This window comes from Rhodoferax sp. GW821-FHT07F03, from assembly GCF_059418745.1.
In genome coordinates, this window is the sequence record NZ_JBWKQM010000002.1 from 1 (window position 1) to 57,671 (window position 57,671).

Here is a 57,671-nt window from a genome sequence, read left to right on the forward strand (position 1 = left end):
TCACGAAACTCGATCTGCGCACAGGGCAACGCCATAGTTGCGCGTGTGGGAACCGGATTTTTTTACAGCCTCGTTAGGCTGGAGACATCCAGGCCGGCGTTGCTCAGCGTGGTCAGGACTGCGGTCTGTGCGGTGCTGATACTGCTGGTGGTGACTGTGCTGGCGCTGCTGCTGAAGTTGCTGAAGAAGCTGGCGGGGTCGGTGCCGGCCAGGCTGGCGACCAGCAGTTGCGTCAGCGGTGTGATATTGGCCGCCTGGGTGGTGCTGGTGCCGGGCGCGACAACCGAGTACAGCACCGTGTTGCCATCGCTGCTGGTGGCTTTGACGGCGCAGGGTAGCGTTACGCCCGTGAGGCTGGCGGTATAGCTGCCAGTGGTGGAGGTGGTCGCGGTGCCGGAGCCGGCAGCACAGCTGATGGAAACCGTGGCGCCTGCCATGGCGGCGCCGGTGGCGGCGGTGCCGCTGAAGGTTGTCGTGGTCGCTGTAGCCGTGGTGGGGCTGCTGCCACCGTCGCCACAGGCGGCCAGGCCCAGCAGCGCTGAGGAGGCCAGGGCCAGACCGAGTTGCTTGCGAGAAAGATGCATCGTGTGTCCTTTTAGATAGATATCCGGGCGCGCTATGCCCTCTTGGAACGGGCGGTTGCAGTCGCCCGATGGAGCCATTCCCAGGGGGATGGCTCACATGTAACCAAGTGTGTATCGGCGGGCGCGAACGCGCTATCACCCGAACGGGTGAGTGGCCCTTAAAAAGATGGATCTAGAACCCGGCCGCCAAGATGGCTTGCGCGGGAAGCGCGGGATACTCGGTCGCCAGAAAATAGGCGGGGCTGGACAGCAGAAGGGCGACCAGTTCCGACTGGCGTTTGGTGCCGGTTTTGAGAAAAATGTTCTTGAGTTGGCTCTTCACCGTGTTGATGGAGGTGCCGCGGTCTTCCACCACATCGTCCAGCGCCTTGCCGCTGCACAGGGCGACGGCCAGTTCCGCCTCGGCGTTGGAGAGCGTGAACAGCCGCCGCACCAGGTCCAGCGTGGCGCGGGGCGTGGCCTCGGGGTTGAAGGCAAACATCAGTGCCGCACCGCGCACGGTGGAGGGTTCCGGCAGCGGTAGCGGGGTAATCATGAGCATCAGCGGCTGGTGGCCGCTGCGGGGCATCAACACCACGCCATTCATTTCATTGCGGTGGTCCAGGCGCGTGCGTACGGCCTGGGCAATTTCCCAGTTGAGCTTGCGGTTGGTGGCCCGGTCGTTGGTTTGCAGGTGTCCCTGGTCTATACGTATGTCCGGCAGCGTCGCCAGCATCGTGGTCGCGCTGCGGTTGTGGTGCACCACCAGGCCGTCTTCCGCCAGCAAAAAGGTGGGCATGGCCAGAACGTCCAGGCCTGCGATCAGGAAGTTCTGACCCAGCTGCAGCTCGGTGAAGCGCTGGCGCATCTGGATGGCGCGCTGCAGATGCGGTATCAGCAGGTTGAGTTCCTCCATTTCCGCACGGACGAAAGGCGGGTGCGATGGCGCTTTTTGCACAAATAGCAGGGTGGACCAGGGACCCTCTTGCAACACAATCGCCCCAGCAGCATAGGCCATGCCTTGCGGGATCACCCACTCTTTGTAGAAGCGGCTTTCCGGAATGCGTTCGGGGTGGGGTACATCCAGGTTGCTGGCGTAGAAGTGGGCCACGGGCGAGCGCATGATGTGTTGCGCCAGCATGTCTTCGTCCGCATATTCCAGGACGTAGCTTTCTATCTCCGACTGGGAGATACCGCAAAGCCATATGCCCCGAATTTCCTGCGTTTCTGCATGCCGCACCATCAGCGATACGCCCTTGAGCTGGAAAAGCTCCCGCAGCGCTTTGATGAAGGACTGGAAGCCCTCGGATGTCATGACGCCGTCATACAGGCGGCCCAGCAAATCGTTAAGTAGTGCAAGCGAGCGTGCAGTCATCTGGCTTCCATAGGCAAAGACGCTGAGAATTGTAATGAGTCTGTTACGAATCAGATATGTTTTCGTACATGCTGCGGGCCAGGGCTGGGGATGTCTAAATAGTTACTATCAATCGATTTTGTTTTATCAATTGTAATTTTTGTCGTGTGACCCGTAAGATTGCTCCTGTTCGCATTACCAACCTACAGGAGCCCACGATGACCACGCCCGCCCAACGCCCCGAAATCAAGACCCTCGCCAACCTCGAAGCCGCCTTCGCTGGCGAATCCATGGCCCATATCAAGTACCGCTACTTCGCCAAGCTGTCGCGCGAAGCCGGTGACGAGGCTACGGCCCGCGCCTTTGAAGCCACGGCCGACCAGGAAGTCATGCACGCCTTTGGCCACCTGGATTTGCTCTACCCCAAGGCCAGCATGACGCCTGCCAAGGCCCTGCAAATCGCCATCGACGGTGAAACCTATGAGTACAGTGAGATGTACCCCGGCTTCCGGGCCACCGCCGAAGCCGAGGGCAACGCCGCCGCCGTGGCCGAGATGGACGAGCAGATCGAAGAGTCCAAGGTCCATGCAGCCCAGTTCAAGGCCGTGCTGGAAAAAGCCCAGAAACGCTTTGCCGCCCTGGCCAAGGTGGAGGAGCGCCACGCCAACCACTACAAGGCGCAACTGGCCACGCTGGCGGCATAATTGCTGCAATTTTCATAGCTGCTTGCGCTCGATTTATCTGCGCTAGAGGCATTTTTACAGACCATTAACCAACTTCACCAACCCAGTCTTCAGCTGAGACGCACGCCCACCAAAAACACCGCAGAGCTGGCTTTGCCAGGCTGCTGGTGTTGCCCCCTGCAAGGGGGGAGGCGGAAAGTGCGCAGCACTGTAGCCTGGGGTGAGCAATAAGGAAACCACCATGAAAACCTATATCTGTATCGTTTGCGGCTTCATCTATGACGAGGCCACCGGCCGCCCCGAAGACGGCATTGCCGCCGGCACCCTGTGGGCCGACGTGCCTGCCAGCTGGGAATGCCCGGAATGCGGCGTGGCCAAGGCCGACTTTGAGCCGGTAGAGATTTAAGAATCCAGTTTCCGCAAGCGAAAATGGCTGCTGGTGGTGCTTACCCCTGCAGCCATTTTTTATTCCCCCCGCTCTGCGCCGTGCGTTTCGCTGGCCGTCGCGGCAGCAAGCCTTTTCCATATCCAAGCCCTATGTCCTATCCCGTTTTGATCATTGGCGCCGGCCTGGCCGGCTGGCAAACCGCACGCGAGTTCCGTAAGCTAGACACCACCACGCCCATCACCCTGGTGACCGCCAATGCCGGTGATTTCTATGCCAAGCCCACGCTGTCCAATGCCTTTGGCCAGAAGCGCGGCCCGGCGCAACTGGTGACTACGCCGGCCGCCACCATCGCGCAGACGCTGAACGTTACGCTGCTGCCCCATACCCAGGTCACGGCCATCGACACGGCCACGCAGACGCTGCACACCGGCGCCGGCCCCTTGCCCTACCGCGACCTGGTGCTGGCCACCGGCGCCCAGCCCATCCGCGTACCGCTGCAGGGTGATGCAGCCGATGGCGTGCTGTCGGTCAACTCGCTGGACGACTTTGCCGTCTTCCACCAGCGCCTGACCGCCTTGGGCGAGGGCGCGCGTGTGGCGATCATGGGCGCCGGTCTGATCGGCTGCGAATTTGCCAACGACCTGGCCGGCGCGGGCTACCGGGTGACGGTGATCGACCCGTCCGACCGGCCCCTGGCCGCCTTGCTGCCGCCCACGGCCAGCACGCAGCTGCAGGCAGCCCTATCCGAGCTGGCCGTGCAATGGCAGCTGGGCGCCACGGTGCAGCGTGTGGACACCGCTACCGACGGACTTAGCCTGGGCCTGTCGAACGGCCAGACGCTCAGCGCAGACATCGTGCTCAGCGCCGTGGGCCTGCGTGCCGACATGGCGCTGGCCCAGGCCAGCGGTATTGCGGTGGAGCGTGGCATTCTGGTGGACAAGCAGCTGCGCACCAGCGCCGCCCATGTATGGGCCCTGGGCGATGCCGCCCAGTACGCCAGCGCAGCCAGCCTTGGCGCGCCCACCGGCCGCACTTTGCCCTATGTGATGCCCATCATGGCGGCAGCCAAGGCACTGGCCGCCAACCTCCATGGCACCGACACCGCGCTGGCATTCCAGGCCATGCCGGTAGCCATCAAAACCCCGGCTCTGCCCATCGTGGCGCACCCGCCCGCACCCGGCCAGCTGGGCCAGTGGGTGGAGCAGGTACTGGGCGAATGGTGGTTCGCCTCGGCCGAGGCGGCGGACACGCACCACGGCTTTGTGCTTACCGGCAGCCACACCAGCAAGCGCATGGCGTTGGTGAAGCAGATGGCGGCATGATGCGCGGGCTTGCCGGCTGGGCCCTTTGGTTCGGCGTTGCGGTCACTACCGCATTCGCGCAGACAGAGCCTGCGCTCAATGCCGCTTTGCGGGAACAAGTGCTGATGGTGCGCAAGCCGGGTCTTTTGGGCACGGAGCTGCAAACTACCATCTACCGACCACCTGGTGCCGGCCCGTTCCCCGTGGTGCTTATTAACCATGGCAAGTCGCCAGGGAACCCGCACTTTCAGCCGCGCCAGCGTTACGAGCGGCAGGCGCGCGAATTTCTGCAGCGGGGCTATATGGTGCTGGTGCCTATGCGCCAGGGTTTTGCGCAATCGACGGGCTCCTATATCGGCAGTGGCTGCAATGTGGAGGGCAACGGTCTGGCACAGGCGGAAGACGTGCGTGCGGTGCTCGAATACCTGAAAACCCAACCCGATGCGGACCTGGGCCGCATACTTGTGGTGGGGCAGTCGCATGGCGGCTTGACGACGCTGGCGTTTGGCACCTTTCACTATCCGGGCGTCAGGGGGCTGGTCAATTTTGCCGGGGGTTTGCGGCAAGACGGTTGCCCAGGGTGGCAGAACGCGCTGTCCCGCGCGTTCGAAAGCTACGCTTCTGAAACGGATGTGCCTTCGCTGTGGTTCTATGGCGACAACGACTCGTTTTGGCAGCCCTGGCATTACAAAGACATGTACCAGCATTACCGCGACGGCGGCGGCAAGGCCCGCCTCGTCGCGTTTGGTACTTTTGGAAGTGACTCGCATGCCATGTTTGGCTCCGCTGCGGGCTTGCCGATCTGGGTGCCAGAGGTGGATGCTTTCCTGGCCGAGTTGGGTCTGCCCCACAGCCAGCTGTTCAAGCTGGCGCTGATTCAGCATGAAAACCCGCCCCCCACCGGCACCGGATTTGCCCGCCTGGAGGACGAAAAAGCCTTGCCCGGCGGCAAAGAGACCCGCCAGCGTGGCTATCTGCAGTATCTGGCGGCCGAGCCGCCTAAAGCTTTTGCGTTGTCGACCACGGGGGCTGCCTGGGCCTGGTCAAGTGCGCGTTCCAATGCCATGGCGGCGGCGCTGGAGCGCTGCAATGCGCTTGCCAAAGACAAGAGCTGCCAGCTGTACGCGGTGGACGACACCGTCGTATGGAAAGTGCCTGCAGGCGACTGATAGCTGTCAACCCGTCGGTCCATGGCGTGACGGTGGGATACTCGCCCTCCAGAATATCTGGAGACACCATGGACATTGTGAGAAACATCCCGCGCTGGCTGTGCGCGCTGGGGCTGGCGGCGCTGGCCGTGCCCGCGTTTGCCATCGACGTGACCGCCGGACCGCCCGCGCAGCCGGTGGCCGACAAGCAGCTCAGCATAGGCGCCCGCACCTTGCAACTGCCCGACGGCAACTGGACTTACGTAGCCCAGGCCCAGTGGAGCGTGAAGCGCGGCCCGCCGCCACGGCTGGCGGTGTTTGCCGCCTATGCGCTGGATGTGCAGGCCGGCCATATGCGTGCCGGTGTGGTATTGGAGATGCCGGCCCGCAGCGTGGCCGGAGCCGACTGGGATGCCGAGACCTGCAAGCTGCGCAACCCCTTGTTCAGCGACAGCTTTGGCAGCAACTGGAAGGAATCGGAATGCCTGCAGGTATTCCAGCGGTCCGGCCATTTGCTGGGCACGCAGGGTGAGTTCTACATCCAGGCACAGCAATGGCTGCAGGCGCAGTCCATCTCGCCGCCCGGTGCCGCCTACGAAGTGGTCTACACCAAGTACGGGCGCAATGACTACGGTCGGGTGCGGGTGTTCGTGCCCGCCCAGGCCGTGGAGAACGACGAAGAAATGATCGCCTGGGCCAAGCAGCTGCCCGACCTGCTGCGTGGCTTCATGGAGAAGCGCAGCACCGAGGTCAAGCTGCCGCCCATTCCAGCGCGTGCCGTGGTGGCGGAGCCTACCCAGGCGATTGCCCCGGTGCCAGCCGCGTCTGCCGATGACAGCCGGGTCGTCGTGCCCTACCGCGCATCCGGCTATGCCAAGCTGGACGATCTGGACGCCTTGCCCTACAACGCTGAGCATGTGCGCAAGGCCTACCGCGACTGGCTGGGCCAACCCCTGCCGCGCGCGTTCGTCTTGTCCAGCCAGAAAGTGATTTACAGCGTGGGCCGCGACCCCGACGATGCCTCCGAGCCGCACGACCCGGCCGAGCGCGCCCTGGCCCGCTGCCGCCGTGCCAGCCAGACGCCGTGCCAGCTGTACGCCGTGGACAACGTGGTGGTCTGGGTGCCACCCGCCAAGTCTGCGACACCCGCGAAAGCCCCCTGAACCTCGGCCCGGTCTGTCCGCATACACAATAGGTTTTTCAGACAAGAGGGGACGTGGATGCGGATTGCCTTGTACCAGCCGGATGGGCCGCTGGAGTTTTGGATAAATGGTTTGCACGCCGTGTGGCCGCAGGCCGAAGTGGCACTGTGGGAGCCCGGCAGCCCGCCGGCCGACTACGCACTGGTGTGGGCGCCACCGCAGGCATTTTTTGACGAACAGCCGGGGCTGAAAGCCGTGTTCAACCTGGGCGCCGGTGTGGACGCGCTGATGCGCCTGCGCATCCCGCCACAAACCCTGCTGGTGCGGCTGGACGACGCCGGCATGGCCGCGCAAATGGTGGAGTTCGTGTGCCATGCGCTGCTGCGCCTGTTCCGCGACATGGACGGTTACCAGACCGACGCGCGGGCTGGCCGCTGGGTCCGGCGTGAGCCCGCGCTGCGCAGCGATTTCCCGGTGGGCGTGATGGGCCTGGGCGTGCTGGGCACACAGGTGGCGCAGGCGGTACGCGGCTTTGGCTTCCCGGTGCAGGGCTGGAGCCGCCAGCCCAAGGCGGTGGACGGCGTGCAATGCTTTGCCGGCAGCGCGCAGCTGGACGCGTTTCTGGCCGCCAGCCGGGTGCTGGTATGTCTGCTGCCGCTCACGCAGGATACCGAGAACATCCTCAACCGGCACACCCTGTCGCAGCTGAAGCCCGGCGGCTATCTGATCAACGTGGCGCGCGGCGGCCACCTGGTGGATGCCGACCTGCTGGCCCTGCTGGACAGCGGCCACCTGGCCGGCGCCACGCTGGACGTGTTCCGCACCGAACCACTACCATCGCAACACCCGTTCTGGGGTCGCCCCCAGATCCACATTACCCCGCACATTTCGGCGCGCACCCTGCTGCCGGATAGCCTGGCGCAGATCATCGCCAAGCTGCAGGCCCTGCTGCAAGGCCAGCCCGTGGTAGGCGTGGTGGAACGTGAAAGAGGTTATTAAATGCCCTTGCCATCCCGCGTCAAGCGGGTCGATAAAGGCGCGGATAAGTAGACGCTGCAGGCCTTAGTATTGGGTCCAATCAGCTTAGAGACGGCGGCTTCGCCATGAAAGAGTAGTGCCATGTTGACCAAAATTCATATCCAGCAGTTCAAGGGTTTTCGGGATACGGAGATAGCTCCATTACGCAAGGTCAACTTGATCTTGGGTGGACAGAACGTGGGGAAAACATCTGTCCTGGAAGCTGTTTATCTTGGGGCATCGAATGTTGATCGGTTTCAGCAAGTTGCGTCTTTATTTCGCGTGGCGGAAGGTGGTGATAACAATCGATACGTTGATTCGGTTTTAGGTAAACGTGATTGCAGTATTGAGCTATCTAATGTCGACGGGTATATCTTGCGTACGGAATTCAATATTCCAATCGAAAAAAGAAATTTTTTTCCATTGCAGGCAATCACGCACAACAATTTGCGGATACGTCGATTGATCTCAGGTCCCAGGGTTGTGGCTGATCAAAATGCGGTTGCTGCGCGATTCGCAATGAACAGTACAGAGCTTTTGATCTCAGCGGGTGATGCAATTCAAGAGGTGTCATTTCTTGACCCGTTACCTGTGTCTGTGCACTTACCAAGCCAGCTTGGCTTGGTTCAATTATTTGATCAAGCGGTGCTTGCCAGAAAAAAACGTGTTTTGTTAGCAATGCTGCAGCGCATTGAACCGCGGTTAGAGGATATGCATTCTTTGTCTCCAGATAGTGAGCAGCGTATCTATGTCGAGCTACAAGGTGTTGGCGATGCTTTGCCATTGCCACAGATGGGACATGGATTCAGCCGCTTGGTGCATCTGTATAGCAGTCTGCTTGTTAATAATTCCAAGCTTGCGTTGATGGACGAGATCGAAAACGGTATCCACTATTCCTCTCTGCCTACTTTGTTTCGTGGCATCCAAGACGTAGCTGCCCAGCATGGCGTTCAGACCTTGATGACCACGCACAGTTGGGACTGCATTCGCGCCGCTTACCAAACCTTTGCCGATGCAGGCCGCTTGCAAGACTTCCAGCTTATCCGCCTGGAACGAGACAGCGACAACGTGCGTGCGGTCATCATCAACGATGGGGACTTGGAAACGGTCATGGAGGCGGGCTATGAAGTCCGTTAAGTTGGGGAATGACGCGATTACTGCGCCCGTGTTGCTTCTGGTGGAGGGGGAGGACGAAGAGTACTTGGTGCAAAAAATGTGCGAGCACTGGTTTCCAGACCGCGCGGAAAACATCGACATTGAGTGTGTGCAAGGGGCCGATAATTTTCCCCGCCGTTTTAGAGCCTTGAGGGTGCGTAGTCCGGGCCTGCTGCAGGTTGTGGGTGTTATCACGGATAGTGAAGATGATCCGCAGGCAACAGCACAGCGCTGGGGCAATTTATTTGCTGAAGTCGAGCCGGAGATTCAGCGACCTTGCAGGAAGCTTCAGCTTCCGAATGAGGACGAATCTGGTGCATTTGAGGCTTTGGTACTGCAAGCGCTGCAGGATGACCCTGTGGCGGTTTGTGCCACTGGTTTTCGGGACTGTGTTGTACCGCACTTAGGGGTGAGGACGCACGCACAGCAAGACAAAATAGCGGTGCAGGCATGGCTTAGTGCACGTCTTGGTAACGCATACGGCAATGTGTTCAAGGCGCAGAAGAAGCATTCACGGGTTGAGCTGTTGAATTACGACCACGCTGCATTTGCTCCGATCAAGCAGTTTGTTGAAGGCTTGTTGTCCATGGTGGATGACGCGCTTCAACAGGACAACATCTAACCATCTAGCGGAGCAATATGCCCTTGCCATCCCGCGTCAAACTCGTCGATGTCGGCCCGCGTGACGGGCTGCAGAATGAAAAGCAGCCGGTGCCGGCGGCGGTCAAGATCGAACTGGTGCAGCGCCTGCAGCAGGCCGGTCTGACCGAGATCGAAGTCACCAGCTTTGTCAGCCCCAAGTGGGTGCCGCAGATGGCCGACAACGCCGAGGTCATGGCCGGCATCGTGCGCAAGCCCGGTGTGCGCTATAGCGTGCTGGTGCCCAATCTGCGTGGCCTGGAGGCGGCCCTGCCGACCCGGCCGGACGAGGTGGTGGTGTTTGCCGCCGCCAGCGAGGCCTTCAGCCAGCGCAACATCAACTGCAGCATCGAAGAAAGCATAGAGCGCTTCCGCCCGGTGGTGCAGGCGGCGCTGGCGCAGAACGTGGCGGTGCGCGGCGCCATCTCTTGTGCGGTAGGCTGCCCTTACGAGGGCGAAGTGGCGCCCGAGCGCGTGGCCATGGTGGCGCGGCTAATGCGCGAGATCGGCGTGCAGCATGTGGGTGTGGCCGACACGATTGGCGTGGGCACGCCGCTGAAGGTGCAGCGCGCGCTGGAGGCAGCCTTGCAGCATTTCGCGCTGGACGCCGTGTCTGGCCACTTCCACGACACCTACGGCCAGGCGCTGGCGAATACGCTGGCCGCGCTGCAGCTGGGCGTGTGGCAGTTCGACGCGTCGGTGGCTGGCCTGGGCGGCTGCCCGTATGCCAAGGGTGCCACCGGCAACGTGGCCACCGAGGACGTGGTCTATATGTTGCATGGCATGGGCATTGATACGGGTGTTCATCTTGAGCAACTTGTCGATGCCGGCGCTTTTATCAGTGACTTTCTGGGGCGCAAGCCACAGTCGCGGGCTGCCACTGCATTGCTGAACCGGCGCGGCACCTAGGTGCGCCGGCTGGCTCGCATGCCGACGGCTTTTCAGTTTTTTCTATAGGAGTTCCAGCTATGGCTTCCCTACTTGCTTCGCGGATGGTCCGTGCCTGGTTGGTGGCGTGCGGCTTGCTGGCGGCAGTAGTGCCGGTGCATGCCGAGGGCAAGGAGTGCGCCATGGTGTTGCTGCACGGCAAATGGAGCAGCACCAAGTACATCGCATTTTTTGGACGAAAGATGGAGTCCGTCTGTGATTTCAAGTCGCTAGAAATGCCCTGGTCTGAGCGGCGGGGGTACGACCAGCCGTATAGCTCCGCGCTGGCAGATATCGATGCCCAGGTGAAGGACTTCCGGGTTCAGGGCTACAAGCGCGTGGTCGTGGCGGGACACAGCTTCGGTGCGAATGCTGCGTTGGCCTATATGGCGACCATCGGCGATGCCGATGCCATCGTGGCGCTGGCACCGGGGCACTCGCCGGGGACAATGTACGAGCGTGGTATCGGGCGCAGTGTGGTGGATGCTGCGCGTGGACTGGTCGTGGCGGGCAAGGGTGAGGAGTTGTTGGATATGGAGGACTTCAACCAGGGCAAGAAGCGCAGCATGCGCATGCGTGCCGATGCGCTGTGGAGCTATTTCGACCCCGAGGGGCTTGGGCACATGCCCAAGACGGCAGCGGGCTTCAAGAGGTCAGTGCCGTTGTTATGGGTCGTTGGCACCGGCGACCCGCTGTTTCCTCAGGGAGCGGACTTCGCCTACAGCAAGGCGCCGCCGAACCCCAAGAGCCAGTACGTGGTGGTAAACGCCGGCCATGGTGACACTCCCGATGTGGCGGCCACCCAGGTGGCTGCCTGGATCAAAAATTTGGAATAAGGAACTGAGCATGTGTGGAGCTGAACTCAAACCCCTGCCCGAGGGCGTGCAACGGGTGGCCGCCGCGCTGCAGGCCCAGGGCCACTTGCATATGCCGCGCATGCTGGAGGATGCTGCGCGTACTGCCCAGCAGGCGGCGGATGCGCTGGGCATCGCCCTGGGGCAGATCGCTAAGAGCATCATCTTCCGCCGCCTGTCGGACGACGCGGCGGTGCTGGTCGTCACCTCGGGCGACCGCCGTGTGGACGAGGCCAAGGTGGTGGCACTGGTCGGCGCGGTGGGCCGGGCCGATGCGGCATTTGTGAAGTCGCACACGGGTTTCAGCATCGGCGGTGTGGCGCCACTGGGCCATGCCACGCCCCCGGTGACACTGATAGACCAGGACCTGTTCCGCTTTGCCGAAATATGGGCTGCCGCCGGCCATCCGCACGCGGTGTTCGCGCTGGCTCCGGCGGACCTGCGGCACCTCACAGGTGCGCCGGTGGCCGATGTGGCACTGGCCGAGTCTGTGGTGTGAATGCTACTGATTTGATAGCTGCTCGCGCAGGTGTTATCTGCGCCAGCGGCCAATTTGATGTGGAATCTCCATGCGTGTCCATCTGCCAGCTGGACACAGCAGGTGCCCTGTGCATAGGCTGCCTGCGCACCCTGGACGAGATTGCCGCCTGGAGCAGCATGGATGTTGCGGCCAAGCGCGCGGTCTGGATGCGGCTGGCCTCGGCGGGTTTGTAAAGTCCGGGGCACCAGGTCACGGGGGTGTGCGGGGCTGGGCTTGCACTCGTATGATGCGCCTCTTGAATACATTGCCACGGGCTCGCCATGCATCTCCACCGGTTGTTTCACGTGTTCAGCATCTTCTGCCTGGTGTTTGTGTGCCAAGGAGCCCGTGCGCAGGCCAGCAAGCTGGTGATCGAGGAGGACCGGCAGACCTGGCGGTTCCTGGCGGACGAGACCAGTGTTCTGGAGCAGCGGCTGGTGTACCGGGTGTTGTCGCCCGAAGGCGCGCAAAGCATCAGCAGCGTTCCACTGAGTTACCAGGACGGTTGGCAAGCCCTGGAGTTGGTGGAGGCATACACCCTCAAGCCTGATGGTCGGCGCCTGCCGGTGTCACCAGATGCCATTCAGAAGCAAAGTGGCGCTTTGGGAGGCAGCACAGGCATGACATGGCCCGAGTTGCGGGTCTGGCAGCTGAAATTCCCCGATGTGCAAGTGGGCGACCGCGTTGTGCTGCACCACAAGCAGACGCAGCTGAAGCCCCTGTTACCTGGCTGGCGCAGCTTCAGCTGGTTTGCCAACTACAACGTCAACACGGAAAAGCTGCTGGTCGAAGTGCAGGCACCCAAGGACCTGGCCCTGGCGGTAGAGACGCAAGGCGTTGAAGTCAGCCGCAGCGAGGCGGATGGTTTGCAAATCCAGCGCTTTACCGGTCAGGTAGCCGCCAGGGCCTACGACCCGGGCACCAGCAATGCGTCTACCACCGTGGCGCGGGTGCTGGTGTCTTCCTTGGTGAGCAATGAGGCGCTGGCGGATCGCTTTGCTCGGGTGGTGCAGCCCAAGCTGGCTCCCCATTCCGCACTGCGCGACATTGCCGAGCGCGAGACGAAAGGGCTGACCGAGCCCGCGGAGAAGGCCAAGGCACTGTATGACTGGGTGCGCAAGAACATCCGTTACAACGCCGTCTACCTGGGGGCCGGTGGCTGGGAGCCCAACGACATGGCGCATATTCTGGACACCCGCTATGGCGACTGCAAAGACCATATGCTGTTGTTGATCGGCCTGCTGAAGGCGGTCGGCGTGGAGGCCGTTCCCGCATTGATCAATACGGGGGGGGACTACGCGCTGAACTCGGTCGCGGCGGGTTTCAACCATGTCATCGTGTACGTGCCTGCGCAGGATCTTTATCTGGACCCCACGGGCACCTCGGTGCCTTTCGGCTCCTTGCCCAGGGGCGTGTACGGCAAACCGGTGCTGCTGGCGCGCGTACAGGGCAGCAGCGTGGGTCAAACACCGGTTTTGACCCCCGAGCGCAACCGGATGGAAAGCCGCAGCGACTTTCAGATCAGTGCGGAGGGCGCGCTTCAGGGCTCTGTGCATATTGCCGCAAGCGGGCAGGCCGCGCTGTGGTTGCAAGACCGTTTGGCGCAGATACCTGCGGGCAAGGAGGGTGAGGCGGTGCGAGGCTGGCTGGAGGCGGCGAAAATCACCGGCACCGGCACCCTGCGATACCCACCATTGGACCGGGATCGCGCTGAGCAGACGCTGGAGCTGGACATTTTGATTCCACACTACGTGTCGAACCCGGAAGCGGGCAGTCTGCGCGCCAACCCGAGCATCCCGAATCTGCAGGTGTATATCCTGGACAACCTGGGGAATTTCAGCACGGAGCAGCGGCGCTTTGCCATGCCTTGTCAGCCCAAGTGGGTGCGCGAAGAATTCAAGCTGCAGTTTGATCCCTTGTTTACCTTGCAGCATCCACCCAAGGATCTGGCCTTCGAGGGAGAGGGGCTGCGCTTTAACGCCCATTACAGTTTGGACAAGCAGGTGCTGCAAGGCGACCGCGAGTTTGTGGATCGTAATCCGTCCATGGTGTGCGATGTTGCTCTGTATGCCCAGCGCAAGCCCTCCATGCAGGCGATTGCGAAAAACCTGCGTCAACAGCTGATCTACCAGCAATAGGCCCCCACTGGCGGTCTCGGGATGCGATGAAGCACATTACCTTTTATTTCGATGTCGTCTCTCCCTATGCGTACCTGGCGTTTCACAAGCTGCCACGGGCGCTGCAGGGCCTGAGCTATTCCGTCGCCTACCAGCCGGTGTTTCTGGGCGGGTTGCTGCAGTACCACGGCGTGCGCGGCCCGGCCGAGGTGCCGGCCAAGCGTGACTGGCTGTACCGCCATGTGCAGTGGCTGGCGCATGCCGAGGGCATTGCGCTGGACCTGCCGGTGGTGCACCCATTCAACCCGCTGCCGCTGTTGCGTCTGGCTCTGGCCTGCGACCCGCAGGGGCTGCCTAGCCGCCACTTGACCGAGGCTGTGTTCCAGCACGTGTGGTGCGGTGGTGCGGATGCGGCCGATCCAGTCCGCTTTGCCGCGTTGCAGCAGCAATGGCCGCTGCTGCGCGACCCGATGGGGGGCGAGGTCAAGACTGCATTGAAACAGGCCACCGATGCGGCACTGCAAAAAGGGGTGTTTGGTGTGCCCACTTTTGAAGTGGATGGCAAGCTGTTCTGGGGCATGGACGCCTTGCCCATGCTGCGCGCTTACTGTGCGGGGGACGCCTGGTTCGACGGCCCCGCGTGGGAGGCTGCCAGCCGCGTAGCGCAGGCGGCTGGCAGAACCTAACCAGGGTCAGTGGCCAGATGCGCCGGATGCGCCCAGGCCGGTTTCCGAGCGTACTTGCTGTGCCTTGAACGCGTCGCGCTCCTTATCTGCTTGCGGGCTGCGGTCCAGTATCGAGAACAGCCAGATACCGATGAAGCCGATGGTCATGGAGAACAGTGCCGGCGATGTGTAGGGGAACAGCGCCGAGCCCTTGGCGTGGCCCAAGGTGGCTTCCCAGACCGATGGCGACACCACGGTCAGACCCACCGATGAGATCAGACCCATGAAACCACCGATCACCGCGCCACGCGTGGTGCAGTCTTTCCAGAGCACCGACATGAAGAGCACCGGGAAGTTGGCCGAGGCCGCAATAGCGAATGCCAGCGAGACCATGAAGGCAATGTTCTGCTTCTCGAAGGCGATGCCCAGGGCCACGGCCACGATGCCCAGGGCGACGGTGGTGATACGTGAAACCTTCAGCTCGGAGGCGCTGTCGGCCTTGCCCTTTTTGAACGCCGTGGCGTACAAGTCGTGCGACACGGCAGAGGCGCCCGACAGCGTCAGGCCCGCGACTACGGCCAGGATGGTGGCAAACGCCACGGCCGAGATGAAGCCGAAGAAGATGTTGCCACCCACCGCCTTGGCGACCAGCACCGCAGCCATGTTGGAGGACCCGCCACCGCCTTTGATGACGCCCTTGATGGTGTCGGCAAACTCGGGGTTGGTCAGCACCAGGGTGATCGCGCCAAAGCCGATGATGAAGATCAGCAGGTAGAAGTAGCCGATCCAGGTGGTGGCCCACAGCACGGATTTACGGGCTTCCTTGGCGTTCGGCACGGTGAAGAAGCGCATCAGGATGTGGGGCAGGCCGGCGGTGCCGAACATCAGCGCCATGCCGAAGGAGATGGCCGAGATCGGGTCTTTCACGAAGCCACCCGGGCCCATGATGGCCAGGCCGATCTTGGCGGCCTCCTCAGGCATCTTGCCGTCGTTGGCGGCAATCTGTGTTTTCACCTCTACTGCTTTGGCAAACAGCGCTTCGGGGCTGAAGCCGAATTGCGCCAGCACGGCCACGGCCATGAAGGTCACGCCGGCCAGCAGCATGCAGGCCTTGATGATCTGCACCCAGGTGGTGGCCGTCATGCCGCCGAACAGCACGTAAACCATCATCAGCGCGCCGACGATTACCACTGCCAGCCAATAGTCCAGACCGAATAGCAGCTTGATCAGTGCGCCAGCGCCCACCATCTGGGCGATCAGGTAGAACGCCACAACTACCAGCGTGCCGGAGGCGGCAAACATGCGGATCGGCGTTTGCTGGAAGCGGTAGGCGGCCACGTCGGCAAAGGTGAACTTGCCCAGGTTGCGCAGGCGCTCTGCCATCAGGAAGGTGATGACCGGCCAGCCCACCAGAAAGCCGATGGAGTAGATCAGTCCGTCATAGCCCGATGCCATCACGGCGGCAGAAATACCGAGGAAGGAAGCGGCCGACATATAGTCACCCGCAATCGCCAAGCCGTTCTGGAAGCCTGTGATGCCGCCGCCGGCGGTATAGAAATCAGAGGCCGATTTGGTCTTGGCGGCAGCCCATTTGGTGATGAACAGCGTGCCCACCACAAAGATGCCGAACATGGTAATGGCCACCCAGTTGGTGGGTTGTTTGTCCACCTGACCCAGGTCTGCGCCAGCTGCCAGTACCGCACCGGTTGCTGCAATGAGCGCGAAGGCGCAGAAGGTTTTGAGCAGGGATTTCATTGGGCTGCATCCTTCAGGATTTCGGCGGTCAGGCGGTCGTATTCGCTGTTGGCTCGGCGCACGTACAAGCCAGTGATAAGAATGGTGAAGACAATCACGCCCAGCCCGATGGGAATGCCCAGGGTGGTGACGCCGTTGCCTATCGGCTGTGCGAGGAAAGGCTTGTCGAAAGCAATCAGGGCGATGTAGCCGTAGTACACCAACATCATTAGTGCGGTGAGTGTCCAGCCGAAGCTGCCGCGCTTGCGCCGCAGTTCGTGGTACTTGGGGTTGGCCTCGATACGGGCCACGACGGGGTCTGTCATGCTGGTCTCCAGTGGTTCTTTGTGGCCCGCACCAGGGTGAGGGGATATATGTCAGCGCTGCGGAGTGTGGGCAGAGGGGCTGACCGGGAACTGACTTTTTCGGCTGCGCAGCTTCGCTCAGGGTTTATCCCCGGATGTGTGCTTTTGTAAGGAAATGGTCAGGTGGTATTCGAAAAATGCTTCGAGACCACCCTTGGAGGAGGTCCGCACAACAAAGGAGACAAGCTATGGCAACAATCGCGGGAGCAACACCCAGGCCCATGACAGGTGAAGAGAAGAAGGTCATCTTCGCCTCGTCGCTAGGTACCGTGTTTGAGTGGTACGACTTTTATCTATACGGTTCTTTGGCGGCCATCATCGCCAAGCAATTCTTCGGTGGGCTGGACCCCACCTCGGGCTATATCTTTGCGCTGCTGGCGTTTGCCGCGGGCTTTCTGGTGCGGCCTTTCGGGGCGATTGTGTTCGGCCGTCTGGGCGACATGATCGGGCGCAAATACACCTTCCTGGTCACCATTTTGATCATGGGCTTGTCCACCTTCATTGTGGGGCTGCTGCCCAGCTATGCATCCATCGGCATTGCCGCTCCCATCGTGTTGGTAGCCTTGCGCATGCTGCAGGGCCTGGCGCTGGGCGGTGAGTATGGCGGTGCTGCAACTTATGTAGCCGAGCATGCGCCGCACGGTAAACGCGGTGCCTATACCTCGTGGATCCAGACCACGGCGACCTTGGGCCTGTTTCTGTCGTTGATTGTGATCCTGGGCTGCCGGGAAGCCCTGGGTGCGGACTTTGATACCTGGGGCTGGCGCGTGCCCTTCCTGGTTTCCATTCTGCTGCTGGGTGTGTCGGTGTGGATCCGTTTGAGCATGAACGAATCACCCGCCTTCCAGAAGATGAAGTCCGAGGGTAAGACTTCCAAGGCTCCGTTGACCGAATCCTTTGGCCAGTGGAAGAACCTGAAGATCGTGATCCTCGCCCTGGTTGGCCTGACTGCTGGCCAGGCCGTGGTCTGGTACACCGGGCAGTTTTATGCACTGTTCTTCCTGACGACCATCGCCAAGGTGGACGCGACCACGGCCAACCTGTTCATCGCCGTGGCTCTGCTGATTGGCACGCCGTTCTTCATCTTTTTCGGTGCGTTGTCGGACAAAGTGGGCCGTAAACCCATCATCATGGGCGGCTGCCTGTTGGCTGCGGTGACGTATTTTTCGGTGTTCCCGGCCCTGCTGCAGTACGCTAACCCCGCGCTGGTGGCCGCACAGAAGTCGGTTCCGGTGGTGATTACAGCCGACCCGGCGCAGTGCTCCTTCCAGGGCAGTCCGATCGCGCGCGACATCGACTTCACCAGTTCCTGCGACATCGCCAAGCGCACTTTGACGCAAAACTACATTCCCTATACGAATGTGAATGGCGCGCCAGGCAGCACGGCCAACATCAAGTTGGGTGACAAGGAAATCGCGTCAGTCACCGGTGCGTTGAACGAGAAGCGCGACGCCTTCTCGGCCGACAGCAAGAAGGAAATCGATACTTTCCGCAAGACCGTGGTGGATGCCGCCAAGGCCGCCGGGTTGACCGTCAAGGCCGACAACGCCGCGATGAACAAACCAATGATGCTGCTGATCCTGGTCTACCTGGTGATCCTGGTGACCATGGTGTATGGCCCGATCGCGGCCATGCTGGTGGAGATGTTCCCGACCCGCATCCGCTACACCTCGATGAGCTTGCCCTACCACATCGGCAATGGCTGGTTTGGCGGCCTGCTGCCGACCACGGCTTTCGCCATGGTGGCGGCCACCGGCGATATCTTCTATGGTCTGTGGTACCCCGTGGTGGTCGCAGCCGGCACCTTTGTGATCGGCATGCTGTTCGTCAAGGAAACCAAGGACGTGGATATTTACGCCAACGATTGAGACTGCGTAGCCAGCTCTGGCCGGTGCGGCTCTGTTGCTGCACCGGCCATGATTTTGAAGTAAAGGCGCTCGTAGCCGCTTTGCATTGGGGGCTTGCCTGACAGCGGTGCGTAGCCCAGGCCAAAGGCCGCATCGATATGCTTCCAGTCCTCTGCACGTAGCAGGCGGGCGGCAGCCGGGAAGATCACGCTCTCCTCATGCTGCATATGCGCCTGGTAATACGCGATGTACTCGTAGGCGGCTTCATTGAAAGCGGCACTGCGTGGCTCTCCCATTATTTCCCAGGCGATCAGGGTGTGCTGTAGTGAGCGCACCAGGGCGTCACCGCGAACGTGTTCTTTCTCCAGCTTTTCTACGTCCGGGAAGAGTTGCGGCGCCACGCGCAGCAGTTGCGGAAACAGAAAGTCCGACTCCTTGGGGTGGTGCAGTTTTTCCGGTAGCTCATCGATATAGAACAGCATGGCACGCAGCAGGTCGAAAAAGCGCTCGGGCTCGTCCTGCGGACCGCGGTCGAGCAGGCGCTTCATGGCACGCAGAACGCATGCTAGTTCTGCATGTTCGTTGCGTAGCATCTGCAGGCTGGGGGGCAGCCGGTATTCACCCATCTCTTGTGGCACGCGAGACTCCGTCTCAGGTGGCATCGGCGATGTGCATGACGACCCGGCCTTCGATATTGCCGCTGCGCATGCGGTCGAATACAGCGTTGATATTGTCTAGCTTGTCCTCGGAGTAAATGGTCCGGACCTTGCCGTCGCCTGCAAAGGCGAGTGCTTCCTGCAGGTCCATGCGGGTGCCGACGATGGAGCCGCGCACGGTCTTGGCGTTGAGCACCATGTCGAAAATAGGCAGGGCAAAATCTCCGGGAGGTAGGCCCACCAGGGACATGGTGCCGCGCTTGTGCAGCATGCCCAGACCCTGTGCGAAAGCGGAGCGGGACACGGCCGTGACCAGCACGCCGTGTGCGCCGCGCAGTGCGCGCTGCACCTCTTGCACCGGGTCCTGCTGTGCTGCATGGATCACCATGTCGGCGCCCAGACGCTCGGCAAGCTGTAGCTTGGCTGTGTCGATGTCCACCGCAATCACATGGAAGCCCATGGCTTTGGCGTATTGCACCGCTAGATGCCCCAGCCCGCCTATGCCGGAAATGGCGACCCAGTCGCCGGGCTTGCAATCCAGTACCTTGAGACCCTTGTAAACGGTGACTCCTGCGCACAGCACCGGAGCGATTTCTGCGAACCCTACATTGGCTGGCAGATGGCCCACGTAGCCTGGGTCGGCCAATACGTATTCGGCATAGCCGCCGTTGACCGTATAGCCGGTCATTTGCTGGCTATCGCACAGGGTTTCCCAGCCAGTGATGCAGTGCTCGCAATGGCCGCAGGCGGTATGCAGCCACGGTACGCCCACGCGGTCGCCTTCCCGGATGTTCTTGACGCCCGCGCCCACGGCGGCGACAAAGCCCACGCCTTCGTGGCCGGGAATGAAGGGCAGGCTGGGTTTCACCGGCCAGTCACCCTCGGCGGCATGTAAATCGGTATGGCATACACCAGACGCGACGACCTTGACCAGCACCTGGCCGGCGGGCACCTCGGGAATGGCGACTTCTTCGATCTGCAGAGGCTGTCCAAAGGCATGGACTACGGCAGCTTTCATGGTGCGCATGGCGGGCTCCTGTTGCGGCAAGGGACGCCAGCCGGTGCTAGTCCGGTGGCATATGGCCCACTTTAGGCCGGTCAGGCGAGCAGCGCTTTGCGCTGGATCAAGGTTTAGACCATGAAAAGACCTTGAGCAGGCTCTCAGAGCTGCGATGCGGTCGTCTGGCCTACAACCACGCCGTGCAAAAAAGCCTGCAGTACGGGGTCTGCCTGCAGCTGTTCCGCGAGCGTCGCAGCTTGCGCCACGTCGCGCGCGGCGCCCAATCGGCTTTGCAGTTGCAGGGCTCGTGCGTGCCATTGCTGCGCCCGTTTGGCCGGCAGCACGCTGCGCAATGCTTCGATGCCATAGCGTAGTCGCTTGGCCAGAATGCGCAGACGGTGCTGGCCGTCCAGCGTGGATGGGGCTTGTTGGGCTTGTTCCAGTTTCTTGTGCAGGCGCTGCATGCGCTTGCGGGCCCAGCCGGACAGGGGTGGGGCAGGTTTTGCCATGGGCTCCACTGGATGGGAGGGGCTTTCCAACCACTCCACCATGGCCAGCAGGCAGGCGCCCGTGCGCGGGTCTTCCAGCAGTTTTCGTGCGGTTTGGCGCTGCACATGTGCGGCTTGTTCCAGGTCCGACATCAGTTTGAGCCAGCCGGGTGTGCGCCGTGCGTGGCCCTGGGTGTATGTGGTGTGCAATGCCGGCAAGCTGCTGGTGCGGGCCACGTCCAGATCGCGCAGTCGCCCCAGGGTGGCCACCAGGGGCTGCAATGCTGCCCATGAGGGTACGGCTTCGGTTGGGAACTGTTTTTTGCACAGCCGCCAGAAGCTGTTGAAGCGGCGCCAAGCGATCCGCGCCTGATGGACCAGTTCAGGATCGTCGTTGCGGCGCAGCGCGTCCAGGTTGGCCATCCACTGGCCCAGCATTTCGCGTAACAGTTGGCGAGCGGCTTCGCCAACGGGCTGGTTTTTTGACAGTGCCAGGGGCTTGGCACGTAGCGGGGCGTCGTGGGCGTCCTGGGCGAGCTGGTAGCCGCGTGCGGCTTTGCTGGTTTGTGACGGCAATACCGCTACCGTGCGGGCAATTTTCCGTGCTAGGTCGAACAGCGCTTGTGGCGGGCCGGCAAGCAGCTCCAGCTCCAGTTCGCAAATGGGAGCTTGCTGGTCCCTGACTATGGTTTTGCCACGGTCCAGGGCTACTTCGACCACGCTGCCGTCGCGCTGGCGTACGGTCCACAGCGTGCGCTCGAAGGTCGTGGCGAAGCAGGGCTGCAGCGCAGCGAAAAGGCTGTCGTCCGGGTCCAGCTCGGGCCAGGGCGTGTTGTTCAGTGCGGCGCGTACCAGGTTTTCATCTGGCACGGGCGTTTCCCATTCGCCGCGCTGGCTCAGGGCGGAGGCGCTGTTGCCGGCGGTTTTCAGGGTTTGCAGCCATTGTGGCGTGCCGCTGCCATCTACTTTGCGAATACGCAGGGCAATGCGCTGTTGGCGCAGGCGCTGGTCGGGTGTGTCGTAGTAGACGTTGTGCAGCTGCAGTATCTGGGGTTTGCGTCGTGCCAGAGGTGGAGTGCGGGCCAGGCGCTGCGCCAGGTTTTCCGGGTCGGCGCAGGGCAGAGCGAGTTTGAGTTCGATTTCCATGGGATGCTGTGGCGGCTGTGTGGGAGCTGTATTTTGCGACTACGCCATTGCCGCCATGCGTGACGTCGCTCAGCTAAACGACTTCACCAGTGAATCCAGCAAGACCTTGGGTGAGTGGTCGTGGCGCGTGACGGGCGGCACAGCGCGTTGCACTTTCAGCAGTTGGTACACCGCCATCTGTGCCGCGCGCACCGAATACTCCACGGTAAACACCACGTCGTCGGGAATTTCGACAAACTGGCTCACAAAAGCCAGATTGTGCGAGCAAAGTGGCACGGGTAAGGGGCGGTCGGACTTGGCACGAGGCATAAACATGCTGGTGATGTAGGGCATGCGGCAAGGCACGCAGTTGGCACCGGTTAAAACCTCTGGGTCGAAGTTCAGATGGCCGCGCAACTCTTGCAGTATCTCTGCACCGCTGCACTCGCTCATGGGTTTGGCGACAAAGTCGCCGATGCGGTCGGGCTGCAGTGCGTAGCCCCAGAATACCTGCTGGCCCGCTGGCTGGTCGCGAAAGTGCGGCTGGTGGTAGAGCACGATAGACATCTGCCAACGCGAGTCCTTGAAGGTCACCAGCCCTCCCGTACCCGCGGCGTTGCCTGAAAACGCCTCCATGCGGTCAAAGAAGGCGGGTTGTGTGCAGGTCACTGTAAACGAGGCCCAGTAGGATTCGCTGATATTGCTGTTGAAAGCCGCCGGGTTGCCAAACTCGGGCCGGCCGCGCGCAATTTTTTCCCACAATGTCCAGCCATGGCTATCCGCCTTGGTGAGCCGAGGCGCTGGTGCATCCATGGAGCCTGTGCTGGAGGCATCGGTCATCGATGCATTCTGGAAAAAAACCAGATCATCGGACCCGACGGCCAGCTGCTGCACGCCTTGGGTATTGCGCAGTGTCATGCCTTGCACGTGGACCTTGCCCGCTGCATCGTGCAGGTCGAAGTCGGTGACGGTCGTGCCATGCTCGAAGCGCACACCTTGTTTGCGCAGCCAGGCCACTAGCGGCTGCACGATGGAGTCGTTCTGGTTGTAGACGGTGCGCTTTACGCCGGCCAGCGATGCGATGCGCGGGAACTCGTTCATAAAGCGGTGCAGATAGCGCTTGAGTTCAACGGCGCTATGCCAGGGTTGGAAGGCGAACGTGGTTTGCCACATCCACCAGAAATTGGTTTGAAAGAAGGGCGGCGAAAGCCAATCGGTGATGCGGCTTGTGCCGAGGGTCTCCTCGGAGGTTTCGGCCAGTCGTAGCAGCTCAATGCGGTCTGCGTTGCTGAAGCCCATGGAAGACACATCTTGTTTGAAGCGGTTGTGGTCTACCAAACGCGCCCGCGAGTGGGCAGGGTGCGCCTGATTGAAGCGCACGGTTTCGCTGTAGATCGATTCGCCCGGGTGATCGAGTGACGGTATCGTCTTCAATAAATCCCACAGGCATTCATAGTGGTCGGTGGTGAGCATGCGGCCGCCGCGCAGCGAGTAGCCCGACTCGGGCCTGAGTGCGGCATCCAGGCTACCGCCCAGCAGCGGGGTGCTCTCGAAGATGGTGATGCGGGAGCCGGGGACTTTCGCATCTCGGACCATGAACGCGGCCCCGGCGAGAGAGCCAATACCGCCGCCGACAAAATATGCTTGCATACGCATGCTTCCTCTTTTGACAAGGAGCCATGCTAGCCAGGCTGGGCGCCAGATCCATTGAGAAAGGTCAAGCAATACGATTGCCAATCATCTGCGTATTGGCAACTGAGGGTAAGCTGGTGTTTCTACTGGCTGGCCAGGTCGAATATTTTCGCCATGGGCACCCATTTTTCGCCCGCTGGCGTCCAGGGTGTGGGGGCCTGGTAGGTCCACATCAGCTCTTCCCAGCGCACGATGGCTGGGTTGGTCAGAGATGCCTGCGCCATGCGCTCTGGGCTGTAGACCGCTGGGTCCACCTCCATCACCATGAAGAGGCGGGTGCCCAGGCGGTAAATCTCCATGCCCAGCACGCCCTGGGTGCGCAAGTGTGCGTGGACTTCTGGCCAGATTTTTACGTGGGCACGTTCGTACTCGGCAATGCGCTTGGCATCGTCTACCAGGTCCAGTGCCAGGGCGTAGCGCATGCTTACAGCTTGTGCGTCAGCAATGCGTACTGGCGGTCGGGCTCGGAGGAGACGACCTGGAACTGTGCAACGGTTCCCACTAGATCGCTGGCCTGGTTTTGCAGGCTACTGGCCGCTGCCGCCATCTGCTCTACCAGGGCCGCGTTTTGCTGCGTGACCTGGTCCATCTCGCGGATGGCTTCGCCGATTTGCGACACACCCTGGCTTTGCTGCGCGCTGGAGGCGCTGATTTCGGCCATGATGCCCGTGACTCTTTGGATGGCTGTCAAAACCTGCTCCATGGTGGCGCCGGCCTTGTCTGCCAGCTGGCTGCCTACTGCCACGCGCTCCACGCTGGAGCCGATCAGGCTTTTAATTTCCTTGGCGGCCTGGGCGGAGCGCCCGGCCAGCGAGCGCACTTCGGATGCCACCACGGCAAAGCCCCGGCCTTGTTCGCCGGCCCGCGCGGCTTCCACTGCCGCGTTCAGCGCCAGGATATTGGTCTGAAAGGCGATGCCATCGATCACGCCGATGATGTCCTCGATCTTGCGTGAGGCCGTGTTGATGCCGCGCATGGTCTCTACCACTTGGCCTACCACGGCACCGCCTTCCGAGGCGACAGTGGAGGCTTGCTGTGCCAGGCGATTGGCTTCGCGTGCGCCTTCGGCGTTTTGCTTGACGATGGAGTCCAGCTCTTCCATGGACGCCGAGGTTTCTTCGAGGGCGCTGGCTTGCCGCTCGGTGCGGGTACTCAGGTCCTGGTTGCCTTTGGCTATTTCTGCACTGGCCATAGCGACCGATTCTGCTCCATTGCGCACGCTGACCACCACCTGCGTCAGGCTGGCCTGCATACCGTCCATGGCCGCCATCAGGCTGCGGGTATCTGTCGCCTGGACGGGGATGGCCTGGGTCAGGTCCCCGGCACCAATACGCACCGCCACTGAAGTGGCTTCCTTGGGTTCACCGCCCAGTTGTGACGACAGCAGGCGGACGATGCCAACTGATAGCACCAGGGCAATGACGATACTGGCCACGCACACCGACAATGATTGGATCAGGGCGGCCTGGTAGGCGTCACTGGAGCTTTTGAATGCGGTTGCGTTTTCCTGCTGCTGGTGCAGCATGCCCGCGTCCAGCGATTGCTGCCAGGCGTCTATCGCATTCCCTACGAGATCAAGTGTCTTGATGGCTTCGGAGTCCTTGTGTTCCTGCACGCTGGCATACAGGCTGGCAAGCAGTGGAGCCGACTTCTGAAAGGCCGCGTCCACCGTCTTCCAGGAGGCATCAATGTCCGCGCCCTGGCTGGAAGCATTCAGTCGCTGACGGATGGCTTGGTAGTGGTCCAGCTCGTTCTTGTAGGCTTTGATTTCCTCGGCAATCTCGGCGTCGCTGTTGAGCAAGATGATTTTGCGCACCGACAGGCTGATTTTTGCCACCGATTTGTAGAGGTCATATGCGATGGCAATCTGCACATTGTTGTGCTTTTCCATGGTCTCCAGATTCGCCTGCATTCTGCGCATCATCGTTGCATTCAATGCGCTGGAGAGCAGGTACACCAGCAGCATCAGGCCAAATCCGGCGAACAGGATGTGGGAGATTTTCGCATTCGACACTTTCATGGCACTGGCTCCTTTGACCGCAGGTATCAGGAAAGGGCTCTGTCCAGATGTGTGTAGCCGCCATCCACGAAAATCCATTGTCCGGTGGTGTGGGATGAGGCGTCGGACAGCAGGAAGACGGTCATGCGCGCAAGTTCCTCGGATGTGGTCATGCGGTGGCCCAGCGGAATCTTGGACGTGATGGACGCCAGCTTTTCGGCCGCATTGTCAAAGCTGCTGATCCAGCGCTCGTATAGCGGCGTCATTACCTCGGCCGGAATGACCGCATTCACCCGCACGCCGTCGTTTAGCAAAGCGGCCGCCCATTCGCGCGTCAGCGATAGCTGCGCACCTTTCGACGCACAGTAGCCGCTGGTATTGCCCTGGCCGGTAATGGCAGTTTTGGACGACACGTTCACGATGGCGCCTTTGGATGCCTTTAGGTGCGGCACACAGTAGTGGGCCATCACGTAGTAATGGATCAGGTTGCGTTCCAGCGAGCCCACAAAGGCGTCTCGCCCGGCGTCCAGTCCGATGTTGTCGTTGATGCCTGCGTTGTTCACCAGTCCATCTAGTTGACCAAAGCGCTCCAGGGTTTGCGCGACCGCGTTCTTGCAGGCTGCGTCGTCGGATAGCTCTACCTGGAAGAATGCATGCGTGTGACCCTGCAGCTGCGCTGCAAAGTCGGCCGGCATGGGGCTTTTGCCGAAGATCACCGGAATGGAGCCTTCCTGTGCCAGCGTGAGTGATATGGCTGCGCCTATGCCGCTGGCGCCACCGGTCACGATGACTACCTTGTTTTTCAGATGCAAATCCATGTGCGTTCTTTATCCAGTTGTCGTTGGGCCGCTGCCGTGGCCCTTGCTTGTGGGCTTTGGCTGCGGCAGGCATTGCGCTGTATCAGGCCGTGGTGCGGGCCTTGGGCTTGAATTGGTACTCTTGTAACGAGGCCGCCTTCATCTCGATGGAGAAACCTGGCGCCTGGGGTGGCATATAGGCTGCGTTCTGGATCACGCAGGGCTCCAGGAAGTGCTCGTGCAGATGGTCTACATACTCGATGACACGTCCTTCGCGGGTGCCGGCGATACACAGGTAGTCGATCATGGACAGGTGCTGCACGTATTCACACAGGCCCACGCCGCCGGCATGCGGACACACCGGCAAGTTGTACTTGGCCGCCATCAGCATCACGGCCAGGATTTCGTTCACGCCGCCCAGGCGGCAGGAGTCGATCTGCACCACGTCGATGGCGCCGCGCATGATGAGCTGCTTGAAGATGACGCGGTTTTGGCACATCTCGCCGGTGGCGACCTTGACCGGGTGCACGCCTTCGCGGATCACTCGGTGGCCTTCGATGTCGTCTGGGCTGGTCGGCTCTTCAATGAACCAGGGTTTGGCAAATGCCAGTTCGCGTACCCATTCCACGGCCTGATTGACTTCCCAGACCTGGTTGGCGTCAATCATCAGGTGGCGGTCTGGTCCCAGCGCTTCGCGGGCAATACGCAGGCGGCGGATATCGTCAGCCTTGTCGCGGCCGACTTTCAGCTTGATGTGGTTGAAGCCCGCGTCGATGGCCTCTTTGCACAGGCGACGCAGCTTGTCATCGTCATAGCCCAACCAGCCGGCCGAGGTGGTGTAGCAGGGGTAACCTTCACGCTCCAGCGTGGCCCAGCGTTCTTCCTTTCCGACGGCTTTTTTCTTCAACAGCGCCAGCGCTTCTTCGGGTGTGATGCAGTCGGTGATGTAGCGGAAGTCGATCAGTTTGACCAACTCCTCGGGACTCATGCGCGAAACCAGTTTCCATACCGGCACGCCTTCTTGCTTGGCCCACAGGTCCCAGACCGCGTTGACCACGGCACCGGTGGCCAGGTGGATGGCGCCCTTGTCCGGGCCAATCCAGCGCAGCTGGCTGTCGGAGGTGATGTAGCGCCAGAAGCGCCCCATGTCCTCGGCGACCCAGTCCATGTCCAGGCCCACCACCAGATGCCGCATGGCCTCAATGGCGGCGCAGCAGATTTCGTTACCTCGGCCAATGGTGAAGGTCAGGCCGTGGCCTTCCAGGCCGGGTTGGTCGGTTTCCAGAATGACGTAGGCCGCGGAATAGTCCGGGTCTGGATTCATGGCATCCGAGCCATCCAGGTGTTGCGAGGTGGGGAAGCGCACGTCCAGGACGCGCAGATTGGTGACTTTGCTCATGTCAGGCTTGTACGGTGACTTGTGTTTGGGTGCCCAGGCCATCAATGCCCAGGTGGATGGATTGCCCAGCGCGTAGATACACGGGAGGCTTCTGCCCCATGCCTACGCCGGGTGGGGTGCCCGTGGAAATCACGTCGCCGGGCTGCAGACTCATGAAGCGGCTCAGGTAGGCAATCAAAAACTGCACGCCATAGACCATGGTCGATGTGCTGCCGTTCTGGTAGCGCTTGCCGTCCACTTCCAGCCACATCTTCAGGGCCTGTGGGTCAGGTACTTCATCTGCTGTGACCAACCAGGGGCCGATGGGGCCGAAGGTGTCGCAACCTTTGCCTTTGTCCCAGGTGCCGCTGCGGTCCAGCTGGTATTCGCGCTCGGACACGTCGTTGACCACGCAATAGCCGGCCACGTGCGACAGGGCATCCGCTGCGCTGATGTAGCGACCGCCTTGGCCTATGACGACCCCCAGCTCGACTTCCCAATCTGTCTTGACCGAGCCGCGCGGAATCTCCACCTGGTCATTCGGTCCGACGATGGCACTGGTCCATTTGTTGAATACCACGGGTTCCGGTGGTACTTGCATGCCGCTTTCGGCAGCATGGTCCGAGTAGTTCAGGCCAATGCATATGAACTTGCCTACGCTGCCCACGCAGGGGCCCAGGCGCAGGTCTTTTTGGGGCATACCCACTACCAAGGGCAGGCTGTCCAGGTTCACGCCACGTAGACGCGCCAGGCTTTCGGGCAGCAAGGCTGCACCTGCGACATCGGCGATCACGCCCGACAGATCGCGCACACGGCCTTGGCTGTCCAATACGCCAGGCTTTTCCTGGCCTGGCAATCCGTAGCGTAAAAGTTTCACTGAGCTTCCTTTGCAGTCAAAAAAATGGGCAAGGGATGCCCCCGCATCCGCTTGCCCACAGACGAATCAATCGTAAAGAACGGCCGCGATCTTGGCGTCTTTCATATTGCTCTTGTCGTAGTAGTAGAAGCCGGTGTCGATGATCTTCGGCAGCTTCTCGCCCTTGAGCGCCTTAACGGCTGCTTCCACCGTCTTGTAGCCAATACCCACCGGGTTTTGCGTGATGGCGCCAGCGATGGTGCCGTCGTTGATCATGTCTTTCTGGGCCTTGCCCGAGTCAAAGCCGATGATGATCACGCCGGTTTTCTTGGCCTCTTTCAGGCCCTTGCCGGCACCGATGGCCGAACCTTCGTTGGTGCCGAAGATGCCTTTCAGCTGGGGATGGGCTTGCAGCAAGGTCTTGGCGATTTCAGCCGACTTGAGGTGGTCGCCACCGCCGTACTGGATGTCCACTACCTTGATCTTGGGGTACTTGGCCTTGATCTGGTCTACAAAACCGTCGCGTCGGCCGGTGCCGGTGGTGCTGGTCTGGTCGTGGCCAATCACGGCGACTTCGCCTTCGCCGCCAATCTTTTCGGCCATTTTGTCGGCCGCCAGTGCCGCAGCGGCTTTGCTGTCGGTCTGTGCCGTGGTCAGCGCGATGTCGCTGTCGACTCCCGAGTCAAATGCGATCACCGGAATCTTGGCAGCCTGGGCCTTTTTCAGCAATGGAATGGCGGCCTTGCTGTCCAGTGCGGCAAAACCAATGGCTGCTGGCTTCTTGGCCAGTGCGGCAGACAGCATGTCGATTTGCTTGTCCACCTGTTGCTCTGTTTCCGGGCCTTCGAAGGTGACCTTCACCTTGTAATCCTTGCCGGCCTGGTCTGCGCCCTGTTTGACTGCTTGCCAGAACTGGTGCTGGAAGCCCTTGGAGATCAGGGGGATGTAGATTTCCTGGGCCGATGCGAAGCTGCTGAAGCCAGCCAATGCCAAGCCAGCGGTCAATGCGAGCAGTTTTCTCTTTGCGTTCATGGTTTGTCTCCTGATGGAACGGTGTGGTTGTAAAAATGAATGAAGCGAAACGAAACGGTGTCCAGTACAAGCCGGGCGTAAGGTCGGTGGTGGGTGTCGGGCAATCTCCTTATTTCTTGTTGCGCCGCAGGTTATCGGTGTAGACGGCCAAAATGATGATCAGTCCAGTCAGCACCATCTGCCATTCCTGGGCGACCGACATGATGCGCAAGCCATTGATGAGCACGCTCATGATGAAGGCGCCGATGATGGTGCCCAGAATCGTGCCCACACCACCGCTGAGCGAGGTGCCGCCAATTACAACGGCGGCAATTGCATCCAGCTCATAGCCTTGGCCCAGCGCGGGTTGCGCCGAGTTGAGGCGGGATGCAATCAGCAGGCCGGCAATGCCGCAGATACCGCCACTGAATGTGTAGATGATGACCTTCCAGCGGTCCACATTCACGCCGGATAAACGTACGGCTTCTTCGTTGCTGCCCAGGGCAAAGGTGTAGCGGCCCAGGGCGGTCTTGTTCAGTATCACGGCGCACACGATTGCCACCAGAAACATGATCAACACGCCATTCGGAATCGGCAGGCCGGGGATCAGGTCGCCGATCAGCGAGCCCAGCGCGATCTGGTCAAAACCCTCCACATCATTGAAGTAGATGGGGCGGGTGTGGGTGATGATCAGCGACACGCCTTTGAGCAGCATCATCATGCCCAGCGTGGCAATAAAAGGAGGCACTTTGAGCTTGGTGATGGCCAGACCTGAAATACAGCCTGATAAGGCGCCCATAGCCAGAGCGCACAGAATGCCCAGCGGTAGGGGCATGCCCAGGTTGACCAGAAATATGCCGGCCATCACGGCGCAAAAGGTCATCAGCACGCCGACCGACAGGTCGATGCCCGAGGTAATGATGATGAACGTGCTGGCGATGGCCAGCACCCCAATGACCGTGGTGGACTGCAGAATCCCGATGATGTTGTCCTGCGTCATGAAGGCATCGGGTTTGAGGGCCGTGAAGATGGCCAGCAGTGCAATCAGGCTGGCAAAGGCCAGCAGTTTTTGTTTGGCCTGCCCGCCCGTGAGGCGTGCCAACCAGGATGCAGAGGAAGTGGGTTCAGACATGGATGGACCTGGTTTTTATGAATCGGTGGTTGGTCAGTGCAATACGGCTTGGGCGCTGGCATCCGTCTCGCGTCTTGTGGCCAGTGCCATCAGGCTTTCCTGGGTGGCCTCGTCACCGCGTACTTCGCCGGTAATGCGGCCCTCGCACATCACCAGCACACGGTGGCTCAGTAGCAGCACCTCGGGTAGCTCGCTGGAGATCACCACAATCGCGCGGCCCTGGGCTGCCAGCTCGTTGAGCAGCTTGTAAATTTCGCTTTTGGCGCCTACATCGATGCCGCGCGTGGGTTCGTCAAAAATCAGTATTTCGCAGTCTTGCACCAGCCATTTGGCGATCACCACCTTCTGTTGGTTGCCGCCCGATAGCAGCTTGGCGGTTTGCGTGATGGACGGGGTTTTGATGCGCAGCTTCTCGACCATCTGCTGTGAAATGCTGCGGATGGCCGACTGGTTGAGAAAAACGCCCCATTTCAGCCAGCGGCGCAGGCTGGGCAGGGTGATGTTGGCGGCTACGTCCATGCCGGTGGCCAAGCCAAAGTGCTTGCGGTCTTCGGACAAATAGCCAATGCCGGCCTGTACCCCGTCTTCCGGCGAGTTCAGGCGTATGGCTTGGCCGCGCACCCGCACCTCGCCCGAATCGATGGGGTCTGCGCCAAACACCGCGCGGGCGACCTCGGTGCGCCCGGCGCCCATGAGGCCGGCGAAGCCGACGATTTCTCCACGGCGCACGTTGAAGCTCACATCGCGTATTACCCGGCCACGGTTCAGGCCGCGCACATCCAGCAGCACCTCGTTGGCGCTGGTATCGGGGATGCTTTTTTCGGCTTGCTCGAGGTTGCGGCCGACCATCATGGCGATCACCTGCGACATGGGGGTGGCCGCGGGCACAGTGTTGATATATGTGCCGTCGCGCATCACGGTGATGCGGTCGGCGATGCGCTGGATCTCGTCCATCTTGTGCGAGATATAGACAATGCCCACGCCCTCGCTTTTGAGCTGGCGGATGATGCGGAACAGCTCGTCAATTTCCGCATTGTTCAGTGCGGCGGTGGGCTCGTCCATGATCAGCACGCGCGATTTATGGGATAGCGCCTTGGCAATCTCCACCATTTGCTGTTTGGCCACCGTCAGTTCGCCAATCGGTGTGGTCGGTGCCAGCGCCAGGTTCATACGGCTGAACAGCGCTTGCGTATCCTGGTTGAGCTTGTTCTCGTCCAGGAAGAGTCCGGCCGCCTTGCGCGGTTCGCGCCCCAGGTAGATGTTTTGTGCGGCGGTCAGGTGGCCCATCAGGTGCAGTTCCTGGTGGATGATGCCAATCGCCAGTGATTGCGCGTGTGCCGGGCTCTGTATGTCTACCGGCTTGCCGTCCAGCAGCATTTCACCGCTGTCCTTGCTGTAAACGCCGGCCAGAATTTTCATCAGCGTGGATTTGCCCGCGCCGTTTTCTCCCATCAGGGCATGCACTTCACCCGCCAGCAGGTCGAACCGCACATTGTCCAGTGCCTTGACCCCCGGGAAGGATTTGCTGAGATTGTTGACGGAAACCAGAGGTGTCACGGTATGCCTTGCTGCGTGGCCGAGGGTGTAGACACCCGATTTAAATGGTTACGCCGCCATCTACCAGCAGGGTTTGCCCTGTGACGAAGCGCGATTCATCGCTGGCCAGGTAGACCACCGTGGGCGTGATGTCGTCCACGCTAGCCAAGCGCCCCATGGGCTGGCGGGCTACAAAGTCTTTTTCGGCCTGTACCGGGTCGGCTGCGCTGGCGATCCGACCGCGCAGCGACGGCGTGTCCACCGTGCCGGGGCAGAGTGCATTGGCGCGCAAACCGGCTTTCACATAGTCGGCTGCCAGTGATTTGGTGAGGCCGATCACTGCCGCCTTGGTGGTGCCATAGGCGCAGCGGTTGGCAAAGCCCTTGATGCTGGACGCCATGGAGGCCATGTTGATGATGGACACGCTGCCCTGTGTGGCTTCGGCCTTGGCCAGCATGGCTGGCAGAAATGCGCGGGTCATGCGGAACATGCTTTTCACATTCAGGTCAAAGCTCAGGTCCCAGTCGGCTTCTGTGCATTCCAGCATGCTGCCATTGGCCACCATGCCGGCGCAGTTGAACAGGGCGTCTAGCGTAGGTGTGCGGGCGGCAAGCGCGGTCACGGCGGCATCGCTGCGCACGTCCAGCAGCTCAACCTGGATGCTGCTGTGTTCGGCTGCCAAGCTGTCCAGCAGGACTTGGTTGATGTCCGTGGCAATCACGCGGGCTCCCTCGGCCGCACACGCCAGAGCGCTGGCACGCCCTATGCCTTGCGCCGCTGCGGTAATCAGCACGGTTTTGCCTTGCAGTCTGCCTTGACCCATTTTTCGCTCCGTTTTATTTAATTCAAATATGAACAAACAATTCATATATGAAGAATAATGATAGGCATGTTACGCCTCGGTAGCCCTGGTAGTTTCCCTAGGGCTTGTGGCGTCTGCTATAAAAACTGCCAGCCCATGTAAAGATCACCCCATGTCCGCCACAGCAAGTAAACCCCGCGGCCGCCGTCCCAAAGTCGAAGAAGTCCCAGATGCAGGCCCGGGCGCCGACGAGCGCTACCGCGCGCCCGCACTGGACAAGGGCCTGGATATTCTGGAGTTGCTGGCTACCCAGCCGCATGGTCTCACGCGCGCTGAAATCGTGAAAGAAATGGACCGCAGTGCCAGTGAGATCTACCGCATGCTGGAGCGGCTGGTCGTGCGCCAGTACGTGATGCGCACGCCCTCGGGCGACCGCTACGCCTTGAGCCTGAAACTGTTTGCCCTGGCGAACATGCACCCGCCGCTAAGCCGTCTGATCAACCAGGCCTTGCCCATCATGGACGACTTCACCCGCCGTGCCGAGCAGTCTTGCCACATGGGGGTGTACGACCGGGGCAATGTGCTCATCAGCGCGCAAATCAACAGTCCCAGCGGCTGGAGCTTTGCAGTGCAGCGCGGCGCACGCGTGGGCCTGCTGGACACGGCTTCCGGCCATTTGCTGCTGGCCTACGCGGACGAGGGACGTTTCAATGCCATGCTGGCCGAGCACACTCCGTTGGATGGAGAAGTGCCCATCTCTGCGGACAACCTGGCGCAGACCTTGGCCGCCATCCGCGAACGGGGCTATCTGGAGCGCGAAAGCGCCCAGTCCTTCGGCGTGGTGGATATTTCTTTCCCTATCCTGGGGCCTGACCATACCGCGCTGGCCACGCTGACATGTCCGTACATCCGCCGTATCGACCGCCACGTAGGCCCTGGTCTGGACGATGTGCGCGAATATTTGCGCGAGGCCGCCCAGGCCTTGTCGTTCACCCAGGGCATGGTGCGTTAGTGGGTTTTTTAAGGCAATAACCCCCTGGTCTCTCTACGTGTCGGGCGCTCCCTACAATGGTCCGCCTTACCCATCCGAGCACCCACTTATGACCCAGGGAACCATCCGCATTCGCGGTGCGCGCCAGCACAATCTGAAGAACATCGACCTGGACATCCGCACCGGTGAGCTCACGGTGGTGACCGGCCCCAGCGGGTCCGGCAAGTCCAGCCTGGTGTTCGATACCTTGTTCGCCGAGGGCCAGCGCCGCTATGTGGAGACCTTCTCGGCCTATGCGCGCCAGTTCCTGGACCGTATGGACAAGCCGGCGGTGGACAAGGTCGAGGGCGTGCCCCCGGCCATCGCCATCGACCAGACCAACCCGGTGCGCTCCAGCCGCTCCACCGTCGGCACGATGACCGAGCTGAACGACCATCTGAAGCTGTTGTTCGCCCGCGCCGGCAACCTGTTCGACCGCGTCACCGCGCTGCCGGTGCGGCATGACACGCCGGAGAGCATTTACGCCGAGCTGTGCGAGCGCGCGGCGGCGGCACAAGACCCTCGGTTGGTGCTCACTTTCCCGGTGGAGCTGCCTGGCAATACAACGGCCGAAGAAGTCGCCCAATGGCTGTCGGCCAGCGGTTTCACCCGCGTGCAGGCCGAGCGTGAAGTGGCGGTGGAGGCGCCTGCCACGCCCGCCAAACCCAGCAAGAAGGCCGTGGCCCCGGCCACCCGCAAGGTGCTGGACGTGGTGGCCGACCGTTTTCGCATTGCTGGCGCCGAGAAGTCCCGTGCGCTGGAAGCCATCGAGGTGGCCATCAAGCGCGGCGGCGGCCGCCTGAATGTGTATGTGCTGCCGGCCGAGGAGGACGCTGAACCCCAGCTGTGGAAGTTCTCTACCGGCCTGCACTGCGCCGAAAGCGATGTGCGCTACACCGACCCGATTCCGTCGATGTTCTCCTTCAACTCGCCGGTGGGCGCCTGCGAGACCTGCAAGGGCTTTGGCCGCGTCATCGGCGTGGATTATGGCCTGGTGATCCCGAACGACAAGCTGACCCTGCGCTCCGGCGCCATCAAGCCCATGCAGACCCCCGCCTGGCAGGAATGCCAGGACGACCTGATGCGCCACGCCGAGGCGGCTGGCATCCCGCGCGATACCCCGTACTACAAGCTCACGCCCGAGCACCAGCACTGGGTGATCAACGGATCGCCCAACTGGAACGGCAAGTGGAACCAGCATTGGTTCGGCGTGAAGCGCTTCTTCGAATACCTGGAAACCAAGTCTTACAAGATGCACATCCGGGTGCTGCTGTCCAAATACCGCAGCTACACCACCTGCTCTGCCTGCGCGGGCGCCCGGCTGAAGACCGAGAGCCTGCTGTGGCGCCTGGGCAGCGTGGAGGATGCGAATGCGGTGTTAGACCCCGCCAAGCGCCATCTACCCCTGGGCGTGTCCTGGAGCCGCGCCCAGCTGGAGGCCTTGCCCGGCCTGTGCCTGCACGACCTGATGCTGCTACCCATAGACCGGCTGCGCCGCTTCTTCGACCTGCAGGCCGAGCGCATCCTGGGCATGCATACCGAGCGCAGCAGCCAAAGTGGTGACGAGCAGGCGCTGAAGCTGTTGCTCGATGAAATCACCACCCGTCTCAAATACCTGTGCGACGTAGGCATCGGCTACCTGACGCTGGACCGGCAAAGCCGCACGCTGAGCGGCGGCGAGGTACAGCGCATCAACCTGACCACGGCGCTGGGCACCTCGCTGGTGAACACCTTGTTTGTGCTGGATGAGCCCAGCATCGGTCTGCACCCGCGCGACATGCACCGCATCATCGAGGCCATGCAGCGGCTGCGCGATGCCGGCAACACCTTGGTGGTGGTCGAGCACGACCCGGCGGTGATGCTGGCGGCCGACCGCATGATAGATATGGGCCCGGGCCCCGGCGCGCGCGGCGGGCAAATCGTCTTCGACGGTACGACAGACGACCTACGCCACGCCAACACCTTGACCGGCGCCTACCTGGGCGGACGCAAGACCATAGGCATGGGCTTCAAGAAGCTGGTGACCGACGCCACGCCGCGCCTGGTGCTGGAGGGCGCGCGGCAAAACAATCTGCAGAACGTGTCGGTTGAATTCCCGCTGCAGCGCCTGGTGTGCATCACCGGCGTCAGCGGCTCGGGCAAGTCCACGCTGATCCAGGACGTGCTGGCCCCGGCGCTGATGCGCCACTTTGGCAAGGCCACCGAAACCCCGGGCCTGCACGACCGGCTGCTGGGGGCCGACTACCTCAGCGAAGTGGTGTTTGTGGACCAGTCGCCCATCGGCAAGACTGCGCGCTCCAACCCCGCCAGCTATGTGGGCGCCTGGGATGCCATCCGCGAGATTTTTGCCAACGCCGCGCTGTCGCGCCAGCGCGGCTACACCGCCAGCAAGTTCAGCTTCAACAGCGGCGACGGGCGTTGCCCCACCTGCGGCGGCTCGGGCTTCGAGCATGTGGAAATGCAGTTCCTCAGCGACGTGTACCTGCGTTGCCCGGACTGCGATGGCAAGCGCTACCGGCCTGAGATTCTGGAGGTGACGATAGAGCGCCGTGCCGTGGCCGATGCCCGCCTGGCCCAGCTGAACGTGGCCGACGTGCTGGACCTGACGGTGGCCGAGGCTGCTATTATTTTTGAAGGTGACCGCGATGTCATACGTGCGCTGCAGCCGATTGTGGATGTAGGCCTGGAATACGTGAAGCTGGGCCAGCCAGTGCCCACATTGAGCGGCGGCGAAGCCCAGCGCCTGAAGCTGGCCGGCTTTTTGGCCGAGGCGGCGAAAAGCAATGGCCGGCAGCCGGTGGCCAAGAAGGGCACGCTGTTCCTGTTCGACGAGCCGACTACCGGCCTGCACTTTGACGACATCGCCAAGCTGATGCGTGCGCTGCGCAAGCTGCTGGACGCTGGGCATTCCATGGTGGTGATCGAGCACAACCTGGACGTGATCCGCGCCAGCGACTGGCTGATCGATATGGGGCCGGAGGGCGGCTATGGCGGCGGCCTGGTGGTCGCCCAGGGCATGCCCGAGGAGGTGCGCCTGCACGCCACCTCTCATACCGGTGCCGCGCTGCGCGAGTACGAGTCGACGCTGGGCACCGGCGCCCAGGTGGTGAAAGAAAAGACGCCGGCCTGGCTGGCGAAGCAGGCGGCGCGCGTAGTGCCGCCGAATGCGATCCAGATCGTCAACGCCAAGGAGCACAACCTGAAGTCGCTGAGCGTGGACATTCCGCGCGGCCAGTTCAATGTGGTCACCGGCGTCAGCGGCTCCGGCAAGTCCACGCTGGCCTTCGACATCTTGTTCAACGAGGGCCAGCGCCGCTACCTGGAGTCGCTGAACGCCTATGCGCGCAGCATCGTCCAGCCGGCGGGCCGGCCCGAGGTGGACGCGGTCTACGGCATTCCCCCCACCGTGGCCATCGAGCAGCGCCTGAGCCGTGGCGGCCGCAAGTCCACCGTGGGCACGACCACCGAGGTCTGGCACTTCCTGCGCCTGCTCTACGTGAAGCTGGGCATACAGCATTGCGTGAAAGACGGTGCGGCGGTGCAGCCGCAAACGCCGGACAGCATCGCCGCCCAGCTGCTGAAAACCTTCCGCGGCCAGCACATCGGCCTGCTGGCGCCGCTGGTCATCAACCGCAAGGGCGTGTACACCGAGCTGGCCGACTGGGCGCGGCCGCGCGGCTACAGCCACCTGCGCGTCGACGGCGACTTCCTGCCGACCATCGGCTTCCCGCGCATCGATCGCTTCAAGGAGCACACGGTAGAGCTGCCGGTGCTGAGCCTGGTTGTCGGCCCCGGCAACGAGGCTCGCCTGCGCGAAGGCCTGGCCACGGCGCTGGAGCATGGCAAGGGTGTGGTCCATGTGCTGGTCGGTATCGACGGCCTGAAAGAGGCCATGGCCGACGGCCTGCCAACCGCCCATATCGGCAAGGTGATGGTGTTCTCCAGCAAGCGCGCCTGCCCGGTGTGCAGCACCAGCTACGCCGAGCTGGACCCGCGTTTGTTCAGCTACAACAGCAAGCACGGCTGGTGCCCCGACTGCGTGGGCACGGGCGTGAAGCTGACCAAGGACCAGCGTGCCGTGTTCGACGACTCGGTGCGCGCCGACGACCAGGGCGGCCGCGAGCAGACCTTTGCCGAGCCCGAGGTCGAAGACCTGCACGACGTGGCCTGCCCGACCTGCCAGGGCACGCGTTTGAACGCCACGGCCCGGGCCGTGCGCTTTGCCAACGCCAGCATCACCGACCTGGCGCGCCTCAGCGTGACCGACATCCGCCAGTGGGTGCAGGCGCTGCAGGTTGCCGGTGAAATGAGCCAGCGCGAAACCGACATCGCGCGCGACCTGGTGCCCGAAATCCAGAGCCGCCTCGAGTTTCTGGAGGAAGTCGGCCTGGGCTATCTGACGTTGGACCGTGGCGCCCCCACCCTCAGCGGCGGCGAGGCCCAGCGCATCCGGCTGGCGGCCCAGCTGGGCAGCAATCTGCAAGGCGTCTGCTACATCCTGGACGAGCCAACCATCGGCCTGCATGCACGCGACAACCACATCCTGCTGAACGCGCTGCACAGCCTGAGCAGCAAGGGCAACACCCTGGTGGTGGTGGAACACGACGAAGATACCATCCGCCGCGCCGACCACATCATCGACATCGGCCCCAGCGCTGGCAAGCGCGGTGGCCGGCTGGTGGCGCAGGGCAAGGTGGCCGATATTTCCGATGCCAGCGAATCCGTGACCGGCCGCTACCTGCTGCACGCCATGCGCCATCCCTTGAAGGCGCGGCGTGTGGTGGAGGCGTTCGACCCGGCCGCCGTGGCGGTACCGGTGGCCGATCTGCCCTATGAAGCACCCACGGCCAAGACCAAGGCCGCAGCGAAGAAGAAGGCTGCGGCAGACGCCGCCACCGAGGCCGTGGCCATCGCCGAGCCGCTGCAGTGGCTGACCGTCAGCGGCGCCACCATGCACAACCTGCAGAACGTCAGCGTGCAGATTCCGCTGAAGCGCCTGGTGGCGGTCACCGGCGTCAGCGGCTCGGGCAAGTCGACGCTGGCGCGCGACGTGCTGCTGGCCAACGTGCAGACCGCCGTGGTCCAGCGCAGTACCAAGGCCGGGCGCGACAGCTGGGCCGCCGGCCAGCGCCCCGCCTGGCTGGGCTGTGCCGATGTGGCCGGCTTTGCCGCCATCGACCGCGTGCTGGAAGTGGACCAGACGCCCATCGGCAAAACCCCGCGCAGTTGCCCGGCCACCTACATCGGCTTCTGGGACACCATCCGCAAGCTGTTTGCCGACACGCTGGAGGCGCGGGCTCGCGGTTACGGCCCGGCGCGCTTCTCGTTCAACACCGGCGACGGCCGCTGTCCCAGCTGCGAAGGCCAGGGCCTGCGCACCATTGCCATGAGCTTTATGCCCGACGTGAAGGTGAAGTGCGAAACCTGCCTGGGCGCACGCTTCAACCCCGAAACGCTGGCCGTCACCTGGCGCGGCAAGAGCATTGGCGACGTGCTGCAGATGGAGGTGGACGAAGCTGTCGACTTCTTCGCCGTGATGCCCGTCATCGCCTATCCGCTGCAGCTGCTGAAGGACGTGGGCCTGGGCTACCTGACCATAGGCCAGCCATCGCCGACCTTGAGCGGCGGTGAAGCCCAGCGGATCAAGCTGGTGACCGAGCTGGCCAAGGTGCGCGACGACATCACCCGCCGCGGCCAGAAGGCTCCGCACACCCTGTACGTGCTGGACGAACCCACCGTGGGCCTGCACATGGCCGATGTGGAAAAGCTCATCCGCGTGCTGCACCGCCTGGTCGATGGCGGCCACAGCGTGGTGGTTATCGAGCACGACCTAGACGTGATCGCCGAGTCCGACTGGATCATCGACCTGGGCCCGGACGGCGGCAACGCCGGCGGCCGCATCGTGGCGGCCGCGCCGCCGGAGCAGGTGGTGGCGCTGGGCACGGCGACGGGCGTGGCGCTGAAGCCAGTGCTGGCGCGTTAGTTGGTTGCTATTCAAAATGTAGCTATCTATGCATGTGAAATATGCGCTAGAGCTATATTTTGTTTGATTTTTAAGTTTTATCCAGCTTAACGAGATTATCGAAATTTACGAATTGAACTAAAATTGAGCCTGCAGCTAATAACGAAGCTGGAGGCGCATTTTTGGTGCCCCACGGTTGCCTCGTTTTGAAAGGTACATGTGATAGTTCTTAAGGCTACTCAATCGAAAGTTCTCGCAGTCTTGCAGTCCGTAGCAGGGATTGTTGAGCGTAGGCATACGCTACCAATCTTGGCCAACGTAATGCTGCGCCGCGTTGGCAGAAATTTATATACGACTGTGGGATTTGATGCCGACTCTGAGCAAGAGCTGGCTCCTCGCACGATCAACGTCATGCCTGCAATGGGCCGAGCTGAGCTGGTGAATCGATTGCCGCAATGCGGCCGAGGCATATTGGCCTCTGGTCAGCGGTCGAATGGTTTCTTTTCATCAGGTAAGGCCAATTTGCGTAATGCGCCATGAAGCGCTTTTATTGAGAACGCACGTATGAACACATTAACCATTCACTCACCGTTTGCTACAGAAACAGCCCAAGAGAGCAATGTTTCGACCCATAGTCCTTACGCCACTGTTGCGCAGACCAAGGCTTTGTTGCAGTCTGGGGCGCAGTACCGCCGCGACCGTTTGGATGCTGCCGACATGATCACTACTGATGAAGCTGCTGAATTGGCCGGCACCAGCCGCGTCACCATTAACGCTTGGATCAAAAGTGGGCGCTGCATCGGCTTGACCCATTTGCGTCGAGGTTTCAAGTTGCCGCGTTGGCAGTTTGAACCCGCGATCTGGCCCGTGGTGCAGCCTGTATCCAAGCAGCTGGGGACCACTGATGGCTGGCAATTGCTTGCGTTTTTAGAGTCACCTGCTACGGCGCTGGACGGTCAGACGCCCCGCTCTGCATTGGAGCAAGGTATGGCATTGACCCGCATATTGGGTTTGGCAACGGCTGAGGCTTACTAACCTCAACCATGAATTTCAAAGATCTGTCACCACCAATTGTCGAGATTCCGGCTCACCAAATTTGGCACCGCGTGCAACGCAAGAGTGGCAGAGGTGACAGCATTCGCACCAAGGGCTACTTGTTGGCGCCACCTGGCGGCCTTGCGGGGCGCTTTGATCTCGTCGAAGAGCCCACTGCCTATCTGGCTGATAGTCCAGAAACGGCTTTGTATGAATCACTATTCCGCCGCGAAGTGCGGAGTTGTCACTGGGACAGGCTAGAGCAGCGTGTATTGGCAAGTTTTGCGACTCAAACATATTTACGACTAGCCGATCTGCGAGGGCTGGAAGAGCGTTATCCGGTGCTTCAGTCCATGCGCTATGAGACCAGCCAGGCTTTTGCACAAGACTGTAGGAAGCAAGAACTGCACGGTATTCTTTATGCATCGGCCCAGCATCCGTATCACGCTTGCATGTGTCTTTTTAAGGCTGGTATTGAGCAAACCAAGAAGTTGACAGTGGTCGCGTTGGTGCAGGCTGATACAGATGTTTTGCACAAGGCCGTAGTTGCAGCGGCGCGTGGGTCACAAGTGCCGATTATTAGAGAATGAGCCTGATGCCCGCCTCAGAGCGCCGATTGGGTGAGTATTTATTGGTCTTCCACCTGGCGTTATGACTCCCTTCGTCATTCTCCTAGTCCTCTGCGCCGCGCTCTGCCACGCCAGCTGGAATGCGCTGCTGAAAAGCAGTGCCAGTACCGACCGCAAGGCGGTGCTGACCCTGATGATGGTGGGCGCAGGCCTGGGCGGGCTGCCGCTGGCGCTGCTGCGGCCGTTTCCGCTGCCGGCCAGCTGGGTCTACGTGGCGCTGGGCGTGGCGCTGCACGTGGGCTACAACGTGTTTCTGGTGCGGGCCTACAAGGTGGGCGACTTCGGCCAGTCCTACCCGATCGCGCGCGGGTCCTCGCCCATGCTGGTGTCTATCGGCGCGGCGCTGTTTGTGGGCGAGAACATGGGGCTGTGGGTCTGGCTGGGTGTGGTGCTGATCTCGGTGGGCATCTTCAGCCTGGCGGAGCTGCGCCGGGGCATGGCGCTGGCCGGGCCGCTGACGGCGGTGACCACCGGCGCCTTTATCGCCGCCTACACCGTGGTGGACGGGCTGGGCGCGCGGGCGGCGGGTGATGCGCTGGCTTATGCGGGCTGGCTGTTTGTGCTGGATAGCCTGGCCATGCTGCTGCTGTACTGGTGGCAGCACCGCGCCTGGCCGCGCGATCTGGGGGCGCGCGCCGTCTGGACCGGGTTGGGTGGCGGGGCGATGTCGCTGGCGTCCTACGGCATTGTGATCTGGGCCGTGGCGCGTGCGCCCATGGGCACGGTGTCGGCGCTGCGTGAAACCTCGGTGCTGTTCGCCGCACTCATTGGCGCGCTGTTCCTGGGCGAGCCGCTGACCCTGCGGCGTGGCCTAGCCTGTGTGCTGATCACCGCCGGGGCGATGGTGCTGGGCTTTTACCACTGAGTCTGATTTGCTATTTAAAACATAGCTGCTTGCGCAGGTACTATCTGCGCTAGCGGCCTGTTACTTATAAATCGACTGCGGGTACAGGTAGCTGGCCCGATGCCTTGATCTCGCGCAGCGCCAGGCTGGAATGGATCAGGCTGATGCCGGGCAGGCTGCGCAGCACGGTTTCCACGAAGTCGCTGTAGGCATCCAGGCTGGGGGCCACCACTTGCAGCAGGTAGTCGGCCTGGCCAGTCACCTTGTGGCAGGACAGTACCTCGTGCCGCTGGGCGATGGTGTCCTCAAACTGCTGGATGGCGCTGCCGGTCACTACGCCGAAGGTGACCTGCACAAAAGCCAGGATGTCCAGGCCCAGCTTGCGCCGGTCCAGCCGGGCTTCGTAGCCGGTGATGAAACCGGTATCTTCCAGCCGCTTCAGCCTGCGCCAGCAGGGCGTGGTGCTCAGGGCCAGTTGCTCGGCCAGCTGTGGGGTGGACAAGTTGCCGTCTTTTTGCAGCAGCCGCAAAATAGTGCGATCTGTGCTGTCTAGCGCGGCTATGGGTAATTTTGTGCTCATGATGTGCGATGAAAAGCTTGTTTCTGTGCGCATGCTAGCCTGAAGCTGGGGCATAAAGCAAAGCTATTTCAGCGCTGGAGCGGCATACTTTCGGCCATTCACTTCTGCTTGGAAAGAACTTTCGCATGATCACCGTCTACAACCACCAGCACGCCCTGCACCAGGGCAAGGTCGAGATGTTCCGTGGCCAGTTGGTGCCGTGTTTCGAAGTGCCTGCGCGCGCGGACTACGTGCTGCAGGAGCTGCAGCGGCGCGGGCAGGGAGATGTGCGTGCGCCGCAGGACCATGGCCTGGAGGTCTTGCAGCGGGTGCACAGCCCGCGCTACCTGGACTTTCTGGCGAGCGCATGGAACGAGTGGGTGGCGCTGGACCCGGCGAATGCCGAGCGCGATGCGCTGCCGTCGGTATGGCCGGTGCGCAGTTTCCGCTCCGACATACTGCCCGCCAACTTTGCTGCGCGCATGGGCTTGTTCTCGTACGACGCTGGCACGCCGTTGACCTCGGGCACCTGGGCCGCAGCCTATGCCGGCGCCCAGTGCGCGGTGACGGCGGCGCAGCTGGTCAGCGCCGGTGCACGGTCCGCCTTTGCCTTGACCCGCCCGCCGGGCCACCATGCGGGGGCTGACTTTTTTGGGGGCTACTGCTTTTTGAACAATGCTGCGGTAGCGGTCCAGGCCTTGCGCGACGCTGGGGCCGAGCGGGTGGCTGTGCTGGACATCGACTACCACCATGGCAATGGCACGCAGGCCATCTTCTACGAGCGTGCCGACGTATTTTTTGTCAGTGTGCATGGCGACCCGCACACCGAATACCCGTTCTTCCTGGGCTATGCCGACGAGACCGGTACCGGCGCGGGTCTCGGCCACAACCTGAACCTGCCGCTGCCGCGCGGCACCGACTTTGCGCGCTGGCGCGATGCGCTGCAACTGGCCCTGCAGCGCATCGCCCAGAGCGGCGCGCAGGCGCTGGTGGTGTCGCTGGGGCTGGATACCTTCGAGGGCGACCCGATCTCCGGCTTCACGCTGCGCAGCGAGGACTATCTGCGCGTAGGCGCCGACCTTGCCGCCGCCGGCCTGCCCACGGTGTTTGTGTTCGAGGGCGGCTACGCGGTGGATGAGGTGGGGGTGAACGCGGTGAATGTGCTGGACGGCTTTGCCCAGCATGCGGGTTAGCCTGCTATTGAATGTATAGCTTCTAGCGCAGGTGGATCCTGCGCCAGAGTCTGTTTTTTCAGAATGGATCCAGGGCGATGGTGAAGCGGCCTGAGCTGTCCAGCGCGCCAAAGGTGTAGCCTTGCCAGCCGGGGTAGGCCTGCGGCTCCCAATAGAACACGCCCAGGCCGTTTCCGCCCAGTGCCGAGACGCGGTTGATCAGGTCGCTGAGCATGCTTTTGGAGGCACTGGCTTGCTGCCAGTCCATGCCCACCTCGGAGATGACCACCGGCTTGCCGTAGCGCGAGACCATGTCGGACATGTTGCTCGCGATGCTGATGTTGCGATTGGCCCAGTTACTGGCCGTCGGGTAGTGCGACATGCCGATGACGTCCCATTTGGCGCCAGCGGCTTTCACGCCGTCAAAGAACCAGCGGAACACAGCGTTGTCGTAGCCATTGGCCAGATGCAGCACCACTTCCGCGTTGGGGTACACCGCCTTGACGGCGTTGTAGCCGTTGTTGATGAAGCCTGCCAGTTGGCTGAAGTTGGACGTGCTGCCCTGCGGCCACAGCATGCCGCCATTGATTTCATTGCCAACCTGCACCCATTCCACGCTGATGCCATTGCTCTTGAGGTAGTTGAGCACGTCATGCGTGTGGGCATACACATCGGTATTGAGTTGGGCCACCGTGTGGCTGCTCCAGGCGGCGGGCTTGGTTTGCTGGCCGGGGTCGGCCCAGCTGTCGCTGTAGTGGAAGTCGATCATGATGCGTTGCCCTTGGGCCGCTGCGCGCTTGGCCTTGTACAAGGTGTCTGCCGCGTTGCACCAGCCGCCCGAGGGGTTGACCCAGACACGCAGGCGGATGGCATTCACGCCAATGTTCTTTAACAGTACAAATGGGTCGGTCTTGACCCCGCTGCTGTTATAGAACGAATAGCCGGCCGACTCCTGCTGGTCTACCCAGCTAACGTCAGCCCCCTTGGCGAAGGTGGCGGCCTGGGCCGCCACTGCCAGGCACAGGCCGGCAATGCCGGTGCCTACTGTGCGAATGATGGATTTGAATTGCATGGTGTGTCTCCTCTTATGTTGTTGCTACCACTTGCATCCACGCGAGCCGTGTGGGGCCCGCCGTCCTAGCGCTGGAACGCATTCAGGGATTGCCTTCCTCGCGCATGAACTCGATGTCGTCCAGGTTGCCCCAGTTGCCCGCCGTGCCGTCTACGCGCAGGCCGATGGTGCAGCTGCCCTGGGTCACGTTGATGCCGCGCAGTACGGCCTGCGACCACTTCTGCCAGCCGGTGTTGGTCCAGCGGGCCGAGGGGGACTGGGGGCCGCAGTCGCGCACAAACAGCTCCAGCCCCTTTTCGCCGCCACCACCGGCAGCCCAGCCCTTGAGGGTGTAGCTACCGTTCTGGATGCCGCTGAAGGTGTGGACTGCCTCGAACTTGAACGGGTCGCCGCTCCAGTAGTGCAGCGAATGCAGGCCGCTGTGCGCATTGCCGGGGTTGCGCTCGTTGCTGGTGGCGGCGGTGCTGCCAGTGATGGTCCAGTCCTTCAGGTCGCCGCGTTCAAAGCTGGGGTCCTGCACCAGATTGCGCCGAGGAACGACGTTGACCTCAGCTACCAGCTTGACCGGCTGGCCGCTGACTTCGCCTTGCAGACGGAAGTGCCCGGGCTGCGCCAGGGCGTTGGCGGGCAGGTCGTCCCATTGCACATAGACCTTGCGCTCGGCGTCGTCGCTATAGGCCAGCTTGACGGATTCGGGCGGTGTCCAGACTTCACCCACAAAGGCATTCAGCGGGATGGGGCCGCGATCCAGCACCTGCGGGGTGTCGGTCGGGGTGCCGGCGTCGCGCACGCGCTTGAATACTTCCAGGGACGGTAGCGCCTTGCCGTTGAAGTCGAACATGGCCTGGTTGTCCCAGGCGTTGCCCTCACCGGTGCGCCAGCCGGCGCCCGGCACGGGGTACCAGTCGGGCTCCCAGTAAAACACGCCCAGACCGCGTCCGCCGGGCACCTGGGCCACGGCCTGGATCACATCGCGCACCATGCTGGCCTGGCCCTGCACGCTGGCCTTGTAGCCCACGCTTTTTTGCATGTCGGCGTTGAACAGATTGGGCCAGCTGTCGCCATTGGCCGTGGTGTAGCCGTAGGCGGTTTCCAGCACCAGCACCTCTTTGCCGTAGCGGGCCGAGATGTCGTCCATGTTCGCCTGCAAGTCTTCCACCGGGCCGTGGTAGTAGGGGTAGAAGGACAGGCCGATGATGTCGTAGTCCACATTGCGCTGGCTGAACAGATCGAATACGCGGCGGTACAGCTCGTTCTTGCCGCCGTCAGCCAGGTGTACGGCCACCTTGATGTGCTCGGGCGTACCGCGTTTGTCGTCGGCGTCGCGTACGGCTTTGATGCCCTGGTTCATCAGCGCCACGAAGCCATCGTCGCCGCCAATGACTTCACCCGGTTTTTCCTTCCAGGTCTTGCCGTCGGGCCAGAGCATGCCACCGTTGAGTTCATTGCCCACCTGCACCATGTCGGGAAATGCATCGGCTTTTTTCAGGCTGTCCAGCACCTGGCTGGTGTAGCGGTAGACCTCTTGCTCCAGCGTCGTGCCGCTGAGTTTGGCCCAGGCGGCGGGCTTGGTCTGCTTGCCGGGGTCGGCCCAGAAGTCGCTGTAATGCAGGTCCAGCAGCAGCTTGAAACCCATGGCCTTGGCGCGCTTGGCCAGGCGCACGGTGGTGGCCAGATTGTTGTTGCCGCCTCCCACCGGATCGCCCCGGCGTGAGATGGTGCGGCCACCTTCGATCACATCGCTGTCATTCACCGGGTTGTTCCACAGGCGCAGGCGGATCCAGTTGACGCCGTTGTCATGCAGGATCTGTAGCGCATCCTTGCGCACGCCCTGCACATCGGAAAACTGGGCTCCGTTGCGCTCCATCTGGTCGAGCATGGAAACGTCGGCACCCATTATGAAGTCGTTGCGCAGCTCGGCGACCGGCTGCACGGTGATGGCACCCGCAGCGTGCATGGCCAGGCCCCACACCGTAGCGATGGCCGCCACCCCGATTTTCAAAATATGCATGGCATGTCCCAAGAAAAAACCCCGGCGGATAAAACCACCTCCGCCGGGGAAGAGCACCTCAAATCAACTTGTTTCCCAACACTGGTGGTTGGCTGGCCTATCTGCGCCAGGGATACCGCGGAACCGGCTTTGCCGGGCCGCTGGTATCGCCCCCTGCAAGGGGGTTGGCGAAGCGCAGCGCAGCCTGGGGGTGAGCCTAGTTACCACCAGTACTCGGCTTGCAGGCCAAAACGGTTGGCGCTGGTGCGACCGCTGGGCAGGCCGTTGCTGGTGTCGGCGCCAGCGGCTGTGTTCCAGCTGGCGCGGGTGTAGAACAGGCGCAGTTCAGGCCGCTCGAAGAAGCCACGGCCGGTGCTCAGCGTGGGTGCAATGGTGAACTTGGTCAGGGTTTGTGCATCGCCTCCGGTGGGGGATTTTCGCGACAAGCCCAGCTCGCTGACCAGCTTGAAGTTGTTGGTGAAGGCATAGGCCACACGTCCGCCGATGGAAGTGCGGGTGGTTTCATAGCCCAGCAGGTGATCCTTCTGGATGTGGCCTACTACCTGGCCGCCCCAGTTGCCCCGTTGGAAGCTCAGTGCGTCGGCCACGCGGAAGCTGTTCTGGCCACTGTGGACCTCGCTCCAGGTTGCGCTGCTGCTGGCGTCGCTGGCGACCCAGTCGTTGCCTGTGCCGGTGTAGGCGTTGGAGAAGTTGCCGTCCAGGCCCGCGGAACCCTTGGCGAACTGCACCCACAGGTTGTTGCCGCCGCCCAGGCCGAAAAGGTTGTCTTGGGCATGTTGGATGGTCAGGGCCATGCCGCTGTGTCCTTCCAGGGCGTTGCTGTCCTTGTCCGCGCTTTCTTCGCTGCTCACCACGGTGCCCAGGATGCGCAGCCAGCCGCCATCATTGATCTTGCTGGTGCTGAACTCGGCATTCACACGGCTTGCGGTGCCCCAGCCGGCGAAGGTGCCCTTGTCGCGGCGGAAGTAGCCAAAGCCCAGCTTGCCGCCGCCGACGGCGATGTTGTCCACGCCACCGCCGGTGCCGTCGAGCTTGGTGTACTTGGTGTCGGTGATGTGCACATCGGTGCGGCCGTAGTAGCGCTTGCCGGCCCAGAAGTTGGCTTCGGGCAGGATGTCAAAGCCTTTGCCTTCCACGAAGGCCTGGCCCAGGCTGGTAGGGTTGGCGGTCTCCTGGGCGGCGCTCCAGTACACGGGCATCAGATTGCCACTGAATTGCAGATCGCCGACCTTGACGGTGTTCTTCAGGTTGATTTCGCCATAGTTATCGCATTCGTTACCCAGGCGGTATTTGAGGCCATCGCCTGCCAGTCCAAAGCAGCTGGTGGGGCTGTCTTTGACGCCGGCGCCGGTGCCGGCCCGGAAGTAGCCGTCGGTGCTGAACTGGGCCTGGGCGGCGCCCGTCAGCAGCACCAGAACTGCAGCTGCGCTGGCGCGCATGGGTATGGTCTTCTTCTTCATCTTCAGTCTCCTTATGGGCCTAGTGGCCTGGGTGGTATTACAGAGAGGCTCTCTGTGGGGTAAAGCGTTTAACCTTGTGGTAAAAAATAATCAGCCTTTAACTGCGCCCGAGGTCAGTCCCGAGACCAGCCAGCGTTGGGTCACCAGAAACAGCAGCGTCAGCGGTAGGCCGGCCAAGATGGCGGTGGCGGCAAAGTCGCCCCAGAGGTAGCGCTGGTTGAACAGGAACAGGCGTGAGCCAATGGCCAGGGTCAGGTTTTCTTCGTTGTTCATCAGTACGGAGGCCACCGGGTACTCGATCATTCCGCCCAGGAAGGCCAGTACGAACACGACCACCAGGATCGGCGCCGCCATGGGCAGCAGCACATACACAAAGGCCTGGAAGGGCGACGCACCGTCCACCGCCGCAGCTTCTTCCAACTCGCGCGGCACGCTTTCAAAATAGCCTTTGATGAGCCAGATGTGCTGGGCCACACCGCCGGTATAGGCCAGGGCCAGGCTCCAGTGGCTGTTCAGGCCCAGCCAGGGGATGAACTCGCCGATTCGGTCGAACAGGGCGTAGATCGCCACCAGTGCCAGTACCGAGGGGAACATCTGCAACAGCAACAGGCCGTTGAGCATGGCGGCCCGCCCCTTGAAGCGCAGGCGGGCAAAGGCGTACGCACTGGTGATGGACAGCAGCAGGGCCACGGTGGCCGAGATCAGCGATACCTTGAGCGAATTCCAGATCCACAGCAGCACTGGAAACGGCGGCTTGACCAATTGGCCATCGGCATCCAGATAGGACATGCCCAGGGCCAGTTTCCAGTGCTCGAAGCTGATGCTGCGGGGGATCAGGTGGCCGCCGGCAAAGTTGCCGGGGCGCAGTGATATCGACAAAATCATCAGGAACGGAAACACCGTGAGCGCGATAAAGGCCAGCAAACCCAGGTGCGCCATGAGCACACGCCAGCGTTGGGATTTTTTGATGACGATGGCCATTTTTAAACTGCTTCCTTGCCGACTTTGAACAGCCGCAGATTCACCACGGCGAGGGTGGCCACCAGCAGGAATACGATGCTGGAGATGGCGCAGGCCAGGGCGTAGTTCTGCCCCGAGTCCTGGAATGCGATGCGATAGGTGTAGGACGCCAGCAGGTCGGTGGCGCCCACCGGCACCTGGGTGTCCAGGTAGTCTGGTGCGCCGCCGGTCAGCAGGGCGATCAGCGTCAGGTTGTTGAAGTTGGAGGCAAACGAGGCCACCAGCAAGGGCGCAATCGGCTTGGCAATCAGGGGTAGGGTGATGCGGAAGAAGTTGGTCAGCGGACCGGCACCGGCCAGCGCCGAGGCTTCGTACAGTTCGCCGGGAATGGCTTTGATCAGGCCCATGGCCAGAATCATCATGTAGGGGTAGCCTAGCCAGGTGTTCACCACTAGCACCATGCCGCGTGCCAGATTAGCCTCGGAAAACCAGCCGGGTCGGATGCCAAACAAGGCATCCAGAATCATGTTGATCTCACCCAGGTTTTCGTTGAACAGACCGCGAAATACCGGTATGGAAATGAAGGCCGGCACCGCATACGGCAGGAACAGCATCATGCGGTAGAAGTTGCGGTACCGCAGTGCGTCCCAGTTCAGGGCCACGGCCAGCACCACGCCAATGGCAAAGGTGAACAATGTGTTCAGGCCTGCGAAGCTGACGGTCCAGGCAAACACGCGCAGGAAAGGGTCCAGAAACTTGCGCTCGGTGAAGATGCGCACATAGTTCTGCCAACCCACCACGGCGCGAAAGCCGGGTTCTATCTGCTGGCCATCGGCGCGGACCCAGTAGCCGGCTGCAAAGTCCGGCCGCAGCACGCTGTGGTCCGTGGTGTCCAGCAGGGTTCCATCGGCGGCGCGCTGGTAGCTGGGGCGCATGGCGGCAAAGCGGCGCAGGCTGCTTTGCCGCAGCTCGGTACCGTCAGGCAGCACCGCCACGACTTTCTTCAAGGCGCTCTGCAAGGCCATCATGTCTTTCAGGCTGAGTGCGTCCTGCACGGCGCCTTCACTTAGGGGCTGCAAGGCGGCGCGCAAGTCCGAACCCAGCTGCAGGTAGTCCGATGCGTACACCACGCCGTCTTCGGTCGTGAATACCAGGCGGTGGCGTTCGCCCTGGGCCTGCAGTTGCACGCCCAGGGTGTCGCCCGTGCTTTCGGTCTTGCCCAGCAGGACTTCGGTGGAGCGTTCAAACGACAGCAGATGTGCCGAGCTGTAGTTGGTGAAGCTGATGGCCAGTGTGTAGCCCATGGGCACCACGATGAACACCAGCGCCGCCAGCAGGCCGGGCAGTACATACCGCCAGGCATACAGGCGGGGTGACAGGTACACCAGCACAGCCGCTCCCAGCAAGGCCAGGGTGATGGCCGCCAGCCAATGCTGGCGGGCCATCACCATCACTACCACCAAGGCCAGCACTGCCAACAAGGCCAGGCCACCCAGGGCGGCCAGGGCGAAGTGCAGGAGGGAACGTTTCTTCACGGCGCGACTTTCTTTGAATACCAAATGTGGGCGACGCTGCGCCGATTACTCCGTACCCCGGATGCGCTTGGCAGCGCGGTCCAGGCCGTCCTTCACGGTCTCGCGGCCTTGGGTGATGTTGAGCAGGGCGGCCTGCATGCCGGTCCAGAAGCGTGTCATTTCCGGGTTGTTGGGCATGGGCGTTCCGCTCTGGGCGGCGGCCATGGTCCCGGCGATCAGCGGGTCGGACTTGAGCTCGGTGTAGTAGGCCTTGTTGGCCGGTACGCCCAGTGGGACGTGGGCGTTCATGGCTTTCAGGCCTTCCATGGAGAGCAGGTAGTTCTCCATGAATTCGTTGGCCACTTCCTTGTTGGGGGTGGAGCTGCTGAGCATGGCGCCCAGCACGCCTACAAAGGGGCCGCCTTGTTTGCCGTCGATCTTGGGGTAGGGCGCCACGCCGAAGTCGATCTTGCTCTTTTTCAGGTTGTTCCAGCTCCAGGGGCCGTTGAGCATCATGGCGATGCGGCCTTCGTTCATGCCGGCTTCGGCCTCGGCGTAGCTGGCGGTCTTGGGCATGACACCGCCCTTGATCAGGGACATCAGAGTTTCCATGCCGCGCACCGCACCCGGATTGTTCATGCCGGTGTCTTTGGGGTCATAGGTGCCATCGGCATTGCGTTTGAAGGCGTAGCCACCGCCCGCAGAAAACAGACCGTAGGAGTAGTAGATCTCGGTCATGGGCCACATGATGGCGCGCTTGTTCTGGGCGCTGAGCTTCTTGTCCAGGGCAATGACTTCTTCCCAGCTCTGTGGTGGGGTAGGCACCAAGGCCTTGTTGTAGAGCAGGGCCACGGCTTCGATGGACAATGGGTAACCCCAGGTCTTGCCGCCCATGTTCCAGGCCTTCCAGGCCAGCGGGTCGATGGAGTCCACGGTCTTCTTGGTGGGCGTGACGGCGGAGATCAGTCCAGCGGAGACCCAGCTGCCGGCGCGGTCATGGGGCCAGATCCAGATGTCTGGGCCCTTGCCAGCGGCAGCGGATTGTTCGAATTTGGCGATGGCATCCTCGGGATGCTCCACCTTCACGGGAATGCCGGTGTCCTTGGTGAACTTCTCCGCAATCTTGGCCACGCCCTCGTAGCCCTTGTCGCCATTGATCCAGACCAGCAGGCTGCCTTTTTCTGCGGCATGTACGGGCACGCTGGCGCCCAGCGTGGCAACGACCAATGCCAGCAGGTTACGAACCGCAGTGCGGCGGGGGGATGTGTGCTTCATGTCTGTCTCCTATGGGTTTTGTTTATGCAGTGCGTGCGGGCAGCGCCATGCCATCCGCGTCAAATAGGTGGCAACCGATGGTGGGCACCCGTAGGTGCACCGCATCACCCACCACGACGGCGCTGTCGCCTTCCAGTCGAACGGTCAGCGGGGCTTGCTGCGGGCTTTCCAGGTAGGCATAGGTCATGTCGCCCAGGCGCTCCACCCATTGCACGCGGCAGGGCAGGGTGTTGTGGCCGGGGCCGCTTTGCAGCTGCAGGTGTTCGCTGCGCACGCCCAGGGTCACGGCTGCGCCCGGCTGCAGGGCGCCTGCCCCTACAGCGGCTTTCAACAAGCGACCGTCTGCGGTGCGGACCTGCACGCCATCCGGGGTGATCTCGTCCACCACCGCGCTGATGAAGTTCATCTTGGGCGAGCCGATGAAGCTGGCCACGAACAGATTCTTGGGCCGTGCATACAGCTCCAGCGGCGCGCCAACCTGGGCCACGCTGCCATAACGGGCGGTGGCTTCGCCGCTGTGCAGCAGCACGATCTTGTCGGCCAGGGTCATGGCCTCTACCTGGTCGTGCGTGACGTAAATGGTGCTGGCCTTGCCATAGGCGCGGTGCAGCTTTGCAATTTCTACCCGCATCTGGGTGCGCAGCGCGGCGTCCAGGTTGGACAGCGGCTCGTCGAACAGGAATACACCGGGGTCGCGTACCAAGGCCCGGCCGATGGCGACGCGCTGGCGCTGGCCGCCGGACAGGGCACGTGGAAGACGCTGCAGTAGAGGCTCTATTTGCAGGACTTCCGCGATGCGCTGCACGCGGGCCTGTATCTCACCCTTGGGATAACCGGCCAGGCGCATGCCGAAGGCGATATTGCTGGCCACGTCCATGTGTGGGTACAGCGCATAGTTCTGGAACACCATGGCGATGTTGCGCTCGGACGGTGCCAGCTCGTTGACACGCTGCCCGCCGATGTGCAGCTCGCCACTGCCGACTTCCTCCAGGCCGGCGACCATGCGCAGCAGTGTGGATTTGCCGCAGCCGCTGGGGCCGACGAAAACGCAGAATTCGCCATCGGCAATCTCCAGGGACACATTACGTACCACCGGTGCGGCGCCTTCGAATGCCTTGGTAATGCCGCGCAGACTTACGCCAGCCATGTGGAACTCCCTGTTGCGGTGAATGCCAGCCGTGCCGTGTGCATGCAGGCCAGCTGTATGCGTTGTAGGGCCACGTTGTCCGGGCTATCGGCCAGACGTTGCCAGGCAGAGTCCTCCATAAAGATGGGCAGTGCGCGGTTGGCCGCAATCACACGCAAAGTCAGTGCAGGCCAACGGCCGTTCTGCACAAAACGGTCCAGTCCGATGGACCAGGGCTCGCCATCGTTGAAATGGTCGTCCACCAGTTCGCCGTCGGCGTACAGCCGGGCGGCATCGCCCACGTAGTCCAGGGTCAGCAGGACGCGACCCGACGTTGTGGGCAGTTGGGCATCCAGGTGCAAGCGCCATTGGCTGGCCTCTGCGAACTCGGCATCGTCTGGCACCAGGGGCACAGGGCCTTGCCGCCAAGAGATGTGAGGTCCCATGCGCACGGTGGGCGGGTGGGGGTTGAGATGCAGCAGCTCGGCCTGTGCGCTGTAAACCTGGCGTAAGGGCTCGCTGCCTACGAAGTCCACGAAGCCATCGCTTGCCGTTGCGCCCAGGTCATTGGCGGGATAGACGCTGACGTGGGCGGTGGCCGTTTGCGGCAATGAGAACACCAGTGCGTCTTCTTGCACATACAGGCTGTGTGGACACAGTACCAGGCGTTCGCGACCCAGCAAGCACAGGCGTTGGCATTGGTCGGCCAGGGTGCGAGATAACAAAAGTACGCGATGGCGCACACCGTCCGCATCTACCAGCTTGATCCATTGGGGGGCCGTGGAGGCGGGTGGCCGCACCACCCAGGTATCGGCGGTCTGCGACAGCCAAGTGGCCGGGGCTTCTACATGCTGCACGCTAAGGCGGTCGAAGCATAGCTCCGCTGGAATATCCGGGTGGCTGAACAGCACCAAGGTGTGGCTGCCATCTTCTTGCAAGCGTGTTAGTGGCTGCGCCGTGGCGTAGTGCAATACGGCACTGCCTATCCCCAGGCCCACGGGCCAGATGAAGCTGGCGCCGCTCGGCACCTGTACCTGGGGGAACTGCACCATGGTGTCCGCGCACGTAACCTGCAGCTGCACCGCGTTGAACGCTGGCATGGGGTGGTGGCGCACATGGTTGTTGACAAACACGAAGCCTGTGCGTCCAGCGCCCCGGGCAGCAACGCGCAAATGCATGCGGTCTGCGGGGTCCACGGGTGCATCTGTCGGCACCACGGCTTCCATTGGGGCCAGCATGGCGCCGAATGCGGCCGTAAAGGAATGCAAGGCACGCAGACGACCGTACGAGGCCCGGCTTTGGCCGTACTGGCCTAGCGGCGCGCGGAAGTCATAGCCGAGTACGGGTACATCGTTCGGGTAGCCGGTGTCCTGCGTTTCGTTCAGGCGTCCGTGTGCGCTGTGCGGGTTGGTGCCGCCGTGGTACATGTAGTAGCCATACAGATTGGCTCCGGAGCCAATCTGTACCAGAGCCGTGGCGACCACGTCGTCGGTGCTGACCGCGGGGCGACGGTGGTAGGACACATGCATGCCGCCGCCGGCTTCGGCCAGGAAAAAGGGGTAATGCTGCTTGTCGATCAAGGCCGTGGCAGGGGTACCTCCCACATTGCCCATTTCGCCGATGCTGCGGCTGGTGTTGAACAGAAATACGCCGGAGGCGGGCAGTGCCTCGCTGGAGCCGCTCCAGAAACCGTCGGCATACGCGCCGGACACAGGCACGACCTCTTGTGGCGGAATGTCCAGCGTGGGCCAGCCCGTTACGGTGTACAGGGGCACGGTCAAGCCAGCCGCAATCGCCAGGCGTTTGAGTTCTGAAATGTGCTCCGCGCCACAGCCTGGCCCGATGCGGTCGTATTCGTTTTCCAGTTGCACGCCGATCACCGGGCCGCCATCGCACCACATCAGTCCACGCAGTTGCGCGCCGATCTGGTCGTAGAAGCCGGCTACGCGTCGCAGGTAGAGCGCGTCATTGCAGCGCAGTGCTCCGCCGTGTTGTAGCCAGTCCGGAAAGCCACCGTTGCGCGATTCGGCATGAACCCAGGGGCCGGGGCGCAGATAGAAGTCCAAGCCGACCTGTTTGACCAGCTCTACAAAGCGGCGCAGATTGCGTTGGCCGGCCCAGTTGAAGCTGCCTTCCACTTCTTCATGGTGGTTCCAGAAGACGTAGCTGGCAACGATGTCAATGCCGCCAGCGCGCATCTTCCGCAACTCTTCTTCCCACTCCGATTCGGGATAACGCGAGAAGTGGAACTCGCCCATGATGGGCAGCCAGGCCTGGCCATCGCGTTCCAGGTAGCTGCTATTGATCTGCAAGGAGCGGCCCGTGCACGGGTACTGCCCCAGGTGGAGGTAGTCGCGCTCCACGGCGGCAGGCGTGGATGGCAGGCGAACGGTCACAGCGGTTTCCTGCATCACAGGCCCTTGCGCGGCAGCATGGCACGTCCAAAAAACACCTGCTGGATGGAAGCAGGGGCAAAACAAAAGCAGCTGTCAAAGTGGCACATGAAATTAGATTAAGCGTTTAACTTAAATGAATTCTCATGGCACGATGCGATCGGTGTAATCAGTGAAATCCCTAGGGGATCACGCAGCTTTACACTTTTATCACTGGGGAAATCCCTATTATTCGATGGGCGAACTTTTTGTGACTTTTAGAAATCTATGGTTAATCGATTAATTTTTTGTAAAAATGAATGGCAAAAATCACCAAACAACCCTGTGCAAGGAGACAATTTCAATGAAGCTGGGCGTGTGTTATTACCCTGAGCAATGGCCGGAATCCCAATGGGCCACGGATGCTGCGGACATGGTTCGACTGGGCATCCAAGTGGTGCGTATTGCCGAATTTGCCTGGAGCCGCATGGAACCGGCGCCAGGCCAATACGACTGGACTTGGCTGGATCGGGCTATCCAAACGCTGGCCGATGCCGGGCTGAAGCTGGTGCTGGGTACGCCCACTGCAGCGCCGCCGCACTGGCTGGTCGCCCACCACCCCGAGATACTGCCCGTGGACGCGGCGGGGCGGGTCAAAGGCTTTGGGTCGCGCCGCCACTACGACTTTTCCAGTCCCGTCTACTTTGAAGCGAGTCGCACCATCGTGGTGGCCATGGCTGCACGCTATGGTCGGCATCCTGCGGTGGTCGCCTGGCAGGTTGACAATGAATACGGTTGCCATGACACCGTGCTGTCTTACTCGCCTGCTGCGTTGCAGGGCTTCCAGCTATGGCTGGCGGAGCGCTATGGCTCTGTGGCCGCATTGAACCAAACCTGGGGCAATGTGTTTTGGAGCATGGAGGTCCACCGGTTTGAAGATGTGGTGCTTCCGGTGGGGCTGCCCGCGCAGGTCAACCCCATCCATGCGCTGGATTTCCGCCGCTATGCCTCTGACACCGTGCGTCGCTACAACCGCATGCAGGTGGACTTGCTGCGTCAGCATGCGCCAGGACGTGATGTGTTGCACAACTTCATGGGTTTCTATGCCGACTTTGAGCACCATGAAGTTGCCGCTGATCTGGACATTGCCAGCTGGGATAGCTACCCGCTGGGCTTGACGGACAGCACGCGCTTCATCCCCGATGATGAGCGCGTGCTATGGGCGCGAACCGGGCACCCGGACATTCCCGCTTTCCACCATGACCTGATGCGCGGCATGTGCCGTGGGCGCTGGTGGGTCATGGAGCAACAGGCTGGTCCGGTGAACTGGGCGCAGTGGAATCCCGCCCCTTTGCCCGGCATGGTGCGCGCCTGGACCTGGGAGGCTTTTGCCCATGGCGCAGAGCTTGTGTCTTACTTCCGTTGGCGGCAAGTGCCCTATGCGCAAGAGCAAATGCATTCCGGCCTGAACACGCCAGACAACCGGCTGGATATGGGCGGTGAAGAGGCCGCGCAGATCGCTCGGGAGCTGATCCAGATGCCGCACTCGGCGATGCAACAGGCCCGCGTGGCCCTCATCGTGGATTACAGCTCGCAATGGGTCTTCGGCATCCAGCCACAAGGAGCGGATTTTGATTACCAGGCCCTGGTGTTCGCCTACTACAGCGGGCTGCGCCAGTTGGGGTTGGATGTGGACATCCTGCCGGCGTCGGCCCCGCTGACGGGCTATGCCCTGGTGGTGATTCCCTGCCTGGCGGTG

At 61.9% G+C, this 57,671-nt stretch carries 48 protein-coding genes and 1 pseudogene (1 of these 49 running past the window's edge); 23 read left to right on the forward strand and 26 right to left on the reverse strand.

Annotation, left to right across the window (positions count from 1 at the left end):
• Window positions 1-62 precede the first annotated feature (62 nt).
• A complete protein-coding gene (locus AC07R0_RS02650) occupies window positions 63-584 on the reverse strand; it encodes a hypothetical protein (RefSeq protein WP_495103687.1) in 522 nt (173 codons plus the stop codon).
• A gap of 172 nt (window positions 585-756) precedes the next feature.
• A complete protein-coding gene (locus AC07R0_RS02655; RefSeq protein ID WP_495103688.1) occupies window positions 757-1,938 on the reverse strand; it encodes a helix-turn-helix transcriptional regulator in 1,182 nt (393 codons plus the stop codon).
• Between the two features lie 197 nt (window positions 1,939-2,135).
• On the opposite strand from AC07R0_RS02655, the gene AC07R0_RS02660 reads away from it, so the two are divergent.
• From AC07R0_RS02660 to AC07R0_RS02725, 14 genes are all read left to right on the forward strand, one after another.
• Complete coding sequence (locus AC07R0_RS02660; protein WP_495074036.1) at window positions 2,136-2,621, forward strand: rubrerythrin family protein; 486 nt, start codon at window positions 2,136-2,138, stop codon at window positions 2,619-2,621.
• Window positions 2,622-2,841: 220 nt separating this feature from the next.
• Window positions 2,842-3,006, forward strand: a complete 165-nt coding sequence (locus tag AC07R0_RS02665; protein WP_495103689.1) for a rubredoxin — start codon at window positions 2,842-2,844, stop codon at window positions 3,004-3,006.
• Between the two features lie 131 nt (window positions 3,007-3,137).
• Window positions 3,138-4,310: an FAD-dependent oxidoreductase gene (locus AC07R0_RS02670; protein ID WP_495103690.1), complete on the forward strand. Its 1,173-nt coding sequence runs from the start codon at window positions 3,138-3,140 to the stop codon at window positions 4,308-4,310.
• Entirely contained in the window at window positions 4,307-5,458 is a 1,152-nt protein-coding gene (locus AC07R0_RS02675) for a dienelactone hydrolase family protein (RefSeq protein ID WP_495103691.1), read from the forward strand. The genes AC07R0_RS02670 and AC07R0_RS02675 overlap by 4 nt, the downstream gene beginning before the upstream one ends.
• Window positions 5,459-5,526: 68 nt before the next feature.
• The gene (locus AC07R0_RS02680; RefSeq protein ID WP_495103692.1) at window positions 5,527-6,600 is read left to right on the forward strand and encodes a hypothetical protein; all 1,074 of its coding nucleotides are present in this window, start codon (window positions 5,527-5,529) and stop codon (window positions 6,598-6,600) included.
• A gap of 57 nt (window positions 6,601-6,657) precedes the next feature.
• Window positions 6,658-7,578 carry a 2-hydroxyacid dehydrogenase gene (locus tag AC07R0_RS02685; RefSeq protein WP_495103693.1) on the forward strand — a complete coding sequence of 307 codons (921 nt, stop codon included), beginning with the start codon at window positions 6,658-6,660 and terminating at the stop codon, window positions 7,576-7,578.
• Window positions 7,579-7,698: 120 nt separating this feature from the next.
• Window positions 7,699-8,733, forward strand: a complete 1,035-nt coding sequence (locus tag AC07R0_RS02690) for an AAA family ATPase (RefSeq protein ID WP_495103694.1) — start codon at window positions 7,699-7,701, stop codon at window positions 8,731-8,733.
• On the forward strand, window positions 8,720-9,373 hold the full coding sequence (locus tag AC07R0_RS02695; protein ID WP_495103695.1) for a DUF3226 domain-containing protein: 654 nt from the start codon (window positions 8,720-8,722) through the stop codon (window positions 9,371-9,373). The genes AC07R0_RS02690 and AC07R0_RS02695 overlap by 14 nt, the downstream gene beginning before the upstream one ends.
• A 17-nt stretch (window positions 9,374-9,390) precedes the next feature.
• A complete protein-coding gene (locus AC07R0_RS02700; protein ID WP_495103696.1) occupies window positions 9,391-10,299 on the forward strand; it encodes a hydroxymethylglutaryl-CoA lyase in 909 nt (302 codons plus the stop codon).
• Between the two features lie 59 nt (window positions 10,300-10,358).
• Window positions 10,359-11,153, forward strand: coding sequence for an alpha/beta fold hydrolase (locus AC07R0_RS02705; protein WP_495103697.1), 795 nt, complete (start codon window positions 10,359-10,361; stop codon window positions 11,151-11,153).
• Window positions 11,154-11,163: 10 nt separating this feature from the next.
• Window positions 11,164-11,670: a YbaK/EbsC family protein gene (locus tag AC07R0_RS02710; RefSeq protein WP_495103698.1), complete on the forward strand. Its 507-nt coding sequence runs from the start codon at window positions 11,164-11,166 to the stop codon at window positions 11,668-11,670.
• Between the two features lie 59 nt (window positions 11,671-11,729).
• Window positions 11,730-11,885 (forward strand): DUF1289 domain-containing protein, encoded by a 156-nt coding sequence (locus AC07R0_RS02715; RefSeq protein ID WP_495103699.1) that lies wholly within the window; start codon window positions 11,730-11,732, stop codon window positions 11,883-11,885.
• Window positions 11,886-11,972: 87 nt separating this feature from the next.
• Window positions 11,973-13,829, forward strand: coding sequence for a DUF3857 domain-containing transglutaminase family protein (locus tag AC07R0_RS02720; RefSeq protein WP_495103700.1), 1,857 nt, complete (start codon window positions 11,973-11,975; stop codon window positions 13,827-13,829).
• Window positions 13,830-13,855: 26 nt separating this feature from the next.
• Window positions 13,856-14,494 (forward strand): 2-hydroxychromene-2-carboxylate isomerase, encoded by a 639-nt coding sequence (locus AC07R0_RS02725; protein WP_495103701.1) that lies wholly within the window; start codon window positions 13,856-13,858, stop codon window positions 14,492-14,494.
• 6 nt (window positions 14,495-14,500) lie between these two features.
• Here the strand turns inward: AC07R0_RS02725 and AC07R0_RS02730 are convergent, their stop codons facing one another.
• Window positions 14,501-16,228: a cation acetate symporter gene (locus AC07R0_RS02730; RefSeq protein ID WP_495103702.1), complete on the reverse strand. Its 1,728-nt coding sequence runs from the start codon at window positions 16,226-16,228 to the stop codon at window positions 14,501-14,503.
• Window positions 16,225-16,533, reverse strand: coding sequence for a DUF485 domain-containing protein (locus AC07R0_RS02735; RefSeq protein ID WP_495074022.1), 309 nt, complete (start codon window positions 16,531-16,533; stop codon window positions 16,225-16,227). The genes AC07R0_RS02730 and AC07R0_RS02735 overlap by 4 nt, the downstream gene beginning before the upstream one ends.
• A gap of 227 nt (window positions 16,534-16,760) precedes the next feature.
• On the opposite strand from AC07R0_RS02735, the gene AC07R0_RS02740 reads away from it, so the two are divergent.
• Complete coding sequence (locus AC07R0_RS02740; protein WP_495099016.1) at window positions 16,761-18,440, forward strand: MFS transporter; 1,680 nt, start codon at window positions 16,761-16,763, stop codon at window positions 18,438-18,440.
• Here the strand turns inward: AC07R0_RS02740 and AC07R0_RS02745 are convergent.
• The 13 genes from AC07R0_RS02745 to AC07R0_RS02805 form a co-directional block, all read right to left on the reverse strand.
• Complete coding sequence (locus AC07R0_RS02745) at window positions 18,425-19,057, reverse strand: hemerythrin domain-containing protein (RefSeq protein ID WP_495074020.1); 633 nt, start codon at window positions 19,055-19,057, stop codon at window positions 18,425-18,427. The genes AC07R0_RS02740 and AC07R0_RS02745 overlap by 16 nt on opposite strands.
• Window positions 19,058-19,070: 13 nt before the next feature.
• A complete protein-coding gene (locus tag AC07R0_RS02750) occupies window positions 19,071-20,102 on the reverse strand; it encodes a zinc-dependent alcohol dehydrogenase (RefSeq protein WP_495074019.1) in 1,032 nt (343 codons plus the stop codon).
• Between the two features lie 134 nt (window positions 20,103-20,236).
• The gene (locus AC07R0_RS02755) at window positions 20,237-21,709 is read right to left on the reverse strand and encodes a CYTH and CHAD domain-containing protein (RefSeq protein WP_495103703.1); all 1,473 of its coding nucleotides are present in this window, start codon (window positions 21,707-21,709) and stop codon (window positions 20,237-20,239) included.
• A 69-nt stretch (window positions 21,710-21,778) separates the two neighbouring features.
• Window positions 21,779-23,338 (reverse strand): oleate hydratase, encoded by a 1,560-nt coding sequence (locus AC07R0_RS02760; RefSeq protein ID WP_495103704.1) that lies wholly within the window; start codon window positions 23,336-23,338, stop codon window positions 21,779-21,781.
• Window positions 23,339-23,463: 125 nt separating this feature from the next.
• Window positions 23,464-23,802: an L-rhamnose mutarotase gene (locus AC07R0_RS02765; protein WP_495103705.1), complete on the reverse strand. Its 339-nt coding sequence runs from the start codon at window positions 23,800-23,802 to the stop codon at window positions 23,464-23,466.
• A 2-nt stretch (window positions 23,803-23,804) separates the two neighbouring features.
• The gene (locus AC07R0_RS02770; protein ID WP_495103706.1) at window positions 23,805-25,400 is read right to left on the reverse strand and encodes a methyl-accepting chemotaxis protein; all 1,596 of its coding nucleotides are present in this window, start codon (window positions 25,398-25,400) and stop codon (window positions 23,805-23,807) included.
• A 26-nt stretch (window positions 25,401-25,426) separates the two neighbouring features.
• Complete coding sequence (locus AC07R0_RS02775) at window positions 25,427-26,197, reverse strand: SDR family oxidoreductase (RefSeq protein WP_495103707.1); 771 nt, start codon at window positions 26,195-26,197, stop codon at window positions 25,427-25,429.
• Between the two features lie 82 nt (window positions 26,198-26,279).
• Window positions 26,280-27,575: an L-fuconate dehydratase gene (locus tag AC07R0_RS02780; RefSeq protein ID WP_495103708.1), complete on the reverse strand. Its 1,296-nt coding sequence runs from the start codon at window positions 27,573-27,575 to the stop codon at window positions 26,280-26,282.
• Window position 27,576: 1 nt separating this feature from the next.
• Window positions 27,577-28,431: a fumarylacetoacetate hydrolase family protein gene (locus AC07R0_RS02785; RefSeq protein WP_495103709.1), complete on the reverse strand. Its 855-nt coding sequence runs from the start codon at window positions 28,429-28,431 to the stop codon at window positions 27,577-27,579.
• 66 nt (window positions 28,432-28,497) lie between these two features.
• Window positions 28,498-29,442: an ABC transporter substrate-binding protein gene (locus AC07R0_RS02790; RefSeq protein ID WP_495074011.1), complete on the reverse strand. Its 945-nt coding sequence runs from the start codon at window positions 29,440-29,442 to the stop codon at window positions 28,498-28,500.
• Between the two features lie 109 nt (window positions 29,443-29,551).
• Window positions 29,552-30,553 (reverse strand): ABC transporter permease, encoded by a 1,002-nt coding sequence (locus AC07R0_RS02795; RefSeq protein ID WP_495103710.1) that lies wholly within the window; start codon window positions 30,551-30,553, stop codon window positions 29,552-29,554.
• Window positions 30,554-30,586: 33 nt separating this feature from the next.
• A complete protein-coding gene (locus AC07R0_RS02800; protein WP_495074009.1) occupies window positions 30,587-32,110 on the reverse strand; it encodes a sugar ABC transporter ATP-binding protein in 1,524 nt (507 codons plus the stop codon).
• Between the two features lie 40 nt (window positions 32,111-32,150).
• Window positions 32,151-32,912, reverse strand: coding sequence for an SDR family oxidoreductase (locus AC07R0_RS02805; protein WP_495103711.1), 762 nt, complete (start codon window positions 32,910-32,912; stop codon window positions 32,151-32,153).
• 151 nt (window positions 32,913-33,063) lie between these two features.
• Between AC07R0_RS02805 and AC07R0_RS02810 the strand changes: the two genes are divergently transcribed.
• From AC07R0_RS02810 to AC07R0_RS02835, 6 genes and pseudogenes are all read left to right on the forward strand, one after another.
• Window positions 33,064-33,903 carry an IclR family transcriptional regulator gene (locus AC07R0_RS02810; RefSeq protein WP_495103712.1) on the forward strand — a complete coding sequence of 280 codons (840 nt, stop codon included), beginning with the start codon at window positions 33,064-33,066 and terminating at the stop codon, window positions 33,901-33,903.
• 88 nt (window positions 33,904-33,991) lie between these two features.
• Window positions 33,992-39,904, forward strand: a complete 5,913-nt coding sequence (gene uvrA / locus AC07R0_RS02815) for an excinuclease ABC subunit UvrA (RefSeq protein ID WP_495103713.1) — start codon at window positions 33,992-33,994, stop codon at window positions 39,902-39,904.
• Window positions 39,905-40,102: 198 nt separating this feature from the next.
• Window positions 40,103-40,285, forward strand: a pseudogene (locus AC07R0_RS02820) (DNA polymerase III subunit beta); the annotation flags it as partial.
• A 162-nt stretch (window positions 40,286-40,447) separates the two neighbouring features.
• Window positions 40,448-40,918, forward strand: a complete 471-nt coding sequence (locus tag AC07R0_RS02825) for a MerR family transcriptional regulator (RefSeq protein ID WP_495103714.1) — start codon at window positions 40,448-40,450, stop codon at window positions 40,916-40,918.
• Window positions 40,919-40,926: 8 nt separating this feature from the next.
• The gene (locus AC07R0_RS02830; protein ID WP_495103715.1) at window positions 40,927-41,508 is read left to right on the forward strand and encodes an RES family NAD+ phosphorylase; all 582 of its coding nucleotides are present in this window, start codon (window positions 40,927-40,929) and stop codon (window positions 41,506-41,508) included.
• A gap of 61 nt (window positions 41,509-41,569) precedes the next feature.
• Window positions 41,570-42,412: an EamA family transporter gene (locus AC07R0_RS02835; protein ID WP_495103716.1), complete on the forward strand. Its 843-nt coding sequence runs from the start codon at window positions 41,570-41,572 to the stop codon at window positions 42,410-42,412.
• 64 nt (window positions 42,413-42,476) lie between these two features.
• Here the strand turns inward: AC07R0_RS02835 and AC07R0_RS02840 are convergent, their stop codons facing one another.
• Window positions 42,477-42,971, reverse strand: coding sequence for an Lrp/AsnC family transcriptional regulator (locus AC07R0_RS02840; protein ID WP_495103717.1), 495 nt, complete (start codon window positions 42,969-42,971; stop codon window positions 42,477-42,479).
• Between the two features lie 125 nt (window positions 42,972-43,096).
• Here AC07R0_RS02840 and AC07R0_RS02845 point away from each other — a divergent pair, with 125 nt between their 5' ends.
• Complete coding sequence (locus AC07R0_RS02845) at window positions 43,097-44,143, forward strand: histone deacetylase family protein (protein ID WP_495103718.1); 1,047 nt, start codon at window positions 43,097-43,099, stop codon at window positions 44,141-44,143.
• A gap of 58 nt (window positions 44,144-44,201) precedes the next feature.
• On the opposite strand, the gene AC07R0_RS02850 is transcribed toward AC07R0_RS02845, so the two are convergent.
• The 8 genes from AC07R0_RS02850 to AC07R0_RS02885 form a co-directional block, all read right to left on the reverse strand.
• On the reverse strand, window positions 44,202-45,194 hold the full coding sequence (locus tag AC07R0_RS02850) for a glycoside hydrolase family 53 protein (RefSeq protein ID WP_495103719.1): 993 nt from the start codon (window positions 45,192-45,194) through the stop codon (window positions 44,202-44,204).
• Between the two features lie 82 nt (window positions 45,195-45,276).
• Window positions 45,277-47,205 (reverse strand): glycosyl hydrolase 53 family protein, encoded by a 1,929-nt coding sequence (locus AC07R0_RS02855; protein WP_495103720.1) that lies wholly within the window; start codon window positions 47,203-47,205, stop codon window positions 45,277-45,279.
• Window positions 47,206-47,405: 200 nt separating this feature from the next.
• Window positions 47,406-48,665: a maltoporin gene (locus tag AC07R0_RS02860; protein WP_495099039.1), complete on the reverse strand. Its 1,260-nt coding sequence runs from the start codon at window positions 48,663-48,665 to the stop codon at window positions 47,406-47,408.
• A 90-nt stretch (window positions 48,666-48,755) separates the two neighbouring features.
• Window positions 48,756-49,646 (reverse strand): maltose ABC transporter permease MalG, encoded by an 891-nt coding sequence (gene malG, locus AC07R0_RS02865; protein WP_495103721.1) that lies wholly within the window; start codon window positions 49,644-49,646, stop codon window positions 48,756-48,758.
• 2 nt (window positions 49,647-49,648) lie between these two features.
• Window positions 49,649-51,160 carry a maltose ABC transporter permease MalF gene (gene malF, locus AC07R0_RS02870; RefSeq protein WP_495103722.1) on the reverse strand — a complete coding sequence of 504 codons (1,512 nt, stop codon included), beginning with the start codon at window positions 51,158-51,160 and terminating at the stop codon, window positions 49,649-49,651.
• A gap of 45 nt (window positions 51,161-51,205) precedes the next feature.
• On the reverse strand, window positions 51,206-52,414 hold the full coding sequence (malE, locus tag AC07R0_RS02875) for a maltose/maltodextrin ABC transporter substrate-binding protein MalE (RefSeq protein WP_495103723.1): 1,209 nt from the start codon (window positions 52,412-52,414) through the stop codon (window positions 51,206-51,208).
• 22 nt (window positions 52,415-52,436) lie between these two features.
• Window positions 52,437-53,561: an ABC transporter ATP-binding protein gene (locus AC07R0_RS02880; RefSeq protein WP_495103724.1), complete on the reverse strand. Its 1,125-nt coding sequence runs from the start codon at window positions 53,559-53,561 to the stop codon at window positions 52,437-52,439.
• The gene (locus tag AC07R0_RS02885) at window positions 53,549-55,936 is read right to left on the reverse strand and encodes a beta-galactosidase (RefSeq protein ID WP_495103725.1); all 2,388 of its coding nucleotides are present in this window, start codon (window positions 55,934-55,936) and stop codon (window positions 53,549-53,551) included. The genes AC07R0_RS02880 and AC07R0_RS02885 overlap by 13 nt, the downstream gene beginning before the upstream one ends.
• Before the next feature lie 340 nt (window positions 55,937-56,276).
• Here AC07R0_RS02885 and AC07R0_RS02890 point away from each other — a divergent pair, with 340 nt between their 5' ends.
• On the forward strand, window positions 56,277-57,671 hold the 5' portion of the coding sequence (locus AC07R0_RS02890; RefSeq protein ID WP_495103726.1) for a beta-galactosidase. Its footprint extends 561 nt past the window's final position; 1,395 of the gene's 1,956 nt are visible here — the first part of the coding sequence; it begins with the start codon at window positions 56,277-56,279; the stop codon falls past the right edge of the window.

Excerpts from the sequence above, each read along its gene's own strand:
- AC07R0_RS02850 (WP_495103719.1), bottom strand. The coding sequence starts at position 45,194 with ATGCAATTCAAATCCATCATTCGCACAGTAGGCACCGGCATTGCCGGC.
- AC07R0_RS02780 (WP_495103708.1), bottom strand. The coding sequence starts at position 27,575 with ATGAGCAAAGTCACCAATCTGCGCGTCCTGGACGTGCGCTTCCCCACC.
- AC07R0_RS02845 (WP_495103718.1), top strand. The coding sequence starts at position 43,097 with ATGATCACCGTCTACAACCACCAGCACGCCCTGCACCAGGGCAAGGTC.
- AC07R0_RS02840 (WP_495103717.1), bottom strand. The coding sequence starts at position 42,971 with ATGAGCACAAAATTACCCATAGCCGCGCTAGACAGCACAGATCGCACT.
- AC07R0_RS02655 (WP_495103688.1), bottom strand. The coding sequence starts at position 1,938 with ATGACTGCACGCTCGCTTGCACTACTTAACGATTTGCTGGGCCGCCTG.
- AC07R0_RS02735 (WP_495074022.1), bottom strand. The coding sequence starts at position 16,533 with ATGACAGACCCCGTCGTGGCCCGTATCGAGGCCAACCCCAAGTACCAC.
- AC07R0_RS02760 (WP_495103704.1), bottom strand. The coding sequence starts at position 23,338 with ATGCAAGCATATTTTGTCGGCGGCGGTATTGGCTCTCTCGCCGGGGCC.
- AC07R0_RS02790 (WP_495074011.1), bottom strand. The coding sequence starts at position 29,442 with ATGAACGCAAAGAGAAAACTGCTCGCATTGACCGCTGGCTTGGCATTG.
- AC07R0_RS02830 (WP_495103715.1), top strand. The coding sequence starts at position 40,927 with ATGAATTTCAAAGATCTGTCACCACCAATTGTCGAGATTCCGGCTCAC.
- uvrA (WP_495103713.1), top strand. The coding sequence starts at position 33,992 with ATGACCCAGGGAACCATCCGCATTCGCGGTGCGCGCCAGCACAATCTG.
- AC07R0_RS02795 (WP_495103710.1), bottom strand. The coding sequence starts at position 30,553 with ATGTCTGAACCCACTTCCTCTGCATCCTGGTTGGCACGCCTCACGGGC.
- AC07R0_RS02770 (WP_495103706.1), bottom strand. The coding sequence starts at position 25,400 with ATGAAAGTGTCGAATGCGAAAATCTCCCACATCCTGTTCGCCGGATTT.
- AC07R0_RS02710 (WP_495103698.1), top strand. The coding sequence starts at position 11,164 with ATGTGTGGAGCTGAACTCAAACCCCTGCCCGAGGGCGTGCAACGGGTG.
- AC07R0_RS02755 (WP_495103703.1), bottom strand. The coding sequence starts at position 21,709 with ATGGAAATCGAACTCAAACTCGCTCTGCCCTGCGCCGACCCGGAAAAC.
- AC07R0_RS02700 (WP_495103696.1), top strand. The coding sequence starts at position 9,391 with ATGCCCTTGCCATCCCGCGTCAAACTCGTCGATGTCGGCCCGCGTGAC.
- AC07R0_RS02720 (WP_495103700.1), top strand. The coding sequence starts at position 11,973 with ATGCATCTCCACCGGTTGTTTCACGTGTTCAGCATCTTCTGCCTGGTG.
- AC07R0_RS02805 (WP_495103711.1), bottom strand. The coding sequence starts at position 32,912 with ATGGGTCAAGGCAGACTGCAAGGCAAAACCGTGCTGATTACCGCAGCG.
- AC07R0_RS02725 (WP_495103701.1), top strand. The coding sequence starts at position 13,856 with ATGAAGCACATTACCTTTTATTTCGATGTCGTCTCTCCCTATGCGTAC.
- AC07R0_RS02860 (WP_495099039.1), bottom strand. The coding sequence starts at position 48,665 with ATGAAGAAGAAGACCATACCCATGCGCGCCAGCGCAGCTGCAGTTCTG.
- AC07R0_RS02740 (WP_495099016.1), top strand. The coding sequence starts at position 16,761 with ATGGCAACAATCGCGGGAGCAACACCCAGGCCCATGACAGGTGAAGAG.
- AC07R0_RS02835 (WP_495103716.1), top strand. The coding sequence starts at position 41,570 with ATGACTCCCTTCGTCATTCTCCTAGTCCTCTGCGCCGCGCTCTGCCAC.
- AC07R0_RS02750 (WP_495074019.1), bottom strand. The coding sequence starts at position 20,102 with ATGCGCACCATGAAAGCTGCCGTAGTCCATGCCTTTGGACAGCCTCTG.
- AC07R0_RS02855 (WP_495103720.1), bottom strand. The coding sequence starts at position 47,205 with ATGCATATTTTGAAAATCGGGGTGGCGGCCATCGCTACGGTGTGGGGC.
- AC07R0_RS02680 (WP_495103692.1), top strand. The coding sequence starts at position 5,527 with ATGGACATTGTGAGAAACATCCCGCGCTGGCTGTGCGCGCTGGGGCTG.
- AC07R0_RS02675 (WP_495103691.1), top strand. The coding sequence starts at position 4,307 with ATGATGCGCGGGCTTGCCGGCTGGGCCCTTTGGTTCGGCGTTGCGGTC.
- AC07R0_RS02690 (WP_495103694.1), top strand. The coding sequence starts at position 7,699 with ATGTTGACCAAAATTCATATCCAGCAGTTCAAGGGTTTTCGGGATACG.
- AC07R0_RS02695 (WP_495103695.1), top strand. The coding sequence starts at position 8,720 with ATGAAGTCCGTTAAGTTGGGGAATGACGCGATTACTGCGCCCGTGTTG.
- AC07R0_RS02765 (WP_495103705.1), bottom strand. The coding sequence starts at position 23,802 with ATGCGCTACGCCCTGGCACTGGACCTGGTAGACGATGCCAAGCGCATT.
- AC07R0_RS02775 (WP_495103707.1), bottom strand. The coding sequence starts at position 26,197 with ATGGATTTGCATCTGAAAAACAAGGTAGTCATCGTGACCGGTGGCGCC.
- AC07R0_RS02660 (WP_495074036.1), top strand. The coding sequence starts at position 2,136 with ATGACCACGCCCGCCCAACGCCCCGAAATCAAGACCCTCGCCAACCTC.
- AC07R0_RS02650 (WP_495103687.1), bottom strand. The coding sequence starts at position 584 with ATGCATCTTTCTCGCAAGCAACTCGGTCTGGCCCTGGCCTCCTCAGCG.
- malE (WP_495103723.1), bottom strand. The coding sequence starts at position 52,414 with ATGAAGCACACATCCCCCCGCCGCACTGCGGTTCGTAACCTGCTGGCA.
- AC07R0_RS02705 (WP_495103697.1), top strand. The coding sequence starts at position 10,359 with ATGGCTTCCCTACTTGCTTCGCGGATGGTCCGTGCCTGGTTGGTGGCG.
- AC07R0_RS02730 (WP_495103702.1), bottom strand. The coding sequence starts at position 16,228 with ATGAAATCCCTGCTCAAAACCTTCTGCGCCTTCGCGCTCATTGCAGCA.
- AC07R0_RS02685 (WP_495103693.1), top strand. The coding sequence starts at position 6,658 with ATGCGGATTGCCTTGTACCAGCCGGATGGGCCGCTGGAGTTTTGGATA.
- AC07R0_RS02880 (WP_495103724.1), bottom strand. The coding sequence starts at position 53,561 with ATGGCTGGCGTAAGTCTGCGCGGCATTACCAAGGCATTCGAAGGCGCC.
- AC07R0_RS02665 (WP_495103689.1), top strand. The coding sequence starts at position 2,842 with ATGAAAACCTATATCTGTATCGTTTGCGGCTTCATCTATGACGAGGCC.
- malG (WP_495103721.1), bottom strand. The coding sequence starts at position 49,646 with ATGGCCATCGTCATCAAAAAATCCCAACGCTGGCGTGTGCTCATGGCG.
- AC07R0_RS02810 (WP_495103712.1), top strand. The coding sequence starts at position 33,064 with ATGTCCGCCACAGCAAGTAAACCCCGCGGCCGCCGTCCCAAAGTCGAA.
- AC07R0_RS02825 (WP_495103714.1), top strand. The coding sequence starts at position 40,448 with ATGAACACATTAACCATTCACTCACCGTTTGCTACAGAAACAGCCCAA.
- AC07R0_RS02670 (WP_495103690.1), top strand. The coding sequence starts at position 3,138 with ATGTCCTATCCCGTTTTGATCATTGGCGCCGGCCTGGCCGGCTGGCAA.